General features: G+C 42.5%; 48 protein-coding genes, 1 tRNA gene and 1 pseudogene. 34 read left to right on the top strand and 16 right to left on the bottom strand.

What is annotated here, in order from left to right; all coding sequences use genetic code 11:
* Positions 1–86: 86 nt before the first annotated feature.
* Positions 87–159: transfer RNA gene (locus tag HC026_RS00005), tRNA-Lys, on the bottom strand.
* Positions 160–562: 403 nt separating this feature from the next.
* Here HC026_RS00005 and yycF point away from each other — a divergent pair.
* The 8 genes from yycF (at position 563) to HC026_RS00045 (ending at position 10,431) form a co-directional block, all read left to right on the top strand.
* Entirely contained in the window at positions 563–1,285 is a 723-nt protein-coding gene (yycF, locus tag HC026_RS00010) for a response regulator YycF (protein ID WP_089109825.1), read from the top strand.
* A gap of 98 nt (positions 1,286–1,383) precedes the next feature.
* Positions 1,384–3,198 (top strand): cell wall metabolism sensor histidine kinase WalK, encoded by a 1,815-nt coding sequence (walK, locus tag HC026_RS00015; protein WP_211089349.1) that lies wholly within the window; start codon positions 1,384–1,386, stop codon positions 3,196–3,198.
* Positions 3,188–4,486, top strand: coding sequence for a YycH family regulatory protein (locus HC026_RS00020; protein WP_168923929.1), 1,299 nt, complete (start codon positions 3,188–3,190; stop codon positions 4,484–4,486). The genes walK and HC026_RS00020 overlap by 11 nt, the downstream gene beginning before the upstream one ends.
* Before the next feature lie 16 nt (positions 4,487–4,502).
* Positions 4,503–5,333 carry a two-component system regulatory protein YycI gene (locus HC026_RS00025; protein WP_168923930.1) on the top strand — a complete coding sequence of 277 codons (831 nt, stop codon included), beginning with the start codon at positions 4,503–4,505 and terminating at the stop codon, positions 5,331–5,333.
* Positions 5,334–5,496: 163 nt separating this feature from the next.
* Complete coding sequence (locus HC026_RS00030) at positions 5,497–6,306, top strand: MBL fold metallo-hydrolase (protein ID WP_168923931.1); 810 nt, start codon at positions 5,497–5,499, stop codon at positions 6,304–6,306.
* A 201-nt stretch (positions 6,307–6,507) separates the two neighbouring features.
* Complete coding sequence (locus HC026_RS00035) at positions 6,508–7,770, top strand: S1C family serine protease (RefSeq protein WP_168923932.1); 1,263 nt, start codon at positions 6,508–6,510, stop codon at positions 7,768–7,770.
* Positions 7,771–8,271: 501 nt separating this feature from the next.
* Positions 8,272–8,751, top strand: a complete 480-nt coding sequence (rlmH, locus tag HC026_RS00040; RefSeq protein ID WP_168923933.1) for a 23S rRNA (pseudouridine(1915)-N(3))-methyltransferase RlmH — start codon at positions 8,272–8,274, stop codon at positions 8,749–8,751.
* Positions 8,752–8,868: 117 nt separating this feature from the next.
* A complete protein-coding gene (locus HC026_RS00045; protein WP_168923934.1) occupies positions 8,869–10,431 on the top strand; it encodes a hypothetical protein in 1,563 nt (520 codons plus the stop codon).
* 89 nt (positions 10,432–10,520) lie between these two features.
* On the opposite strand, the gene HC026_RS00050 is transcribed toward HC026_RS00045, so the two are convergent.
* Positions 10,521–11,690 (bottom strand): DUF2075 domain-containing protein, encoded by a 1,170-nt coding sequence (locus HC026_RS00050; protein ID WP_168924088.1) that lies wholly within the window; start codon positions 11,688–11,690, stop codon positions 10,521–10,523.
* Between the two features lie 216 nt (positions 11,691–11,906).
* On the opposite strand from HC026_RS00050, the gene HC026_RS00055 reads away from it, so the two are divergent.
* On the top strand, positions 11,907–12,173 hold the full coding sequence (locus tag HC026_RS00055) for an MmcQ/YjbR family DNA-binding protein (protein ID WP_168923935.1): 267 nt from the start codon (positions 11,907–11,909) through the stop codon (positions 12,171–12,173).
* A 205-nt stretch (positions 12,174–12,378) separates the two neighbouring features.
* Here HC026_RS00055 and HC026_RS00060 read toward each other — a convergent pair whose 3' ends face one another.
* The gene (locus tag HC026_RS00060; RefSeq protein ID WP_168923936.1) at positions 12,379–12,864 is read right to left on the bottom strand and encodes a MarR family winged helix-turn-helix transcriptional regulator; all 486 of its coding nucleotides are present in this window, start codon (positions 12,862–12,864) and stop codon (positions 12,379–12,381) included.
* Between the two features lie 172 nt (positions 12,865–13,036).
* Between HC026_RS00060 and HC026_RS00065 the strand changes: the two genes are divergently transcribed.
* From HC026_RS00065 to HC026_RS00075, 3 genes are all read left to right on the top strand, one after another.
* Positions 13,037–13,621, top strand: a complete 585-nt coding sequence (locus HC026_RS00065) for a hypothetical protein (RefSeq protein WP_168923937.1) — start codon at positions 13,037–13,039, stop codon at positions 13,619–13,621.
* A 23-nt stretch (positions 13,622–13,644) separates the two neighbouring features.
* A complete protein-coding gene (locus tag HC026_RS00070) occupies positions 13,645–14,403 on the top strand; it encodes an SDR family NAD(P)-dependent oxidoreductase (protein WP_168923938.1) in 759 nt (252 codons plus the stop codon).
* Positions 14,404–14,608: 205 nt separating this feature from the next.
* On the top strand, positions 14,609–15,601 hold the full coding sequence (locus tag HC026_RS00075) for a cation diffusion facilitator family transporter (protein WP_240890981.1): 993 nt from the start codon (positions 14,609–14,611) through the stop codon (positions 15,599–15,601).
* 109 nt (positions 15,602–15,710) lie between these two features.
* On the opposite strand, the gene HC026_RS00080 is transcribed toward HC026_RS00075, so the two are convergent.
* Positions 15,711–17,279: an FGGY-family carbohydrate kinase gene (locus tag HC026_RS00080; protein ID WP_168923939.1), complete on the bottom strand. Its 1,569-nt coding sequence runs from the start codon at positions 17,277–17,279 to the stop codon at positions 15,711–15,713.
* Positions 17,280–17,511: 232 nt separating this feature from the next.
* Positions 17,512–18,288 carry an SDR family oxidoreductase gene (locus HC026_RS00085; protein WP_168923940.1) on the bottom strand — a complete coding sequence of 259 codons (777 nt, stop codon included), beginning with the start codon at positions 18,286–18,288 and terminating at the stop codon, positions 17,512–17,514.
* 220 nt (positions 18,289–18,508) lie between these two features.
* Between HC026_RS00085 and HC026_RS00090 the strand changes: the two genes are divergently transcribed.
* From HC026_RS00090 to HC026_RS00130, 9 genes are all read left to right on the top strand, one after another.
* Positions 18,509–19,627: an ROK family transcriptional regulator gene (locus HC026_RS00090; protein ID WP_168923941.1), complete on the top strand. Its 1,119-nt coding sequence runs from the start codon at positions 18,509–18,511 to the stop codon at positions 19,625–19,627.
* 309 nt (positions 19,628–19,936) lie between these two features.
* Positions 19,937–21,385, top strand: a complete 1,449-nt coding sequence (locus HC026_RS00095; protein ID WP_168923942.1) for a glycoside-pentoside-hexuronide (GPH):cation symporter — start codon at positions 19,937–19,939, stop codon at positions 21,383–21,385.
* Positions 21,386–21,609: 224 nt separating this feature from the next.
* On the top strand, positions 21,610–23,541 hold the full coding sequence (locus HC026_RS00100; RefSeq protein WP_168923943.1) for an elongation factor G: 1,932 nt from the start codon (positions 21,610–21,612) through the stop codon (positions 23,539–23,541).
* Between the two features lie 447 nt (positions 23,542–23,988).
* Positions 23,989–24,933: a Dyp-type peroxidase gene (locus HC026_RS00105; RefSeq protein ID WP_168923944.1), complete on the top strand. Its 945-nt coding sequence runs from the start codon at positions 23,989–23,991 to the stop codon at positions 24,931–24,933.
* Positions 24,934–25,108: 175 nt separating this feature from the next.
* Entirely contained in the window at positions 25,109–25,822 is a 714-nt protein-coding gene (locus HC026_RS00110) for a glycosyltransferase family 2 protein (protein WP_168923945.1), read from the top strand.
* 27 nt (positions 25,823–25,849) lie between these two features.
* Positions 25,850–26,356 carry a plasmid pRiA4b ORF-3 family protein gene (locus HC026_RS00115; RefSeq protein ID WP_168923946.1) on the top strand — a complete coding sequence of 169 codons (507 nt, stop codon included), beginning with the start codon at positions 25,850–25,852 and terminating at the stop codon, positions 26,354–26,356.
* Between the two features lie 155 nt (positions 26,357–26,511).
* Positions 26,512–26,793, top strand: coding sequence for a hypothetical protein (locus tag HC026_RS00120; RefSeq protein ID WP_168923947.1), 282 nt, complete (start codon positions 26,512–26,514; stop codon positions 26,791–26,793).
* Between the two features lie 245 nt (positions 26,794–27,038).
* Positions 27,039–27,428 (top strand): GNAT family N-acetyltransferase, encoded by a 390-nt coding sequence (locus tag HC026_RS00125; protein WP_168924090.1) that lies wholly within the window; start codon positions 27,039–27,041, stop codon positions 27,426–27,428.
* Positions 27,429–27,438: 10 nt separating this feature from the next.
* The gene (locus tag HC026_RS00130) at positions 27,439–27,780 is read left to right on the top strand and encodes an iron chaperone (protein WP_168923948.1); all 342 of its coding nucleotides are present in this window, start codon (positions 27,439–27,441) and stop codon (positions 27,778–27,780) included.
* 111 nt (positions 27,781–27,891) lie between these two features.
* Here the strand turns inward: HC026_RS00130 and HC026_RS00135 are convergent, their stop codons facing one another.
* Positions 27,892–28,893, bottom strand: coding sequence for a LacI family DNA-binding transcriptional regulator (locus HC026_RS00135; RefSeq protein WP_168923949.1), 1,002 nt, complete (start codon positions 28,891–28,893; stop codon positions 27,892–27,894).
* A gap of 253 nt (positions 28,894–29,146) precedes the next feature.
* Here HC026_RS00135 and HC026_RS00140 point away from each other — a divergent pair, with 253 nt between their 5' ends.
* Positions 29,147–29,608, top strand: a complete 462-nt coding sequence (locus tag HC026_RS00140) for a phage tail protein (protein WP_168923950.1) — start codon at positions 29,147–29,149, stop codon at positions 29,606–29,608.
* A 44-nt stretch (positions 29,609–29,652) separates the two neighbouring features.
* Here HC026_RS00140 and HC026_RS00145 read toward each other — a convergent pair whose 3' ends face one another.
* From HC026_RS00145 to HC026_RS00180, 9 genes and pseudogenes are all read right to left on the bottom strand, one after another.
* Positions 29,653–33,012 (bottom strand): DUF5776 domain-containing protein, encoded by a 3,360-nt coding sequence (locus HC026_RS00145; protein ID WP_232843540.1) that lies wholly within the window; start codon positions 33,010–33,012, stop codon positions 29,653–29,655.
* 332 nt (positions 33,013–33,344) lie between these two features.
* Entirely contained in the window at positions 33,345–34,967 is a 1,623-nt protein-coding gene (locus HC026_RS00150; protein WP_168923951.1) for an ABC-F family ATP-binding cassette domain-containing protein, read from the bottom strand.
* 174 nt (positions 34,968–35,141) lie between these two features.
* On the bottom strand, positions 35,142–36,536 hold the full coding sequence (locus HC026_RS00155; RefSeq protein ID WP_168923952.1) for a sugar porter family MFS transporter: 1,395 nt from the start codon (positions 36,534–36,536) through the stop codon (positions 35,142–35,144).
* A 503-nt stretch (positions 36,537–37,039) separates the two neighbouring features.
* Positions 37,040–38,149 (bottom strand): 2-aminoethylphosphonate--pyruvate transaminase, encoded by a 1,110-nt coding sequence (gene phnW / locus HC026_RS12770; protein WP_232843551.1) that lies wholly within the window; start codon positions 38,147–38,149, stop codon positions 37,040–37,042.
* 39 nt (positions 38,150–38,188) lie between these two features.
* A pseudogene (phnX, locus tag HC026_RS12775) lies at positions 38,189–38,935 on the bottom strand (phosphonoacetaldehyde hydrolase); the annotation flags it as partial.
* A 38-nt stretch (positions 38,936–38,973) separates the two neighbouring features.
* A complete protein-coding gene (locus HC026_RS00165; protein WP_168923954.1) occupies positions 38,974–39,828 on the bottom strand; it encodes a PhnE/PtxC family ABC transporter permease in 855 nt (284 codons plus the stop codon).
* A complete protein-coding gene (locus HC026_RS00170; protein ID WP_168923955.1) occupies positions 39,825–40,625 on the bottom strand; it encodes an ABC transporter permease subunit in 801 nt (266 codons plus the stop codon). Before HC026_RS00170 ends, HC026_RS00165 begins: the two co-directional genes overlap by 4 nt.
* Complete coding sequence (phnC, locus tag HC026_RS00175) at positions 40,615–41,385, bottom strand: phosphonate ABC transporter ATP-binding protein (protein WP_168923956.1); 771 nt, start codon at positions 41,383–41,385, stop codon at positions 40,615–40,617. The genes HC026_RS00170 and phnC overlap by 11 nt, the downstream gene beginning before the upstream one ends.
* A 23-nt stretch (positions 41,386–41,408) precedes the next feature.
* Positions 41,409–42,434, bottom strand: a complete 1,026-nt coding sequence (locus HC026_RS00180; RefSeq protein WP_168923957.1) for a phosphate/phosphite/phosphonate ABC transporter substrate-binding protein — start codon at positions 42,432–42,434, stop codon at positions 41,409–41,411.
* A gap of 217 nt (positions 42,435–42,651) precedes the next feature.
* On the opposite strand from HC026_RS00180, the gene HC026_RS00185 reads away from it, so the two are divergent.
* From HC026_RS00185 to HC026_RS00240, 12 genes are all read left to right on the top strand, one after another.
* The gene (locus HC026_RS00185) at positions 42,652–43,986 is read left to right on the top strand and encodes a dihydrolipoyl dehydrogenase family protein (RefSeq protein WP_168923958.1); all 1,335 of its coding nucleotides are present in this window, start codon (positions 42,652–42,654) and stop codon (positions 43,984–43,986) included.
* A 90-nt stretch (positions 43,987–44,076) separates the two neighbouring features.
* Entirely contained in the window at positions 44,077–44,661 is a 585-nt protein-coding gene (locus HC026_RS00190; protein WP_168923959.1) for a uracil-DNA glycosylase family protein, read from the top strand.
* Between the two features lie 125 nt (positions 44,662–44,786).
* Positions 44,787–45,455: an HAD hydrolase-like protein gene (locus tag HC026_RS00195; RefSeq protein ID WP_232843541.1), complete on the top strand. Its 669-nt coding sequence runs from the start codon at positions 44,787–44,789 to the stop codon at positions 45,453–45,455.
* Between the two features lie 76 nt (positions 45,456–45,531).
* Positions 45,532–46,476, top strand: a complete 945-nt coding sequence (locus HC026_RS00200) for an ABC transporter ATP-binding protein (protein ID WP_168923960.1) — start codon at positions 45,532–45,534, stop codon at positions 46,474–46,476.
* A complete protein-coding gene (locus HC026_RS00205; RefSeq protein ID WP_240890992.1) occupies positions 46,472–47,995 on the top strand; it encodes an ABC transporter permease/substrate-binding protein in 1,524 nt (507 codons plus the stop codon). Before HC026_RS00200 ends, HC026_RS00205 begins: the two co-directional genes overlap by 5 nt.
* Before the next feature lie 290 nt (positions 47,996–48,285).
* A complete protein-coding gene (locus HC026_RS00210; RefSeq protein ID WP_408640952.1) occupies positions 48,286–49,656 on the top strand; it encodes an Nramp family divalent metal transporter in 1,371 nt (456 codons plus the stop codon).
* Positions 49,657–49,739: 83 nt separating this feature from the next.
* Positions 49,740–50,345, top strand: coding sequence for a TetR/AcrR family transcriptional regulator (locus tag HC026_RS00215; RefSeq protein WP_168923961.1), 606 nt, complete (start codon positions 49,740–49,742; stop codon positions 50,343–50,345).
* A gap of 114 nt (positions 50,346–50,459) precedes the next feature.
* Positions 50,460–51,233 carry a sulfite exporter TauE/SafE family protein gene (locus HC026_RS00220; protein ID WP_168923962.1) on the top strand — a complete coding sequence of 258 codons (774 nt, stop codon included), beginning with the start codon at positions 50,460–50,462 and terminating at the stop codon, positions 51,231–51,233.
* A gap of 155 nt (positions 51,234–51,388) precedes the next feature.
* Positions 51,389–52,030, top strand: a complete 642-nt coding sequence (locus HC026_RS00225) for a LysE/ArgO family amino acid transporter (protein WP_232843542.1) — start codon at positions 51,389–51,391, stop codon at positions 52,028–52,030.
* A 259-nt stretch (positions 52,031–52,289) separates the two neighbouring features.
* Positions 52,290–52,661 (top strand): cupredoxin domain-containing protein, encoded by a 372-nt coding sequence (locus HC026_RS00230; protein WP_168923963.1) that lies wholly within the window; start codon positions 52,290–52,292, stop codon positions 52,659–52,661.
* A gap of 69 nt (positions 52,662–52,730) precedes the next feature.
* Positions 52,731–54,659, top strand: coding sequence for a copper-translocating P-type ATPase (locus tag HC026_RS00235; protein ID WP_168923964.1), 1,929 nt, complete (start codon positions 52,731–52,733; stop codon positions 54,657–54,659).
* 147 nt (positions 54,660–54,806) lie between these two features.
* Positions 54,807–56,123 carry a Na+/H+ antiporter NhaC family protein gene (locus HC026_RS00240; protein WP_211089346.1) on the top strand — a complete coding sequence of 439 codons (1,317 nt, stop codon included), beginning with the start codon at positions 54,807–54,809 and terminating at the stop codon, positions 56,121–56,123.
* Between the two features lie 94 nt (positions 56,124–56,217).
* On the opposite strand, the gene HC026_RS00245 is transcribed toward HC026_RS00240, so the two are convergent.
* The gene (locus HC026_RS00245; RefSeq protein ID WP_168923965.1) at positions 56,218–57,624 is read right to left on the bottom strand and encodes a C69 family dipeptidase; all 1,407 of its coding nucleotides are present in this window, start codon (positions 57,622–57,624) and stop codon (positions 56,218–56,220) included.
* Positions 57,625–57,671: the final 47 nt, after the last annotated feature.

Consider the following 57,671-nt stretch of genomic DNA (forward strand, 5'->3'; position numbering starts at 1 on the left):
AAGGGTATTGATAAAAATCTAGAAAAGAAAAAAACCAGCAACCACGGCGATTTAACGCTGCATGGAAGCTGATTAGTGTTGTTCGATGGGCAGTCAGGGGATCGAACCCTGGACCCACGGATTAAGAGTCCGTTGCTCTGCCAGCTGAGCTAACTGCCCATAATGGCTTGTTTAAAGCCTTGTGATTAAGTATCTGTCTTAATCAACGTTTACTAATATATCATGATAAAAAGTACTTGGCAACTATTTTTTATAAAAAAATGGCAGAATATTTAACTTAATGAATAAGTTGCAAGAATCTGCCTGTGGCTAAGAAAACGATTGTACTATACAATCTTTTTCACTTTTACGCGATAAACGCAAGGCACGCAACAGTTTTGCCCCTTTCGCGTAATGTAAAATACTGTGATATAATGAAAGTTGTGCAGGTATGATCCAAATGTACCTACCACTTACTTGAATGCTCCTGCGCGGCCCGTGCTACTGCGTTGGAATGACCGATAAGCACCTAATACTAAAACTAATACTTGAACGAATCGTTATCTGAAGGAGGACATTTCAGATGAAAAAAGTTATTCTCGTTGTCGATGATGAAAAACCAATTACTGATATTGTAAAATTTAACCTAACTAAAGAAGGATACGAAGTGGTCGTCGCCCATGATGGTGAAGAAGCACTTAAACAAGTTGAAGAAGTTAATCCAGATTTGATTATCCTGGACTTAATGTTACCTAAGATTGATGGGCTGGAAGTTGCCCGTCAGGTACGGATGAAACACGATATGCCGATCATTATGGTTACGGCCAAAGACTCTGAACTAGACAAGGTTCTGGGTTTGGAATTGGGTGCTGATGACTATGTCACTAAACCTTTCTCCAACCGTGAATTGGTTGCTCGAGTGAAGGCTAATTTGCGTCGTCAAAATACGGTTAACGCAGCTCAGCCCGAAGAAGAGGAAAATAAAGATATTGAAATTGGCGATTTGGTTATTCATCCAGATGCCTATTCTGTCACGAAACGTGGCCAAAACATTGAACTCACTCACCGTGAATTTGAGTTACTTCATTACTTAGCCCAGCATATTGGTCAAGTTATGACCCGTGAGCACTTACTTCAGACGGTATGGGGTTACGATTATTTCGGTGATGTTCGAACGGTCGATGTTACCGTACGTCGGCTTCGTGAAAAAATTGAAGATAATCCCAGTCACCCAACCTGGTTAGTTACCCGTCGTGGTGTGGGGTATTATTTACGGAATACAGAAAGCGAGTCAGGTCAGGCGTAATTCTACGCGTGCAAGGCGTTTAAGGGGTAAACGGTAGCGTGAAACGAAAATTAAAATGGTATCATTCGATACAATTTAAAATCGCGTTCGTATTCGCGATGATGCTCATTATTACATTGGAAATTGTCGGAGCCGTGTTTGTACAGCAGCTTGAGACGCAAAACTTGCGGCAATTTAAAAGCCAAATTTCGCTGCAACGTTACGTCAGTACAAACTTAACCACGCAACTTTCACGGTCGAATACAGACGCTTCTAACCGACAGATTCGGATTCTTCTGTCTGATGCCAATATTCCTAGCACGGCGAACGCGCAAATCCGCGTCATCGACAATAAGGGCACCATTCGGGGGACAAATGAGGCCAACAATCAGCAGATTGTTGGTCAAAAAACCACTGACGACACCGTTAAAAAGGTCATTTATAATAACAGTGCCGGCAGTGAAACTACGACGTTTGACGCGTCGACAAATCAATACTATTACACTAAGGTCACACCACTGATCAAGCAAAGCAGCGGGAGTAGTACGCCCGTTGGAGTTGTGTATATTCGTGCTAGCTTGGAAAGTGTGTATGACAGTATCAGCAAAGTGACAGCTTTATACCTTGTTGCTGCCATCACTGCGATTGTCATGGGGTTAATACTGTCTATCGTTATTTCCCGGGCAATTACTGTGCCAATTACTGAAATGAAGGAACAAACACAACGAATCGCCAGAGGAGATTACTCTGGACAGGTTCAAGTATATGGAAACGATGAGTTGGGTCAGTTAGCCAGTGCGGTTAATAACCTTTCTGTTCGTGTGGAAGAAGCCCAAGAGTCTACTGAATCTGAGCGAAGACGGCTGAACTCTGTTCTGGCGCATATGACCGATGGTGTTATTGCGACTGATCGGCGAGGAAATGTCACGATTATTAATGAAACAGCCGTGGAATTCTTGGATGTTGATTCCAATCAGGCAATTGGGCAATCAATTTTGGATATTTTAAACATCCGGAATCAGTATACCCTCCGTGATTTGTTAGAAGACCCGGATGAAATCATGCTGGACTTCTCTACTGAGGATCACGACTTAATTTTACAGGCCTATTTCTCACTGATTCAACGTGAGTCAGGGTTTATTAGTGGTTTGGCCTGTGTGCTTCATGACGTTACTGAACAGCAAAAGATTGATAAAGATCGTCGCCAATTCGTATCAAACGTGTCACACGAATTGCGGACGCCGCTTACTAGTGTCCGGTCTTACGTTGAAGCTTTATCTGATGGTGCTTGGAAAGATCCTAAGATTGCACCGAAATTCCTGAAAGTCACGCAAGAGGAAACGGATCGAATGATTCGAATGATCAATGACTTGTTGACACTGTCTCGAATGGATTCAGGCACGCAAAAGCTGAATTTGGAACTGGTTAATTTGAATGAGTTGTATAACTATATTTTAAATCGGTTTGACATGATCATTGATAGTGATGAGCAAAAAGACCGATCTGATAAGCATTACACGATTAAGCGAGAGTTTACTAAGCGCGATCTTTGGGTCGAAATTGATACGGACCGCTTCACACAAGTGATTGATAATATTATGAATAATGCGATTAAGTACTCGCCGGATGGTGGTGTCATCACTTGTCGTTTGATTGAAACAAATAATAACGTGATCTTAAGCGTTGCTGATCAAGGACTTGGTATTCCCCGAGCAGATATTCCTCACGTGTTCGATCGATTTTATCGGGTTGATAAAGCCCGTTCTCGTGCACAGGGTGGTACTGGCCTGGGTCTGGCGATTTCCAAAGAGGTTATCCAGTCATTGGGTGGCAAGATTTGGGTAGAGAGTCGTGAAGGTCACGGGTCGACTTTCTATATTTCACTGCCATACGAACCTTACGATGAGGGGGATGATCTCTGGGATGAAGCTTAGAAATTTGTGGCTGCCAGGCAGTCTAACGGTTGCAATACTAATCAGTCTTGGCCTTTCAGGTATGATGTGGACTAATCCAGCTCACTCGAACATCAGCAATCGCACAAAAGTTACCAAGAATTCGGATAATAGTACCAATACGACTTTTCAAGATATCTATTTGCCTTCACAGCTTGTTTCCACCAGTAATTCCGGAAAGCAGGCGTTACTGACTAACAGTCGGGTTAACGTGGCGACCGATTTACGTGATCGGATGAGTCATTTTACCGCTGAAAAGGCGGAGACAACCACGCAAGGTAATTCTAAGAAGTATCTTGCCCAATTAAAGCGAAAAGGCACTATCTTAATGAGCTATAATTCCGCTATTTCCGTCGATTTCTTTCAAAAGGCGTTTAATAATCAGATCAAGATTCCTAATCAGAAGTTTAATCGGTTGCAGATCATGTTTAACGATCCCAACCACCTTTATCTGTTAAATGATCACGGCTATCGGGTTGTGCGAGTCACGCTAAAGAACTATAAAGCAAGTAAGCTGAAAAATAGTTCCACCAATACAATGGTGAAACATCCCGTTTCTTTCAAATTATTTCACGGTAAAATCATGTTGAGTTCGTCTAAGAGTGTTAAATTGAATACTTACAGTTACCAATTGACGCAACAAACGGCAGACTACTACGCTAATCGAGTCATGACAACTAATTCGAATAGCAATGTACAAATCAAACGGCACGCTAACAGTACCGACTACGATGACCACGGTTTCCGGCATATGTCCGTTGATAAGAAGACGGATACGGTGAACTTTACCGACTATAATTCACAAGTTAAGGGCAGCAGCTTTCTGCAAACAATGAATCACGTCTATGAACAGCTCGTTATGGTGGGGATACCATTGAATAACGTGCGCTTTTACTCATATGATTCAGGCAGTGATACAGCTGTCTTTCGGACTTACGTCGGTGGACTACCAGTCTTTGATCAAAGTGATTTTGGTGCCATCCAAATGAAGGTACTAGACCAGTCTTCATACCGCATGAAGTTCTCTCTGGATAGTTTGCAGGTGCCACTTCCACCAGTACAGAGCTCGGCAACGATTATGTCGACTAATGACCTGTTGAAACAATTGAAGAACGCTGGCATTAAAGAGAGTAAAATTCAAGATGTTCAGCTTGGCTACGAATGGAGCCGGGATAAGTCACTGTCCAACGCAGTTAATCTATCACCAACTTGGTATGTTGAAATTGGTAATCAATGGCAAAATTATCGGTCTCTAGTTGGCCAACAGTGAAAGGGGGTAGCCGGAAGTGAATTTTAAGCGAATTCAATTCATTTTTTTAGCGATCTTTATTGCGATGGATATTATGTTGTTTCTAGCTTATAACCGCAGTAGCGTTGGTGATTCTACTGCTACGGGAAGTAATAACATCTTGGAAGAAATGCGTAAGGATCAAATTTCGTATAGCAAGCCGACTACCACAAAACAAGAAGGCTATTATTTCTCAGGAAATAACGGCGAGGCGTTGCGGCAAGCCGCTCCTGACTTGCAACAGCAGAATCTTCGTTTTAATGGTGCCGAATTGGTCAGTCAGTTTAAACAACCCCTTAAAGTCACTAACGGGTCGGTTAAGCAAACGTTAAATAAGGTTGTGGCCAATCCAGGGATCATTGCTGAAGGTAAGGATTATCGCTATAGTAAGCAACTTTCTAGCAGTAGTGAAATTATTTACGTGCAGCAGGTGGAAGATCAGCCGGTATATTCCCATTTTGGTCAGATTCGTTTTGACTTAGACAGTCGGCGTCGAGTCATTGGGTATAGTCAAAATTACTTACAAGGCATTAAGACTTTGAAGGAAGCCTCTGAGACGATTAGCGAGGAACGGGCGTTAACCTGGTTATACCAGTATAATGAAATTCCAAACGGCGCCAAGATTTCATGGGCCCACATGGCTTATACCCGTCTCTTAACCGCTCGGGGACAGTACGTCTTTTTACCAACTTGGGTATTTGCCGTTAAGATCAATAGCTCTTCATCAGTTATTTTAAAACGGGTGAACGCTTATAACGGTGAAGTCATCAAAACCGGTGAAAATAATCAAAATAGCAATGCTAATTCAGAAATATTTACACTCACATAATCACTTATAAGCAGTATTTAATGATTGCGTTTCGACGTGAAATGCGTTGTAATAGTAACGACGAACAATCATTGAGAAGTGAGTAAGTAAGATTATTCACGACCCTACCAATGACCATGTTGGCAGGGTTTTTGTATTTAAATAAAGGGAAGTTGGTCGGTTTATGCAAGAGCAAAATGATGGCTTAAAGGTGAGTGTTCTAGCCAGTGGCAGTACGGGTAACTGTACGTACATCGAAACGGCTGATCACAAGATTCTAATTGATGCCGGTTTAAGTGGTAAAAAAATCGAAAATCTCATGCAATCCATCGGCCGTGATTTAAGCGACGTTGATTCACTTTTCGTAACGCATGAGCACTCAGATCATCGCAAGGGTGTGGGAGTCTTAGCTCGGCGTTATGGTATGGATGTTTATGCTAACCAGGGCACTTGGGATGCTATGGCTAGTAAAATCGGGAATATCCCAACGGAACAAAAAAATATTATTGCACCAGATTCCGTCCTCAGCATGGGTGATTTAGATGTTGAGAGTTTCACAGTTTCTCACGATGCTGCTGAACCTCAATTTTATGCTGTTCACAGCGGCGGAAAGAGCTTTGTGGTACTCACAGACACAGGCTACGTTTCAGAGCATGTAGAGGGTGTTATTAAAGACGCCGATGCTTATCTTATGGAATGCAACCATGACGTGGAAATGTTACGGATGGGCAGTTATTCGTGGCCTTTGAAGCAACGGATTCTCAGCGATACCGGGCATTTAAGTAATGAAGACGGCGCTGATGTGATGATGGACGTTTTAGGGAATCACACGAAGCGGATTTTTCTTGGTCATTTGAGCCAGGAAAATAACATGAAGTCGTTGGCCCATTTGACCGTTGCTTCAATCATGGAGGACCATGATTTCGGAGTTAACCATGACTTTAAGATTTTAGATACCGACCCAGAAAAGGCCAGTGGGTTAATCACTCTTTAAACACTTAAGTTTTTCTTAGAAAAAGCTTATACTTTTTTCGGATAAAGCTTCAAACATTTTTCACATCTCATCTGTAAAATAGGTTCATAAGTAAGTAGGTTGAGCAAGTTTAGGGGTTCTATCAAGACCTAAATAACGGGTTCATCACTTTGCCTAAATTGTGATGACATACAAGGAGGGAAGCGCGATTCGCGCGGAAGTATGGATAATCAACAACAACCAGGATCAAATAATAATCGTAGCCTGCTTATCAAAGTTGCCGTAACGGCACTTGTGGCCGGTTTACTTGGTGGAGGTATTGCCTATGGTGGTGCTAATTACATCAGTAATCGTGATACCACGTCGGTTCCAACGGGATCCAATAAATCAGGCACTGCAACCACTAGTAACATGAAGGTCAACGTTAGCTCGCAAGCGTCTAAAGCCTTCTCAAACGTGAAGAATTCAGTGGTTTCCGTGATTAATTTACAGAAACAAAACCAGTCGTCTAGCACTTTAAATGGTATTTTAGGCGGTGGAGGTTCTAGCAGCAGCTCATCTTCTAGTGGCAGTTTACAAACTAGTTCAGAGGGTTCAGGTGTGATTTACAAGAAGGCGGGTAACGCGGCTTATATCGTCACTAATAACCACGTTGTTTCTGGATCTAACGCTCTTGAAGTGATTTTGAGTAATGGCAAGAAAATCGATGCCAAACTGGTTGGTAAGGATGCCGTGACTGATTTAGCGGTATTGAAAGTTAACAGTGCTGATGTTTCTAAAGTGGCTAGCTTTGCCAATTCAGATAATATCAAGGTCGGCGAAACTGCACTTGCTATTGGTTCACCGCTGGGTTCGCAGTACGCTACTTCATTGACTGAAGGGATTATTTCAGCCAAGAAGCGGACGGTCGCTACGACGGATGAAACGACTAACCAGCAAACCGGTAACGCAACCGTTATTCAAACGGATGCAGCTATCAACCCAGGGAATTCGGGTGGTCCGCTGATTAACCTTGCCGGCCAAGTTGTCGGGATCAATTCCATGAAACTTGCTAGCGACAATTCAGGAACCAGTGTTGAAGGAATGGGCTTTGCTATCCCAAGTAACGAAGTCGTTTCGGTTATCAATCAACTGATCAAGAACGGTAAGATTGTTCGACCAGCACTGGGAATCAAGTATGTGGATCTTTCAGAAATTTCAAAGACGCAACAAAAGTCAATTCTGAAGTTGCCATCCAGTGTTGAAAACGGGGTTGTCGTTATGGCAAAACCAAGTTCTTCAACACCAGCAGGCCGTGCAGGAATCGGTAAATACGATGTCATTACTGCCTTAGATGGCAAGAAAATCAGTACTAATTCAACCTTGAGAGACCTGTTGTACAAGTACAAAGTCAATGATACAGTCACTGTGACGTACTATCACAATGGTAATCAGAAGACAACCAAAGTAAAATTGACTGAAACCACGTCACAGTTGAATCAATAATCAGAAAAGAATGTATGTGAAGAAAAGGCTGAAACCCGATTGATCAGGTTTCAGCCTTTTCAATTATCCTGAAAAAGACGAATGTTCGAGTTAGTTAGACTAGGATAAATACAGTTTAGTAGGCATGCAACGAGGGCGTAGTCGAATAACGAAAGCGTTATTGCTGTAGAAAATTCGGAAGTGTGAGTAATCCACAGGAAATTGTGGATAACTTTGTGGATAACCTTTAATTCGGTATAAAAGCCGTGATTACTCATTTTCTCCAGGCGTGTCACTAAAACTATTAACAGACTGTGGATAACTCTAAAACGGGGTTAATTATTTTTTAATAAAACGTTGATGTGACGGCATTTACATTGGTACAATAGGAGCTAGAGAGCAGTATGCATTGAAAATGAATATTCATTTTTAGCAAGTGATGTACTGTCCACAAGGGCAAGCAAAAACGGTGATTTAGCTTGTGGATAACTTTGTGGACAACTTAAAATGAGGAGAGCAGTTATGAACATTAAACTGGTGGTAGTGGGTAAATTAAAGGAAAAATATTTTAAGCAGGGCATTGCAGAATACGCAAAACGGCTGTCGCGATTTTGCAAATTTGAAATTGTGGAAGTTCCCGACGAAAAAGCGCCGGAAAGTTTGAGTGATTCTGAGATGGATCAGGTGATGCAAAAAGAAGGTGAACGGATTCTTTCTAAGATTAAAGACCGGGAATACGTTTATGCGCTGGCCATTTTAGGGAAAGAGCGCTCATCGGAAGAATTTGCTAAAGAAATCAAGGACCTGACTACTTACGGCCATTCGGATATTACCTTTGTGATCGGTGGATCATTAGGACTGGCGCCAGAAGTATTGAAGCGTGCGGACACCCAGATTTCGTTTGGGCGGTTTACGCTGCCACACCAGTTGATGCGGCTGGTACTCACAGAACAGATTTACCGGGCGTTTATGATTAATGAGGGGAGTCCGTATCATAAGTGAATTGCTGTGGTCATTTTGGCATCTAAAATCTGCAATTAATTGAATGCAGCCTATGCTAAACTAAGAGAAATAAATTGGCTGTATTGATTACTGGCAAATAACCGTGGAGGAACACAGATGAATATTGGTACATTAATAAATGATTTCACCAAAACCGATGATTTTACGGAATTAGAGATGTATCCGAAATCAGTAGTTATTGACAGTATCGAAGGTTTTTATCAGGTACTGATTGAAGAACATGGCAGTGACAGCAGTAAATGGACTGGTCAGCAAATTTATGATGTCTTTAGTCAGTTATTAATGATGAGTTATGCAGATCAGGATCCAGATGGTGAGCTTTTAGCGTCTTTAATTTATGATGCTAATCGTTATTTTTTTGAGTATTTAGCGGCACAGGGGAAATTGCAATTAACCGCTGATGAGATGAGTGAACTTTTGTTTCGATTTGAAGAGGAAAATTTGGATTTGTTAGTACCCGAGGCGAATGTGCCTCCACTAGGTAGTGAACCTGTTTTTAATAAACCTGGATTACCAGAATGGCGTGAATATGTAGCACGTGATATCAATAATTATGTGGCACAGTGGCTAGAGGCGTATTTTGAAAGCCCAGAGTGGCAGCGAAAACAACATCAAGTAGACCAAGATATATTGGAACTCGTTGTGACAACTTTAGCTGAAAAAATCTATGATTACCATCGCAAAACACCGAAAACTTGGACTAAAAAAGCGTTACGAGATGTGATGTGCACCTATCTTGTCGGCAATGTTGACCTTTCTGATGACGATTATCAGAATTTAGTGCCTGAAGTTAGTGAGTTTCTGGATTATATTGTGAAGCGTGGGTGGTTAAATGATAAAAAGGCCGCCAATTATCAACGCTACATGGCTGCTATTGAACCTGATATGATAGATTTTGCTCAAGATGAAACCAACTTTGGACCATCTAAGACCATTGCGTTAGAGATGCGGCGCCAAGGGATTGATATTAATGATCGCCCGGCAGTCGATAAATTTATTAAAGATTTAAATGCACGGGGTGGCGTTGATGCGTTGTATGACGATAAGTTTAACGAGTACTTGGATGAAGACGATGACCCATTAGATGGTGATGACTTTTTGGCTATGTTGGATAATCCCCAGCAACTTGCTGAAGTTGCTCAGCTTTATGACCCAGATTCACAGCAGCAATTTTTGAAGAATGATCACCTACCTGAACTTGATGGTCATAAATGGCGTAAAAAGACAGCGATTGAGGTCCATCAAAAAGCTGTTCAGTTTGGTCTACGGTTGTGGCTGACCAAGAAAGATGCTGCATTGGAAAATAAAATGGATGCAGCAACAACGGTTGGTCTCGTGTGCGAATTTGTTGATGTGATGTATGCTCAAAATCTTCAAAAGCCAAGTGAGTGGACAGCTGCAGCATGGTATGAATTTGGTGATTGGCTTCATAAATATTCAAAGGAAGATAATCGTGGTATCAGACAGGCTAATATGTTGGCAGAGCTGGCCAGGGTATTAGGTGAGGCTGACATTATTAGCGCTAAAAAGGCTCAACAGTTAGCTGCTGCAATCCTGGGGAAAACAGTTGTCAAAAATCAAGCACCAACCAAAGTGACAGGTGGTAAGGTGATTTCTATGAAACAGGCACGTAAACTATTGAAAAATAGGCGACGATAAATTTTATTGGTGGATTTAAAAACAGACCGAGAAAAGTATTATCTTGGTCTGTTTTCTATTCTGCAGGTAGTTTAGTTTGTGGAGCAAATTTATTTTTCCGTTTCATTCAATTCTAACAACCGTGCCCGCAAAGCATCATCATAAGCCGTCAGATACAAACCGTACTTTCCGCGCTTGATCAACACGTTCAAAACATTGGCGATAAAAGCCTTATACTCATCACGGCTGAACTTCATGTCTTTCCGCTTCTTAAACACTTCCTTGTGGGAGTATTTTTCTGGAATGACAGTCATTGTGTCGGTTTCTTTGTCATAACCAAATGATGGTCCAATCACCATGCCGACGTAGTTTAAATCAAAGCCTTGTAAGGTATAAATAGTTCCAACTTGGGTAATGGAGCCTTCACGCTTAGCCCATGGTGTGCGTTGCGGATCCCATTCGTCCCATGGCAGGTTAAAGGTATCCATTTCAACGTTATGCCGGCCATCGATCCGTGGAAAACCTGATGTAGCGACCATTCGGCTCATGCCATATTTCTTGTTTTGTGCCTTAATCTTTTCAAACATCTCACCAGCTTTGTCGAATACTTTGAATTCGAAATCGCTGTTATCTGGGAATGGTTTGATTGGTTTTTTTTCGGTTAAATCATTCATCCATTTAACTTGTTCGTCACTAGCTACCATTCGGTACTGGAAGTTCATGTCGAACTGTTTGTAAGGGTGGTTGCCGATAGTTTTAAAGAGTAGCTTCTTGTCCCAGTACATTTTTGATTGGAAGACCTGATCGAAGTCGTACACAACGACAACTACTTTAGCTAGATTCATTAAATCAGTTAGTTGGTTTTGACCGCGGTAATGGGCGTAGGGTTCTGATTTGGAATAGAGTAAGTGCGCTTCGTCCACAAAAATAATGTCGTATTTTTCGTGATTCTTTTGCGCATAGTTGATTAAAGAGGTGGGGCGGCGGATGGTGTTAACGTTCATGTTAGGAATAGCCGAACCCATTTCTCGGTAGGCTTTATAGAGCTCGGGATGGTTGACTACCAGCGAGGTTTTGTAGCGCTTATCCGTCATATACTGACGCACTAATTCCATTAGGACAACTGATTTACCCGTACCCGCAGCACCTTCGATGATGGCAACTGAAGATGTCTTGCCGGTGAGCCCTTGTTTGATATAATCGTTAATATTAGTAATCACGTTTTTTTGATCATCGGATAGGTCATCCACAAAAAATTGTGCTTTTAAAACTTTGTTCATTGGTTTGGTCATTAGAAAACTCCTAGTTGGTTAAATATTATGGTTTCATTTTATGAAAAACAATTGCCCTAACATTATACTGCTTAATCTTGAGGTAATTCCAGTTGGTATTTTGGGGATTTCTCTAGGGTGATGGATTAGCTATAATTGACCTTGAGACTGTAAAAATGAATACAATTCAGAAGTTGATAAACCCTTTAAATACTTCCAGGCTACGTGGCCATTCGGTATCCTAATGGCAAGTGGTTCGGCTTAGTCATGAACGTTCCAGCCAATAAATTAGGCCTGTCGGGTACGGATGAAATCGATGTTGTTGATTTAAAGGTTGATTCAGAGTTGAACTCCATTTTACAGGTTCAGCCAGGATTCTTGCCAGGGTATCATATGTCCAAAGTACACTGGATCAGTGCCCGGTTAGATGAGTTTAATAGTGTGGACGAACTGGCTGATTTGATCGAGGGTAGTTATAATGCAACGGTGTGATGACGTTATTTAGATTTTTAAGTAAAACAGACGTCTCTTCTAATAGGCTAGCGCTTGTTGGAAGAGGCGCCTTTTCACAAATTAATTTGAAAATGTTTCATGTGAAACATTTTCGATTGTTGATTCCCAATAATTTATGAGATGTTAACTGACATTAGTGTCAAAAATAGCGTTAGAGGAAAATTTTCCTCTAACGCTATTTAGATTACTTACCTTTACGAATTTGATTCAGTGGTGATTGATCATCTGGGGTAATGATTCCCGCTTTGATCATTAGCCGAATTGCTTCTCGCAAGTGATGGGTCAGAGCAGTTTGTTCGGTTGCTGATAAGTTTTGGGTATGCGATTGGATGCGGTTAGCAATCAGCTGACTGTGTTCGTGGATCACGGTTTTACCATGCTCAGTGCCGTACACGTTAACCACCCGGCGGTTATCTTCGTTGTGACGGCGTTCGACCAAGTCGCGTTTTTCTAACGTGGTTATCAGGCGAGTGAGTTGCGCACGCGAAATGCCCGTAGTATCAGCCAGTTGACTCATACTGATGCCAATTCGGGTATAGACATTCTTTAAGGTAATGGCTTGGAGCCGTGTGAGTCCAAATTCGTCTAACGTTCGATTTTGAGTGATAGCTTGAGTCAAATCGGTAAATAGCTGTTCGAGTTCTAATGCATTATTAGTGTTAGCTGCCATTTCATTACTTCCTTAGTGAGGTTTTAAAATTAATAAATAGTAAACTGATTATAAACAATTGACAATTATCAATTGTAAGTATAAAGTAGATTCTTGTCAATTATAGACTACTTGATATTTTAAATTTAATGATAGTGAAGTTAATGTTTGATTGAAAGGAACGTGGGTAATCATGAACGATTTTGAAGCAATTAGTCAACTTGTATTGAAGGAACGGATGTATCGTGGTCGACACGTTAAGGAAGCTGCCAATTGTTATTTTCCAGATGCTACTGTTACGACTAGCTGGCAAAGCGGGCCGGTTTCAACCTTTTTAGGGAAACAGCCGGCAGATTTTGCCAATTCATTACCCATCGTGGGGCGTTTTGGCACACCTATCGTACACCAAAACGGGAACCGGGCCTACGTTGAACTTTCATCAACTACCAATCACCGGCAGATGATCAATGACGTTGAAGCGGTTATTGAATCCTATATGCGCTTGATCTACCGCGTTGAGAAGCAGAACAATGAATGGAAAATTGTTAACTTAACTTCAATCGATGAAGCCGATAAAATGCAACCGGCAATCCCAGGTCAAGACCTCAAGGTTAATCCGGACGACATTGCTAAGTTACGCCGCAGCTATCGGTTCTTAGCCTATGGCCGCATAAAAGCCGGTGGCAAGATCAGTCAAGACCTCATGGGTACTGACCGAAAAGTCGATGAAGATGGACTCTATCAAAAAGCAGAAAATTGGCTTCACGAAAACGATTAATTAATTATAGAAGGAGAATCATTATGGCAGAAGAAAAAACAACTTTGACACTGATTAGCGGTGCTGATAAAGGTATCGGTTTTGCTACCGCCCAAGAACTCGGTAAAAGGGGTCAGCACGTTTTAATTGGTGCCCGTAACCAAGAACGTGGCGAAAAAGCTGTTAAACAGCTTAAGGATGGAGGAATTAAAGCTGATTTCATTCAGTTAGACGTTACTGATAAGGCACAGATCAAGGCTGCAGCGGCTAAAATTAAGGCTGAGTACGGTTATCTTAGTATCCTGATCAATAATGCGGGAATCGCAATGGACCACCACCAGCCTGCTTCAGAACTCAGTACGGACACTATTCGTCAGGACTTTGACGTGAACTATTTTGGCCTGATCGATGTGACCCAAGCGATGGTTCCGCTATTAAAGGCTGGTCGCCCAGCTAAGATTATTAACGTTTCCAGCAACATGGGCTCCATGGGCTTAGCCAGCGATCCTAATTCCCGGTTCTACAAGGTTAATTCACTGGGATACCAGTCATCGAAGGCCTCAGTTAACTTTGCTACGATTATCTTCAGCAAGGAGTTAGCAGATGAAGGTATTACGGTTAATTCAGTTAATCCAGGCTGGACCGCTACTGGTTTTGGCGGCCGGCCAGAGGATGCACCTGTACCAACAGGAATGCAGGATGTTGCTATCGGTGCTGCACAAATCATTAAGATGGCTAGTTTGCCGATGGATGATACTACGACAGGGACATTTACGGAAAATGCAGGGACTTTACCGTGGTAATTGGGTTTAAAAATTGTTCGGGTAAGTCATGACTTTCTCTAAAGAAATCACAAAGACGTTTCAGCTATGAATTTCATAGCTGGAACGCCTTTTAAATTTGTAGTAGAACAGATGTTTCATGTAGAACATTTTTGTGGAGCCTTTCCAACCGTCATTTCCTTCATTTGGCGCTATAATCTGAGTAATTATAGGGGAGGTGAACAGCGTGAATAATCTCGCACAATATCTAAAACGCGAAGGTGCTCATTTATCAGTAATCGAAGAGCAAGAAATCAAGAAGCTTCAGACGGCACTGAAGTCGTTGTGGGTGAATATTGCCATCTACTTACTGATTACCCTCATTGAATACTGGCTGGCTGCCATCGGGCATTCTCAGGCGCTACGAGCGGATGCGATGAATAATCTGTCCGGTGTGATCTCCACATTATTTCTGATCGTTGGGCTGCACACAGCGACGGACTCAGACGACCATTTTCTCGTTGGTAAACGGATTCCATTATTGAATGGTCGCAACGATGATCGGATGCAGCTTTCACGGTTTCGGATGGCGACAATCTTTACGCTGATTACCAGTTTCATCATTATCTTTATAGCTGGTCAAATTATTTTCCAAGGCGCCCGTGACATGTATACTGCTGGCATTAGTCATCATCCCAACCGCTATTCTGCGCTTGGTGCAGGGATTGCAACAGTACTCATGGCGGTTGTCTGTTACTTCAATTATCACAACGGTAAGCGGCTTAATAATGCAGTACTATCAGCGGCCGCAAAGGATAGTATGGGCGACGTGGTGACTAGTTTTGGCACCTTAGTTACGGTTTTGATGGCTTTTGGCTTTAAGGTTCCATGGATTGATAGTACCGTCAGTATCATTATTGGCTTCTTTGTCCTCTGGTCGGGATTAGTGATTTTTCAGGAATGCACCTTGAACCTGGCCGATTACGTAGACCCTGATTTAGAGCAGCGAATCAAGACAGCGATTATTCAGTTTGATGAAGTACACCAGATCATGGCATTCAGAAGTCGTTACAACGGTGATGTGTTAATTGTTGAAATGCTGATTATGGTTGATGCCAATATGGATGTGATGACGCTTTATGACCTAACAGAGCGGATTGAGAAGCAGTTGGAACGACAATTTCAGATTTTTGATGTTACCACGCAAGCGGTTCCGGATCCTGGGGAAGTTAGCCATTAACTGAAATCAAAGATAGATGTATTCAAAAAAATATCGAAAGTCCAAAGGGCTTCCGATATTTTTTAATAGTTGTGTTAGTTGAGGTTATTGTGTTAGTTGTGTTGAATCATTAAACAGTTTCTTTGACTTTTTTGAGCAGTTCTTCAGATTCTTTAGTGATCTGAGTGAGGGTGTGCATGTCACCTTCAAGATCCTTGTAAAGTTGACGATAAAGCTTGTAGAATTTGTTGTAAGCTTCATGCTTCTTTGGATCTGGTTCAATCTTGTCACCAAGAACTTGCCATTTTTGAACGTCATTGACATCCAAGATACCAGTGCCAAGGCCTGCCAGCATGACGTCACCTAAGTTGGCTTCAGCGTTTTCGATTGGTGTCCGAACGGCATAGCCAGTAACATCAGCAAACATTTGAACCCAGTCAGGTGAGTTAGTAACCCCACCCGCAATGACGATGTAGTCGCCAAGGTCGCGGCCGGTTGCTTCCATACTGTGACGTAAAGCGTAGCAAACAGCTTCTTGGAAGGCGTGGAACAAGTGACCCTTGGTGTGAACTAGTGACAGACCAAAGATTGTTCCTTTAGCGTCAGAGTTCCAGACAGGTGCTCGTTCACCCATGAAGTATGGTAAGACAACTAAGCCTTCGCTACCAACAGGGATATCATGGGCTTCTTTGCCTAATGCAACGTAGGCGTTATCGCCACCAGCATTTTGAGCAGCAACTTCTTCGCCACTAAAGACATCACGGAACCACTTGGTAATGGCACCAGCAGTAGCTGAACCGGAGAAGTTGTAAACTAAGTCCTTAGACTTATAAGGATATGGCCATACAATCAAACCTTTACCCTTAATAGGAGTCTTGCTGACAAGCGCTGCGTTCATTGATGAACCAATAGCGGCAACGTAACGGCCGGGTTCAAAGACACCCATCCCAACGTTAGCAGCACCAACATCAACACCACCAGAAACAACTGGCGTGCCAGCCTTCAGACCTAAGTCGGCAGCTGCATCGTCGGTAATTTTACCAACGATGGTCGTTGAATCAACGATTGGTTCTGGCATCATGCTCTCAGGAATGTCCATTGCGTTAAGCAATTCCTTTGACCATGTGTGAGTGTTGATATCATATAAGCCACCTAAATTACCAGCAGCAGTATGGTCGATGGAAACAGCACCAGTTAACTTATAGATGGCATAGTTGCTTGGTGGCAGGAACATGTGGATCTTACGCCAGTTTTCTGGTTCGTGGTTCTTGATCCAGAGAATCTTCGTGTAGCCATAGTATGGGTCAACCACATCGTCACCAGTGATCTCTGTCAACTTTTCAGTAGAGATGTTGGCCTTAACCCATTCAGTTTCTTCTTCAGCACGACGGTCCATCCAAATTAAATCAGGGCGAACAGGGTTCATGTCCTTGTCAACGGGGACACCTGAGCCACCGTATAAACCGCTGATACCTAAACCCTTAATATCCTCGGGAGCGACACCAGCTTTTTTAACAACAGTGCGGATTGAATCTTTAACGCCTTTAACCCAAACGTCTGGCCATTGTTCAGCCCAGAGAGGCTTTGGTGTTAAAACATCATATTCTTCAAGATCTTGAGCAATCAGTTTACCAGTTGTATCCATTAAGATACTCTTAGTACCTGAAGTCCCAATATCTGTACCGATTAAGTATTTCATGGGAATGCTTCCTTTCGTTCGATCATATTTGATGGAGTAGGGAACACGTCTTGTTAAACGGTTGGGCAAGTGAGGCCGACAGCCATCACTATTCATTTAACTTAACATGTTCCGCCAGGCTAAGACGCACACATAAGGTACTTCCGGCAGAAACACCCCATTGCTGGGATGCTGCCGACGCGAGCACCTTATATTTCGGTCTCTAAGCGCCCTGTTAAAAAAATCGTTCTTATTACCAAGCAGTGAAGGCACCGTCAACCAGGTAATCGTCACCAGTTGAGAAGCTGCTGGTATCGCCGGCCAGGTAAACAGCCATGCCTTGTAATTCATCTGGACGACCTAAGCGACCAAGTGGTGCCCAATCGTTCCAAGTCTTGATCAATGGCTTCAATGATTCGGAGCTCAAAGTCAAGTCAGTACCCATGTAACCTGGGCTGATGGTGTTAACACGAACGCCCTTTTTAGCCCATTCAATAGCCAGTGACTTCGACAATTGAATAACACCGTTCTTAGTAGCATTGTAAGAACATTGTGGTTGTGGACGGTTAACAATGTGAGCAGACATTGAAGCGGTGTTCACGATTGAACCCTTGCCTTGCTTGATCATGTAACGGCCAGCAGCTTGTGAGCAAAGGAAGACGGAGTTTAAGTTCAAGTTAACAACCTTCAACCAGTCTTCATATGACATTTCTTCAGCTGGAATGTTTAAGCACATGCCGGCGTTGTTAAATGCGGCATCAAGGCCACCCAATTCTGAAACAACCGTTTCAACCATCTTTTTAACTTGGTCAGGATCGGTAACATCGGTCTTAACAGCGATTGTCTTACGACCAGTGTTCTTTGCAATTTCTTCAGCAGTTGCTTTTGCCTTGTCTTCGTTAATATCAACAATAGCAACATCAGCACCGGCTTCTGCTAAGGCAGTTGCCATTGCCTTTCCTAATCCTTGTGCGCCGCCGGTAACGTAAGCTTTCTTACCGGTCAGGGCCATACGATCTAAAATACCCATATCTGTTCCTCCTCAGGAAAATATAGTGTGATTAAAATTTCGCGGATTTAAAAACGAAAACTATTAAACAAATTCATTTTGTAAAAGCGCTTTATTTAATTCACGACTAATGTAACCCCTTCCAAAATAAATGTCAACACTTTTTGAAAACGTTTTTAAAATTGCAATTTATGCATTATGATGGTAGGTTTTAAATATGACTTAACGGGGGGATGAACGAATGAAACGCGATAATAGCAGACCGTCCGGGCATTACCGGGCGATGTATAAATTAATTTATGAATCAGAAAAAATTTCTAAACAAGAGATTGCAAAGGAAATGGATCTGAGCTTACCAACTGTGACTGCCACCTTACACCAGTTGATGGAAGATGACCAAATTGTGACTGACGGGAAATTTACTTCAAGCGTCGGACGGCGGGCCGTTGTGTATTCACCAAACAATAACAAAGCTTACGCTGTTGGCTTAGAATTATTTGCCAATCATGTGACTGCCACGTTGGTAAACGTATTGTACGACGATTTAGCGTCAGCCACGATTAATTTGCCCTTCACAATTGAGCTAGGGTATTTCCAACAATTAGGTGATTGGCTACGCGGTTTCATAAATGCTCAAAAAGTCCCGCTAGATAAAGTTCGGGGTGTGGGTATTGGCATTCAAGGATTGATATCTTCAGACGGCAAGACGGTGCTATACGGTAAGATTCTGAATTGTACGGGTTTAACTAGTGGGCAATTCGAGCGTGCCATTGGTTTGCCTGTAACCTTATTTCACGATGCGGACTGTGTTGCATTGGCGGAACAGACTTTGTCACATAACCATAAAGACGCCATCTACTTATCAATTGGTGAACATTTAGGCACGGCTATTGTGATTGATGACCATATCTATACGGGTGAAAATGGCCGCAGTGGGACAATGGAACATATCACGCTGAACAGTCAAAACGGCCATAAGTGTTATTGCGGGCGCCGTGGATGTCTGGAAACATACAGTTCTTTGAGCGCACTGCTAAAAGAAAACGAAACGATTCAAAGTTTTATGGAACAAGTTGCGCAAAACGATCGGGAAACGGTTCAGCGTTGGCGAAATTATCTGACTAACTTGGCAGAAGTTATCAATAACCTCCATATGTTTGTTGATAACCGGTTAGTTATAGCTGGGGTGCTGGTCAGATATCTTGACGATGGTGCAGTCGAGTTTATCAATGACCGCATTAAGACTATTACGGCTTTTCCAGAGGATCAGCCCTACGTTGAACGTGGGACAGTAGAGGCACGAGCAGTTTCATATGGTGCTTCGTTGCCAATTATAAAAACGGTTTTAGATAATATCTAATCATTTAAGATGTCCTTTCTAATGATAGAAAGGACTTTTTTGTGTGATCTTTTAAGTTCATTTACTCACAATCAAATTAATTTAAGAAATTTACTAAATTTTTTCAACAGAACAAATACCCTACTGTTAAGCGGTTTCATTCCTGGATTACCGTTATTTATCACAAGTGAAGAAAAAATCTAACTTGCGATTTGAAACCGGTTACAACTATAATGTACAGCAATAAGTAATCTAGTTTTATAAAATGGTTTATTTAATTAGGTTGCTGCAATTATTTTGCTAATTCAAGTACATTTAGGAGGGTTTCCATTGAAAAAGTATATTTCCTACGCCCTTGGTGCTTTCGGCCATGATGCGTTTTACAATACGCTCAGTATCTACTTCATGATGTTTGTTACCAGTCAGTTGTTTACAAACGCTGGTGATGCCAAGATGGTTGGTTTCGTTACAACTTTAATCGTGGTGATTCGGGTCGGTGAAATTATGTTTGATCCAATCATCGGTGGGATTGTTGATAACACCAATACTCGCTGGGGAAAATTCAAGCCTTGGCTCATTGGTGGCTCACTGGTTGCATCCATTGGGTTAATCATGATTTTCTCTGATTTCTTTGGTTTGACGACTAGCAACCCGATGTTATATCTCATTCTGTTTGGGATTGTTTTCATTTTGTTGGATGGTAGTTATTCATTCGCTGACATTTCATTTTGGTCAATGCTACCAGCACTGAGCATGAAGGCTGATGAACGGACCAAGTTTGCGACCTTTGCCCGTTTTGGTTCAACTCTTGGTGCTCAAGGTGTTATTATCATTATCACGCCAGCTATTATCGTATTCTCTCAGCTATTTTCCGGTGCTAAAAATGGTCAACAGACCGCAGCTGGTTGGTTAGGTTACGCAATTGTTGTTGCGGTCCTGTGTGTCGGTGGTGCGACATTGACTTGCCTCAACACCAATGAACAACACAACAAGATTCGTAGCAACACGAAACACACTGGTATTGTTGAAGTCTTTAAAGTTATTGCTCAAAATGACCAGTTATTATGGATTGCTTTAGCTTACTTCCTATTCGCATTTAGCTACGTTGTTAACAACTCACTTCTGATGTATTACTTCCGTTACCGATTAGGCAATGCAGGAGCTTATAGCTGGGTTGGTGTGATTACATGTATCTTAGGTGTTATCTCAGTTGCTTCGTTCCCAAGACTTGAAACATGGATTCACCGTAAAGCAATCTTCTGTGGTGGTATTGGCGTGATGCTATTGGGTTACATTCTCTTCCTATTCGCCGGCACCAGTTTACCACTGGCACTGGTTGCAATTGGGTTGTTATTCTTCCCATACCCATTGATCTTCTTAGCAACGTTAATGGCAATCACTGATAGTGTTGAATACGGTCAATTAAAGAGTGGTCATCGTAACGAATCAGTTACATTATCCATTCGTCCGTTAATTGATAAGTTGTCAGGTGCTATTTCAAATGGTGTTGTCGGTCTGGTTGCCGTTGCAGCTGGAATGACAGGGAACGCCAAACCAGGTGATATTTCATCAGATGGTGTGCTTCATTTCAACACGTTCATGTTCTACATTCCAATGGTATTGTTGGTTATTTCAGCTTTGATCTTCTTTAGCAAAGTTAAGTTATCTGAGACAAAACATGCTCAGATTGTTCATAAGCTTGAAACTAAATTGGATGCAAATGACGATGCTGATGGTGATGCAAACACAGATGGTGGTGCAGTTCCAGAGCAGTCATAGAATTGAAATTGATTTAACACATTTAACATAAATGAAAGCGGTCTCTACTATTTCAGTGGAGACCGCTTTTACTATGTTAGGAATGACAGACTATTTGGGAATTATGAACTGGTTATTCGACTGATGTTACCCAGGAAATAATCATTTGGTGGCACGACGGTGGGTTGATTATTAGTGATAACGTGGAATAATGGGAGTATTGAATAACTACGGGAGGAACGCTCATGAAACACATCGTTACGGGAATTATTGCCCATGTAGATGCAGGCAAGACGACCTTATCTGAAGCATTGCTCTATAAAGCAGGTGCTCTTTCGCAACTGGGTAGGGTTGATAATGGGGATGCGTTTCTTGATCCTGATGATTTGGAGAAAAAACGTGGCATAACGATTTTTTCTCACGAAGCTAATTTACAATATCAACAACTGAATCTCACCTTGCTGGATACTCCAGGACACGCCGATTTCGGTGCACAGACGGAACAGGTACTCAGTGTATTGGATTATGCCATCTTAGTTGTATCGGCCACTGATGGCGTTCAAGGATACACGCGGACACTGTGGCGTTTACTAGACCGGTATCACATTCCAACCTTTATCTTTGTGAACAAGATGGATGCGCCAGGGGTGGAACAAGAAGAGTTGCTGACTCAGCTACAGACAGAATTATCACCTGGCTGTCTGGCTTTTGGCGGTGACAATATTGCTGACAATTACGAAGATATCGCTTTGCAAGATGATGCGGTATTAGATAGTTACGTGGAATCAGACACATTAAGTGATGATGTGATCCGACAGTTGATCAGCCAGCGAAAAGTTTTTCCGACTTATTTTGGTGCGGCCCTCAAGCTAACCGGAGTTGAAACGCTCATGTCTGGCTTGCAACGCTGGACTAACGAAAGACCCAGAGATGACAAGTTTGGTGCTCGGATTTTTAAAGTATCCCACGATGAGAAAGGTGAACGTCTGACTTGGGTTCGCGTCACTGGTGGTGCGCTTCATCCCCGTGATGAAGTTTTGCCGGATCAAAAGATCAACCAGTTACGTCTGTATAACGGCGTTAAATACAGCGTTAGTCAGTCCGTTACTGCTGGCGAAGTTTGTGCTATAACGGGTTTAACTGGGACCCGCCCAGGTCAAGGCTTAGGTAATCTAGCCGAGAGCGAACCACCAGTGTTACAGCCAGTATTAACGTATAAAGTCGATCCAAAAGGTAACGATCTTCATGCTTGTTTGGAGGCTTTACGTCAACTGGGAGACGAAGACCCGCAGTTGCATGTGACTTGGTCTAGTCAGTTGCAGGAGATTCGGGTACAGTTGATGGGTATGATGCAGCTAGAAGTGATTCAACAGTTGCTGCAGCACCAGTTCAACTTGGACGTGTCATTTGATGAAGGCAGCATTCTCTATAAGGAAACAATTACTGATTCAGTAGAAGGAGTTGGGCATTTTGAACCTTTACGGCACTACGCTGAGGTTCATTTGCTCATGGAACCCGCTGAATTGGGTAGTGGCGTTACTTTTGCGACTAACTGCTCACTAGAAGTTCTGGATAAAAACTGGCAGCACCAAATTATGACTAATTTAGCAGCAAAACAGCATTTAGGTGTTTTAATCGGTGCACCGATTACTGACATCAACATCACCTTAATTGGCGGACGAGGTAGTATTGTGCACACGGTTGGTGGCGATTTTAGACAAGCAACGTGGCGAGCTGTTCGCCAAGGGCTCATGATGACGAAGCAGCAAGGGAAGGCACAGTTGTTAGAGCCCTGGTATCAATTTCGGTTAACGGTCACTTCAGATCAAGTTGGTCGTGCTATGAATGATATCCAGCGTATGAGCGGTGAGTTTGAAAGTCCTGATGACACAGGTGGAAACGTAGTCACATTAACTGGTACCGCGCCGGTTGCCGAGATGCAGGGTTACGCTCAAACGGTGAACGCTTATACTCATGGGCAGGGCGAGCTAGAGTGTGTATTTGATGGGTATCAACCCTGCTATAACGCCGATGATGTTATTTCGGCAGCCGGATATGATCCAGTGGCTGATTTAGAAAATACACCAGACTCTGTTTTTTGTGCGCACGGTGCTGGTTATCCCGTGAAGTGGGACCAGTTGCCAGTAATGGCACATTATCCATACGCAAAAAAATGATTAGAAGGAAGACGCCCTTAAGCGGTAATGACGCTTAGGGGTGTTTTTTGAATTTTAAAGGGGATTTCGGGAGATGGGATTCGCACATTGGCCAATATCCTTACATTGAAGGAATTAGTATTAATAAAAGCCAGGTAGCAAAGCAAAAGATTAGGATCAAAATAATGGAGGCTGTCCAAAATAGAGCCTTGTTTTCAGCTCGGTGGCCAAGATGTATCATTACTAGCATAATTAATGTAAATACGAGAATGTATGTGGTCATCGTTGCACTCCTTTGTATCGTAGCGTATCATACAGTGGTTTTTTACACTATTTATTAATGAAGTATTGAGAAATTATTAATTTTAAGAAAACGCTTTAATTACAATACAAATGTGTTAAAATTAAAACAAATAAGAATTATTCTAAAGTATATTATATCTCACATATATAAGGGGGATTTCTGGTATGGCAATTGATTTGAAAGATGTTCAGGCCGTATATAAGGATGCAGGTAGTAATATAATTTTTTCGACGATGGATATGAAGCGTCAAGATCACGATGCTGATTTGGAAATGATTCAAGATCTTGCCGAGCACCTGCCTGCATTTGAAAACTCACTGAACATTCGATATCCCGATGCTGGGTTGGCAGTGGCATTTGGATTGTCACGTAAGGCTTGGGATTATCTTTTTCCAAACGCCAAGCGACCTAAGGAATTAGAAGAGTTCGAACCGGTAGTGGGACCAAAGTATACTGCACCAGCAACGCCAGCGGATCTCTTCTTCCACGTGCGAGCAAAGGATTCCGCGGTTCCATTTGAGTTAATGACCATGGTCATGGAACGGATTCAAGATAATGTAACGGTACTCGATGAAACACACGGTTTCCGTTATTTTGAAGGGCGCGCGATTATTGGTTTCGTGGATGGGACGGAAAATCCAAGTGCCTTAGACACACCTGACTATGCGGTGATTGGTGATGAGGATCCTGATTTCATTAATGGTTCCTACGCTTTTGCTCAAAAATATGCGCATGACATGGAAGCATGGAACAAGCTGAAAACGGAACAGCAGGAACAAGCCATTGGACGCAAGAAGTTTAATGACGTGGAGCTTGAAGACGAACAAAAGGCACCAAATGCCCACAACATCGCTTCTCAAGATAATGAGGGCGGTGTTGAGCATAAGATTGTGCGGATGAACGTGCCGTTTTCTAACCCTACTGAGGGGGTTAACGGGACCTACTTTATCGGCTATGCCCGTCACTGGACGGTTACCAAACGGATGCTGACAAATATGTTTACCAAGTCGGATCGGCTTTTAGACTTTTCAACTCCCGAAACTGGTGAAGTATTCTTTATCCCATCATTCACTGTTCTTGGTAAGATTGCAGATGGTGAGGATTTTTAAATTTGAGATATGGATTGAAGCCAATCATTGTTTGATTGGCTTTTTTAGGTGATACAGGTGGAAGAGAAAATAAGTTTAGGAGTGGTTGACGGAATCCAAAAACGAGTGAAAATAGTTGACTATGTCTTGTATCCTGCCATAATGACAGCAAATACAAAGCCGTGAGGTGAATACGATGACTAAATTGACGTTGGTGGTTCCCACCTATAATTTGGGTCAATATTTCAATGCGATGCTGAAAACAATTTCTGATCAGACTGCTGACTTCGAGCTATGGCTGGTTGATGATCATTCAACGGATGGTACAGCAGAAAGGGCCGCTGAATTCGTTAGGGGAGTACCGATGTTTCACGTGGAACAATTTGATCGCCATCGAGGAGTTTCAGTGGCACGGAACTTTGGTATCGACCACGCTTCTGGTGATGTGGTGGCTTTTGCTGACGGTGATGATCGGTTACACCCAGATTTCGTCAAGACGCTTGTCAATGGTTTTGATCAGGATACACCGGCAGTAACTGTTGGCTATGAGTGGTGGCATACACCGATGGATCCCCGAGATCATTATGAGACGCTGTCACAACAAACCATGTTTCAGCAAGCCAGTCAACGTGGGTCCGAGATCGGTGGATACATTTGGAATAAGGCTTATTCTTTAGCTGCAATTGAGCGTCGACAATTGCGGTTTGATGAATCCTTATCGATTGCAGAAGATTACTTGTTTACAGCTAGTTTTGTGGCGAATAACCCGGGTATTTATGTGTATGATCCAGCGATCAGGTATACTAAGATCAATCGTCCAAATAGCACGCTGCGTTCGCGAAGTTTCTCAGACAGGCGAGTTGAAGAGCAAGTATTCCAGCGTATTTATCAAATGGGAAGGCAACTATAACTGTCGAGGTATGACTGGAGGTGTCCCATGACAGAGAGTAGTATCATGCAACTAAGAGTTACACTGAAGGACGTGAAGCCCGATACTTGGCGGCGGATTTTTGTTCCGACCAGTATTCGCTATGATCAGCTTCACGCCATTATCCAGGTTTTATTTGGGTGGACAAACAGTCACTTACACAGCTTCACGCCGGTCAATGAACCCGCAACCGAATATGGCATCATCATGCCTGATCTTGATATGGGTGATGGCATGTTGAATGAAAATGAACACTTTGCCTATCCAGATCTTGAGAAAGGGAATGTGACATACATTTACGATTTTGGTGCTAGCTGGACACATCAAATTGAACTAGAAAAAATGGTGACAATGGCAGAATTTATCCATGCTAAGCATCATCAATTACCAGTGGTGATAGCTGGGCGTGGCCCAGAGCGAATCGAAGCAACCGGAGATCGCGGTAGGGCGTTCAACGCCAGAAATATTAATGGACTGTTCGCTGAATTTGCTGGTAGCTGGGATGAAGCCTATTAAGCTAATGCACGTCTGTAGATGGATGCAGACGTGTTTTTTATATGGGACGATTTAATTCAATCTCTTCTTAAACCTTTCTCAACTTTCTTTTTGGCTTTAATTAAGTTCTAGATTTTATACTGATTTTAGTTTCAAAGATAAGGAGTGTGAAGTATATGCTACTTGACCACGATTCTAAAATGATTAACATTGTTGCGGCACAGATTACGAAGGTCTTCTATCCCTTTGTAATCGCGAAAACCGAAAACGGCGACTATCTCCATATCAATCTCTCTGATAACGAACGCGACGATCCTTTATTTTGGGACGAATTGCGAAGTATATTGAATGCAAGAATATGGGTACCAGTTGGGCGACGGTACCATCAGTTACTGGATAACGGATGGCTGGTTGCAGAGCCACAAACGGATGATGATTGGTTGGTGTCAGAGCCATAATTGAACTTGAAATAAGGACGACGTATCATTGGATGAATACTCTAATGGTACGTTTTTTTGTTGAGTCGAAATCCGACAATCTAGGGCATTAAGTGCTAAGCTAGATACACTTACTATGCTATAATGCCATTAAAATTCAAGTTCGAAAGTTATGGCCATTAGATTGAGAGTGGAATGGAGGGACCATTGTGAAACTAAGTGTCAAGAAGACCTCAGAATTATCAGTACCGGAACTGCTTGAGATCATGAAAGCCCGTGTTAAGGTCTTCGTGGTTGAACAGGAATGTTATTATCAAGAAATTGATGATCAAGATGATAACGCCATTCACATGATTCTGCGTGTGGATGGGAAGTTGGCAGCTTACACCCGTATCTATCGAAATCCTAATCGTAATTATATCAATTTTGGTAGGGTACTAGTGGTCAAAGAATTTCGCAAGCAGCATCTTGGTCGTGAAATTGTCAGCGCCACAATTGAAGAAATCAAGGAAGATTTCCCGGGAAATAATATCAAAATTGCTGGTCAGAGCTATCTGCAAAAGTTTTATGAATCCTTTGGGTTTAAACCAACTTCAGACGTCTATTTAGAAGATGGAATTCCACACATTGATATGGAATTACAAGTAATGGAATAGGGGATACGTAATGAGTGTGATTGTCGATTATATTCAGAAACAGCCACAAGAAATACAACCACAATTAATGAACTTGTACGATCTATTGAAACAGGTTCTGCCAGATGCTGAGGAGAGAATTTCTTACGGGATGCCCACTTTTTTCCAGCCTAAACCGGTAATTTATTTTGGAGCCAGTAAGCACCACATTGGCATTTATCCCACCAATGAAGGAATTTCCTACTTTGCTGCCGAGCTGACGAACTATGTTACCACAAAGGGAAGTTGGCATTTGAGCTATGATGAGCCGCTACCTGAGCAGTTAATCGTTAGAATGGCAAAACATCGTCTTGAAGTCGTTCAGCAAAGCTGAGTGATATTTGCCGATATAAGTGCTGAAACTTCCATTTCTACATTGAATTTACGAGACACAAAAACACCGTCATTTATTAAAAATAGCGGTGTTTTTACAATCTTGTCGTAATTAGTTGCGCAGGCGACGTGTAGATTCGCGTTCAACTGTCTTAAATGGAAGGTATTCCCTCTGAATTGGTTTACCATCTGTCAGATACTTGATACCAGCTAATCCCATTTCATAAAAGGATTGGCTAATACTGGTAATTCGCGGTCGAACCATATCTACCAGTTCTGTTCCGTCGAAACTGACAAGACTAATATCATCTGGAACTTTGAGGCCGGATTCCGTAATGGCGTTGAGCATGCTAATTGCTGTGAGGTCGCTGGCGCAAATTACACAGGTAATTTCTCGATTCTTAGCAAAAAGTTTCCAAGCGCTGTCACCATCGGCATAGGTACAGGTTCCGTATTGAATCCAGGTTTGGCTTACTTTTAAATGATGATCGGCCATGCACTGCAAATAGCCTGCAATCCGCTGGCTAATCGCACCATTTGAAGGGACTCCCGCTATTCCGATTTTTGTGTGGCCTTTATCAATCATGAGTTGAGTCGCTGAGTAGCCCATTTGATAGTTGTCAGAAGTGACGAAGGGGATGACACCGTCCTTAACAGAGGTGGACAGACAAATGCTGGGGATACTGGTGCTATCAAGAATTGACAGGACTTCATCATCAAGTTCCAATGAGACCAGAATAATACCCATTACCGCACGTTCAATCACGGTTCTAATGGCTTTAAGCTGTGACTGTTCATTGCGAGTTCCTGCATGAAGGATAAATACGTTAAGGTCATCTTCATCAGCTGTTGATTCAATGGCATCAATGATATGCTCGCTAAAGTTGGATTTAGTGTTAGATACGATAACTGCAACAATGCGGCTTTTCTGATTGACTAAGTCAGCGGCGGAGGTATTGCGGACATAGCCCATTTTATTAGCAGTTTCAGTGACCCGTTTAACGGTCTGACTGCTGTGCTGACCTTTCTTATGAAGGATTCGTGAGACTGTCGCAACAGAGAGTTGGGTCGTTTTAGCAATGTCTTTAATTGTGACTCTGTCATCTAATGTCATGTCGTCAGTCCTCGAAAAAAGTCTCTAGTTTTATTATCGACCTTAAAACGCGGAAATAGTAGGGATTTAACGTAATTAACATATTCTAATTTGGAGAAAGCCCCTTGATATGAAGAAAACAGAGTTGTTGTTATAAAATGTTTCATGTGGAACATTTTTGATTATGAGATAGCAATTTTAAGTTAAAACCTTTATACTTTGGGGTGATTTCGTTGCCTGATTGAATGAAAATTAGATAAATGGGGTATCAATAATGAGTTATAAAGTTGATTTTAAAAATGTCGAGCAAGTTGGTTTAGAAACGTCACCAGTCGCACCAGCGTTAGCAGGTTTACGAGCCAATGAAGCGCGCTATTTTTGGAACAAGTATAAACATGAATACGTGACTGAACCAGCACGAGATCATCCAGAACTAGTGGCATATGTGAATGACGTCCTAGCAGAACGAGATTTAAAGATCCAATCTAAGCCACTGGAAGTCGCGCAGTTTGAAGTTGAGGGAACTAAGTGGACCTATGTTTTCTACGAAAGTGGGTTAGCTATTAACGTGATGTATGCTTTAGATCCAGACGGTAAGCGTGCGGTTGGGTTTAAACTTTCGGATGGTATGGAAGTACCGGAAGAACTAGCTGATAAATTTAAATTTGCACGTCAGCGGTCCAAGCTAGCAGGGACTATTCGTGGGAGTTATTTTAAAATTAAACAAGAGCATTAATAAAACGTCAACTCAGGTTCAACCTGAATTGACGTTTTTTGGTATTACTTTATTGCTTGAACATCATGTTTGTCTGCGGTGATAAAGGTCCCGTTTGCTAGTTGCAAACGCACTTTATTTCCTCGAATTGAGATAGTTTTAATTTTCAAAACTTTCTTTGCTCGATAGTGTTTAGACTTGTGTGTGGCGTTGAAGTCACGGTACGCATTAATCCCATGGGAATTAATGACTTTAACTTGATGGGGCTTAGTTGTGTACTCAGCAGCTGTAACATAGTGTTTGTTGCCGGTGATATAACCAACCTGGTTAAACGTAGCGGACTTTTTATTTATATCTTTTACTTTATAACGGTAACCTTGCTTGGTATTAACCCGCTTTAGGAAACTAAATTGCGCCCATTTTTGCTGTTTCACAGTTTTAAACCAATTTAGTCGATTCCTTTTGGCAAAGGTAGTATTTTTGTAGAAACCAATTTTCTTCATGGCATACCACTTGTGTCCCTTAACCTCGGTTTTGAGGCTGCTGTGACCATGATCTGGTTTATCAGTTCCTGGAGCAGTGTTATTGGAGTTTCCAGATTGGTCAGGTTTGTTCACGTCAGAGTGATTGCCATCTTCAGAGTTAGTCGACTGGTGATTGTCATGGTTGCTGTTGCTGTTACTGTTAGTGTCACCCTGGCCCGTTCCCGGCTGAGTACCATCGGAGTTACCTGGTTGGTTAGGCTTGTTTCCATCTGAGTGATTGCCGTTATCAGATCCAGTATTATTGCTTGCATCGGCATCATCTTGGCCAGCGGTTTTATTAATTAAATCAACCAGAATTTCTTTACCCTTATCGCTCCCGACCATTGCTTCGGCGATTTTCACTGGGGTAGTGGACTTGCTAGCTTTGTTAAATTTAATGTGCGCTAGTGGGCCATTTTTAGGCTGATTTTCAAACCCTAAAGTGAGTGTGAGAACCCCATTCTCAACGGTTTGGCGGAGAATCGAAGTTCCTTTTTGTGTCACAATCTTGTCGACAGTTCGACCTGCTAAATTGATTCGTAAGTCTGCTGATCGTAGTTGATTTTCTGCTTTAGTTTTCAACAAAATTTGTGCTTGATTAGGTGTTGATTTCAAGGTAACTGTTTCAACATTTCGGTGTTTTTTAGCAAGCTCAGTTTGTGCCAGAAATGCTGAAGAATCGAAAACTTTACCAGTCATTGATTTTGGCTGTTGAACTTGAAGCGCATGTAAGATCAATGAGCTAATATCGGCATTGCTACCACCATGGAGACGTCGGCCACTATCAATGGTTTCACCACCAAGACCAATAAAAATGTTGGTATTCGGAGCCTCTGTATTTTGACCATGATCAGTTTTCCAACCACCATGATCGGCATTAGCAATCACTAAGGTATCGTGTGAGTGTCCGGTAGCTTCCAGCTTGTCCATGACTTTTTTGAACAGGTCATCGTACTTGGCGTAATTTGCCCAGTAAGCATCATTGAACCAGCCGTTACCATGTCCCTGGTGATCCATTTGATCACTCTGCATGTAAGTGAGGGCAGTGTTATTGAAGTCATTTGTTCCAATGTAGTTAGCGACATCGTCAAATGACTTCCAAGCGACTGAACCATTTTTATCCACTGTGGCGTCTGGTTCTGTGATCCCGTTTAAAATGTTACCCCATTCAGAAAATGCTGCAGCACTCTGGTTGGGATTTGCCGCTTGTAATACCTTGAAAACGGATGGAAATTGAGGTGTTGCTTTCCCAAAGTCATTGAAATAATACTGCCCTGAAGAGGCGTTGGTGTATTGATAATCCGTTGGTAAGTCCTTCCAAGGGAGGCCATGAAGCATGGAGATGTAGTTTTGGGCCGAAATCGTTGGTACTACCGCCTCGGCTGTTGTGCTCATTGCAAAACGCTTATTGAATAGATCCATCGTGTAAGTATTTTGCCGCTTCTTGAGGATAGCAGGGTTAGTCGTCCATTGGGGATCGGTGTTGTTATCCTTAGCATAGTACATCCCATTTGGATCCCAAGGGTTGCCACCGCCATCAGTAGTCAAAACAATCACGTGCTTATAGGGCCGGATAACCGCATCTTTCGCAACTTCTGCTCTTTTGTCGGCGGGGGCTAAGGCGATATCTCCAGCCCCAATGATCCCGTCACCGTTGTAGTCATTGGTTTCCTGGCTGTGGATGTTGACGGATTGGGTGTTACTAGACATTTGGACGTTAGAAACTGGTTTGCCATTCATAGAGGCTTTGATGTTTTGAATTTTAAATTGAGCAGTGGTTGATTGGCCTGGGGCTAAAGATTTAGCTTTGAACTTGATATTAGCTAATCGGGTTTGACCGTAATTTTTAAAGTCTGCTGTTGATAGATCCCGGTTAGTTTCAAAGTGTAACAGACCATCTTTAACTTTCTTCACAGTGGACCTTTGACCGTTCAAAATATCAACATAGTCAAATTTATCTGCGTCGTAAGCAACATCGTAACTGACCGTATCAATATCGCCGGTGCTATTCTGTTTCGTATGCACGTTTAAGTCGTAGGCATGACCAGCAACCACTTCGGCGGGACCGACAAGACGTGATTCAAAGGACTGTTCTACATTTTCAGATGTTTTGGTGACAAGAGATTGAGCGGTGTTGTTTAAATTAGCGACTTCACTATCACTCAAAGCGTGGTCATAAAGGCGTGCAGTCCGGACTCGACCGTTCATAAATGATTCCACGCCACCGTCGGATTTACTGTCACCGCCGATAACCAAATTATGGGCTTTATCTCCTTGGGCCCATTTAATATCGCCATTCGTGATTGGCTTTTGATCGATCAGTTTTCCGTTCACGTAAAGTTTAACGGCGTGGCCTTTTTTATCGAATACCCCAACGGCGTGGATCCACTTACCCGTTTTCAGAGGAGTGCTAGGTTGACGATAAGTACCGTCTACATGGGCGAAGAAGGTTAATTTACCATTATCGACCCCAATGCCGACACCGCCACCTTGTTGGTTGGAGAAAATATCTCGCTCACCTGAAAGGGGTGCATTCTGGTTATATTTGAAGAAGGCTTCCATTGTGAGTCCATTTTCTAAATCTTTATATTGATCAGCTGACACTGGTGTTTTAAAAGCTGTGGAACCAGTCATTATCGCCACATTTCCTTTAATATCTGGACTGTTGGCAATGATAGGGCGGCCAACCATATCAAAGGATTTAAATTGGCCTTGTGTATCCAGTACGCCGAGACCTTCAAAGCTAAAATCAGCATAGCTTTTTGGTAAGTCAGTTGGCTGCACAGCTCGGCTAGCTGTTGTTACCGGATCAGTTGCAGCGGCTGCTGTAACTGAAGGAACGGCAACTGACATTAATGTTGCTGAACATAATAGGACACTCGCAATAACTCGGGGTTTCAAATCAATCAACTCCATCTCTAATTTTGTAACACAACGTTACGAAATTAGATTATCAATCGCGTGTAAAAATTTGAGTGATAATTGTAAAAGCGCTGTATGAGTTTAGTAGTTTTTTAGCTGATTTATAGAATAAGTGCAATATTCAAGTGTGATTTTAGATACTTAAACCTGCAAGACCACCGTTGTTATCAACTCTGTGATATGGTACCTGATCAAACCCAGTCATACGGATGGGTGAGGGTGGCTTGAGGAAGCTTTAATTAGGGCCCAGTCAAAATGATTTTTAGACGCAAACAAGCCCAACCACTAAAACTGTGATTGGGCTCATTTTATTAATAAATATCCGCTACCTGTGCTTGGGCGACTTCGTGGGCCATGAAGTCATCGTAGGTGGTATCGGCACGGTCAACGACACCTTTAGGACCAACTTCTACAATGTGGTTGGCAATGGTTTGAATGAACTCGTGGTCATGGCTGGTAAAGACCATAGAGCCACTAAAATCAATCAACGCATCGTTTAAACTCGTGATACTTTCCAAGTCTAAATGATTGGTGGGATCATCCAGTAAAAGGACGTTGGCTTTGCTAAGCATCAGCTTGGAGAGATAGCTACGAACCTTCTCACCACCAGAAAGAACGGGAACTTCTTTTAGAACTTCGTCACCTTTGAAGAGCATTTGACCAAGGAAGCCACGAAGGAAGGTGTTATCACTTTCTTCTTTGCTGGCATATTGACGAAGCCATTCCAGGATATTTAATTTATCGTTACTAAACTCTGGGTTTAAGTCCTTAGGCATGTAAGCACGGTTAGTGGTGACACCCCAAGTGATTGAACCTGTATCAGGTTCCAGGGTACCGGCCAGCAATTGCATCAGAACGCTAGTGGTAACATCAGAACGAGAAATCAGGGCAGCTTTATCACCAGGACGGAGAATGAAGCTGACGTTTTTCAAGATTTGATGACCATCAATAGCTTTGCTGACGTTTTCGACCCGTAAAAAGTCGTTTCCAAGTTCACGTTCGGGTGTGAATTTGATAAATGGATACTTCCGTGAACTAGGTTTAATGTCGTCTAGGGTAATCTTATCAAGTTGCTTTTTCCGAGAAGTCGCTTGTTTCGACTTTGAGGCGTTTGCTGAGAAACGGGCGATAAAGTCTTGCAGCTGTTTGATTTGTTCTTCCTTCTTAGAATTAGCTTGGTTTCGTAGTTTTAATGCTAGTTCTGAACTTTGCAGCCAGAAGTCATAATTACCAACAAAGAGTTGGATTTTACCGAAGTCCACATCACACATGTGCGTACATACAGCGTTCAAGAAGTGTCGGTCATGGCTGACAACTAAGACGGTGTTTTCATAGTCAGCAAGAAAGTTTTCTAACCAGCTGATAGTAATTGGATCCAGACCGTTGGTAGGTTCGTCTAACAGCAATACATCTGGCTTACCAAACAACGCCTGTGCCAGTAATACTTTGATTTTTTGACTTTCTGGCAGATCTTTCATTAATGATTGATGTTGATCTTCTGGAATGCCCATGGATTGTAGTAATTGACTAGCATCACTTTCAGCGTTCCAGCCGTCCATTTCAGCAAATTCACCTTCAAGTTCAGCGGCTTTGATACCATCTTCGTCGCTAAAATCGGGTTTTGCATACAGTGCGTCCTTTTCAGTCATGACCTGGTACAGGTGTTCATGCCCCTGAAGCACGGTATTTAGGATGGTTTGATCGTCAAAAGCAAAGTGATCTTGCTTTAAACTACTCATCCGCTCATTAGGTCCCATTGAGATTGTCCCAGTAGTGGGTGTCAATTGACCCTCTAAAATTTTAAGAAAAGTTGACTTGCCGGCCCCGTTAGCACCAATAATGCCGTAACAGTTGCCAGGAGTAAACTTTAAATTAACGTCATCATACAGTTTGCGGTCCGAGAAACTCATGGACACATTGGTTACAGTTAACAAGTTAGTACCTCACTTTTTTATTGTCGAAATCGGGAAATGAGAATCAGTTTCTATATAGTATCAGATTTATTGGGTAGTTTCCATCTAAGAGTGGTGGGAAATATACTTATTGCTCAAAAAAGCACCCCTAGATTGATACGTCTGGGAGTGCACGATATTTAATTTAAGAGGTAATTAATCTGCAGTTTTTTTAGCAGCTTCTTTGTCAGCTTCCTTATGCCGCATTTCCATTTCAATCTCTTCCAAGGACTTCCCACGGGTTTCGGGAACAGCAAAGATAACGAAGAAGATTGAAAGGATGGCAAAGAAACCAAAGACAGCAAACGGACCACCGACATTGTTGTGGAAAGCGCCCAGCAGAACTAAGAAGAATTGCGAAACAATAAAGTTACCAATCCAGTTAGCAGCTGAACCAATTGAGTTACCAACTCCACGGACGTTCAGTGGGAAAATTTCACCAATCATTAACCAGCAGATTGGGCCCCATGATACCGCGAAGCCAAAAATGTAGATTGCAATCAGAATCATGGTAGGGACAGCGGCTGCCTTCACACTTAAAGTGAAGTTTAAGAATGAAAGTACAATGATTGAAACAGCCATGACGACCGAGCCAAACAGCAAGATAGTTCGACGGTTGAACTTATCCATGATGTTGTAAGCAAGCACCGTGCACAAGAAGTTAACGATACCAATACCGACGGAGATCCAAATTGCGTCGCCATCTGCAAAGCCAAATCCCTTAATGAAGACTTGTGGTAAGAAGTAGATAACCGAGTTAATCCCAACTAATTGCTGCAACAGCATTAAACCAATGGCAACTAAAACAGCTGGACGAGCGAAGGTCATTAATTCGTGAAGACCGCCCTTTGGTTGATTAGCAACCGCTTGAATATCAGCTAATTCTTTATCAGGATCTTCATCAGTCTTAGCACGTAAGTCGTGCAGGACTTCTTTAGCTTCATCAACTTTACCCATTTCAACCAAGTATCTTGGTGATTCTGGTAAGACTAATGAACCGACAAACAAACAGATAGCAGGGATCAATGCTGACCCTAACATCCACCGCCAGTCACGGATTCCTAACAAATTATGCCCGAGAAAACCTAAGTTTGAGACGTAGGCTAATAGGATACCTAAAGTAACCATCAGTTGGAACATGGTCCCAAGTGAACCACGGTGAGGCGCATCAGCGAGTTCAGCTAGGTAGGCTGGTGTTAATGCCGAAGCAGAACCAACGGCAAACCCTAGAATGATTCGAGCGACAATCATTGAGACGAATCCTGAAGCAGTCATTGATAGTCCTGAACCAAGTAGGAATAGGATAGAAGCAACTAGCAAAAGCCGCTTCCGCCCGAATTTATCCGACAAAGATCCAATTGACAATGCACCAACTGAGGAACCAATCAAAACAGATGAAGTAATGAAACCCGTCTGTTCAATGTTTAGACTGAAATCGGACTCAATCAGTGATGAAGCACCCGAAATGATCCCGGTATCAAAGCCAAATAAGAGTCCACCCAGTGCGCCGAATGTAAAAATAAAATAAGTACTCAAATGACGTACACGCACGATAATCTCTCCTAACTTATGATAATAGCTTTTTGACAGTCCCAATTGTAAACTTTTATCAACAAAACACAAACGTTTACATTGCCTATAAATTAGAATTTAAAGCGATTTCATAGTTTGGATAGGGTGACAGTTATATCAAGTTAAAAGCCCGAGAAATCATGTTAACTTGGTCACATAAGTTGCCATGAACTGAGTTAAGTTCACAAGTCGACGTTTGACTTTTTGGGTATGGTTACTATAAGTTAGAAAAGTACTAATTGGTATACCCCAGAAATATTTTTTTGAATTTTTTCAGGATTTACAATTTTATAACAGACCTAACGTTGAATTAGGTTGATTGCTAATCATGATCTCAAGGGAGAGTATAAATCATAAAAAGCTGAAAACACCGCCAATCTGGATTAAAGATTGGCGGTGTTTTGATAAGTTAGTCTAAAAATTTAAAAAATGTTGGCCATTCATTCTAAGACCAAGTATCGCTATTCTGCTTAGGCACCTTGTTAACGACTAACTGGTATTTTTAATTCTTCCTCAGTATAAGTTTTAATCAAGTTAAGGAGCCGACTGATATCATCTGCTGAAACTTCACCAATATTACCAATCCTAAAACTATCGCATTTGGAAACCTTACCGGGATAAATGATAAAGCCACGATCTTTTAGGTATTCATAAAATGCTCGGAAGTTAAAGTCAGTGGTTGGAAACTTAAATGATGTGATAATTGGCGATTGAACGGTCTTATCGATGACTAATTCGTAACCAAGATTCTGCATGCCTTCACGCAGGAGAGTCTCGTTTGTCTGGTATCGATGAGTCCGTGCTGTAACGCCACCTTCTTGTTCAAGTTCGCGAAGTGCTTCAGCAAAGGCGTAAACTACGTGAGTTGGGGAAGTAAACCGCCATTTTCCATCATGATCTTCAAAGGTACGGTATTGTGCGTATAGATCCAGTGCTAAGGATCGGGCGTTCCCCTCCGTAGTGCTCAGGGTATTTTTTTTTGCTAACACAATGCTGAAACCGGGGACTCCTTGAACACACTTATTAGAACTGGTAATCAGGTAGTCGACTTTAAATTGGGTTAAATCGATTGGGACACCGCCGAAACTAGACATCGCATCAACTAAAGTGATGATGCCTTTGTCAGCAAGTACAGGGATGATGGATTCAATTGGATTTAAAATGCCAGTAGTGGTTTCACAATGAACCATTGCGAAGTGCGTGACTTCAGGGTGGGCAGCTAAGGCTTTTTCAACTGCATCTAAGGTTACTGTCTGGTCCTCGTCTACCTTGAGGTCAACGTGTGGAATAGCTAGATAATCAGCAATTTCAATCATCCGCTCACCGTATGCACCATTGGCAGCAATGAGCAGGGTGGCATTTTCTTTCGGAACCGCAGTACCGATTGCAGCTTCTACGCCGAAACTACCACTCCCTTGCATTAAAACGGCCGTGTAATCGTCTTCTGAAGCATGACCAACAGTAACCAACTCACGACGGACCCATTGTGTCAGTTCTTTGTAATCGTCATCCCAAGTACCGTGATCAACTAACATCGTCTCTTTAACGGTGAAACTCGTTGTTAGTGGGCCAGGCGTAAGTAACAGCGGCATTTCGTGTTGTTGATCATCAATTGATTCAATCAAGGGAATTAAGTCAGCGATGTTATTGATGATCTCGTCAGCACCAGCTTCTTTTAGAATTGCAGTAGCTCGGGCATGATAACGATCCCGTTGTTCAATGCTAAGGTGAGCAACTTCTTGTTGGGATAGGCCGATGAGATTACCACCGTCGACAACGCCAATCGAGATGGTACCAGCGCTTTTTCCTTCTAATATATCATTAACTGTATCACCGACTTTAATGACGTGAGAAGGGTCGGAGATTCCCATCTTTTTCATTGCAAGTTCAACCATATCGGGCTTGGGGCGACCTATGAGGTTAGTTTGTTCTGATGTGATGTTATAGAGAGGGGCATATCCTTGTTTTGACGCTAACGGTAAAATTCGATCAAGCATTGCTTGAGTGTAGCCGGTAGTCGTTGCTAGTTGAATATGATGAGCCTTGGCAAACTTGATTAATTCTGTCATCCCTGGTTTAAGTTGTGCCGTTTCTGCTAATACCCGGTTAATTTCAACTTGGAACTGAGCGTAAATTTCTTCTGCAGCTTTTGCCAGCGGAACAGTTGGGTGTTTAGTCTCCCAAGAATTTGCAATTTCAGGTGTTTGTAAAATTTTTCGAACGTGGGTCATTTTATCCAAGCCAACGTCTTGACGAATCGTGTCTTCGGTTAACTCAATATCGAATTGAGCAAAAGCTTTTTGAAAGGCAATGATGGGAGCGCGACTGCCATAATCAACAGTCGTACCAGCCCAGTCTAATACAATGGCTTCAATCATAAAGTAATCCTCCAGCTTGATTTTTGAAAGTTTAATTGTTATTGATGAGTAAGGGTACGCAGTCGGTAAGAAATGATTTCTAGCACCAGCGCAAATGCCAAGATCAGGTAAACCATGACGCCGACTTCATGAAAATTGAAATAGAAGCTGCTTGACATGAAAAGCTGATAACCGATACCACCTGCACCAGCTGCCGCCCCAACTGCGATGGCATCGGCAAAGTTGATTTCAAAGCGGATGAACGTCCAACTCAGGTAACTTGGGATCATGTAGGGGATAACGGCTTGGCGGATAATCGCGCTTTTTTTAAGTCCCATCGCCTGCATTGTTTCGATAATCTCTGGCGAAAGTTCATCCATGCTATCTGCATAGACTTTAGTCAAATATGCAACGCTGTGGAAGGTAATGCCAATTACTGCAGCATTGGCTCCCAAACCAAAGACGACACTGTAGATCAAAACCCAAAGAACGGTTGGAATGGCTCGAATAACAGCCATCACGCTTTGAATTCCCAGCACTAACCAGGTGGGAGCTAGTCGCCTAGTACTAGCTAAAGCGAAGAAGAATGCTAGCATCGACCCTATTAATGTGGTTAAGAAAGCCAACAGAATGCTCTGTCCTAACGCTGCTAAGAGCGCAACAAAGGTGGTATTGGCAAGGTGTGGTTGCAGGAACATGATTTTAATATTTTCGGCAAAACTCATGAGAGCGGCGCCTAATTTAAATTGATTCGGGACCATGGTTGGTAGCGTGATTATTGTGAGATAAGTCAGCACAATGATCGTTAGCAGAATTGTTAATCGACGTCGATCTCGAAACCGTAGTGGAATTGAGAATTTAGGCCCAACTGGAACTTGTGTTGGAATTGAAATTTGATTCTCAGGTTTGATCATGACAATAACCTCCCAATCAGGTTGGAAATCAATTCAACTGCGACCACTAAGATGATGACAGACAAAACGACCAAGCCAGCAGCACCATACCTTAAGCTTTTGAAGTAGAGGTTGAAAATAAAGCCGATTCCAGTACCGGTTAGCAGACCAACCAAGGTGGCGTCGCGAACGTTGTTTTCAATCATGTAGAGCACCCAAGACATGAGGGCAACGGCGACCTCTGGTAGCAATCCTTGAAAAATAACTTGTAAGTAAGTAGCACCAGTTGCTTGTAGTGCCTGAATTTTCTCAGTACCAAAGTCCTCGATAGTTTCCATAAAAGCACGGGTTAAAAAGCCCAGTGTCATGAAAAATAGTGCTAGAAAACCAGTTAAATCATTTTGTTTGAACGAAAACAGCAAAATCATTGCCCAAGCCACGATTGGAATGTTACGTAAGAGTGATGAAAAAGCACGGATGACCCAACTAATCGTAATGGCTGGCGTCAAAGTCTTAGCCCCGATGATAGATAAGAAAAGGGAAGCCACAGCGGCACAAGTCGTTGAAGCAACAGCTACCAAAAATGTGCGGAACAGTTGCTTAATAATCTCGTTCCAGTAGCCTTTTGATGCTTCATTGGGGATGAAATTCTGGATCAACCAGATAACTCCGTTCTGAACGTTTAACAGTGAGCGGGTTTGAAAGCCCAATCCAATCGAGGCACCAAGGTAGGCAAGTCCAAGAATGACTAAGATTACGGATAGTCGGAAACGTTTGTTGTTGAAGAAATTGTTGACTTGTTGAACGTCAGAATTCATGGATTGCACTCCCTTCAAGATTGGCATCTTTTTGGTAAATTCGAGCAATTGCTGTGTCAGAGAGTGCCGCGATGCGATCATCGAAAACGACTTGACCATTATTGATGCCAATAACGTGATCAGCGTAGTTGCGAGCAATGTCCACCTGATGTAAGTTGATCAGAACCGAGATACCGTCATTAATGGCCAGATCTCGAAGAATGTCCATGACAGTAATGGTTGATCTCGGATCCAACGATGCGATCGGTTCATCGCATAGAATGATTTTGGGGTGCTGCATTAATGCCCTTGCTATGCCAACTCGCTGCTTTTGACCGCCACTAAGATTACGACATTGCTGATAGGCAAAGTCTTCAAGACCTACTTTTTGTAGAAGTTTTAAGGCTTCCTCTTTTTCTTGGTTAGAGTAAATTGAAAAGATTCCCGTTAAGTTCGATTTAGTTCCTAAACAGCCATGCAACACGTTTTCAATCGCCGTTAGGGGTTCGATTAAATTATAGTTCTGAAAGATCATACCAATTCGGCAGCGAGCTCGGCGCAACTGCGCCCGGTTTAAATCACGCATATTGGTATCATCAAAGAGAATTTCACCATCATCATCACGGATGAGCTGATTGATACTCCGTAAAATAGTTGTTTTACCGGCACCAGAAGGCCCGATAATCACGGTTACTTCACCTGGTCGGATACTAAAGGAAACGTCGGTCAGTGATTTTTTTTCGCCGTCATAACTCTTAGCTAAGTGATTTACAGTTAACATAGAGGCCTTCCTTTCGTCAGTGTCTATTCACCAAGCACTTTATGCGTAGGAGCGTACCATTTATCAGAAATGGCGATAAATTGGGTATCACCATCTTTAGGTAGTAGACTGTGAACCTTAGCATTAGCAGGCGCGAAGAATTTCTTGTCCTTAGCAATCCGAGATGAAGTTAATGCAGCAATGATTTTTTTGGTGTCTGATTTGCTGATCATTTTTGAGTTCACTGCAATGGGTTCGTTTTGGACTGGATAGGCAGCTAGAGCGATGCTCTCTTTACCACGGACGCTGTTAAATGGTGCCGGCGCATTGGCGTTGATCTTGAAGTCAGCACCTGCTTTGGTTGAATCGTTGGTAAACTTACCATATGAAACCAGATCCATGTCATCAAAGGCTGCTACATCGGCATCACCCTTAAGCAAGTTAACGGCTGATCCTTGATGTGAGCCACCAAATAGAACCTTTGAGAAGAACTTCCCGCTTTGCTGTAAATCATCTTTGTTTTTCAGCTTGAAGCTGGTTTGAATGGCACCTGCTGGGATGGCAAAACCAGAGGTCGAGGTGTTAGATACGAATGACATTTTCTTGCCCTTAATTTTTTCAAGACTGTATTTACCGTTAACTTTGTATTGGTTTGCCTTATCTTTAGGCACCATGATGTAACTATGATATTGAGCGTCCTTCAATGTTCCTGATTTGCCGGAATAAGTTAAAATTGGTTCGACTGAAGCGTTTTGCTTATGCGCCTGAATGTAGCTATCCGGACCCATCAGTGCGATTTGGGCTTTGCCAGATGAGATTGCTTGAATGGCAACGTTATAGTCAGTAGTGGTTTTAACGTCAACTTTCTTCCCAGTTGCTTTATGAATCTCATTTGCCAGTGCAGTTCTGGCAGGACCAGCTTCCTTAGCTGAATCACCAGGCAGGAAAACGACGGTGAGGGCTTTAGACTTCTGGTTGCCTCCCGTAGCGTTTGATGAACTACACCCAGCAGCAGCCAGTGATAAACCGATAATACCAGCAGCAAATAAACTTGTTTTAAAAATATTCATGTTAATAACCCCTATCTAATTTGATAGGCTTAATATTAACGGGTGATTGTAAATACAACATAAATCCTTCGTAAATATTTATAAATAACGTGTAAACATTTGGTAAATAAGAACGGAAATGGTATTGTGCGTGCACCGAAAACAGAATTTTGGTGTCGTGGTACACTTAGTAGTATGTTGGAGAATAAGAGATAAATAGCAAATAGGAGGACTCATTATGGCATTCGATTACGATACGGTTGTTATTGGTGGTGGCCCAGGCGGCTTGGCGGTTGCATATGGTTTAAATGCCAGTCAAAAGGTTCTGGTGATTGAGGGGAATCTATGGGGTGGCACTTGCCCAAACTTTGGCTGCGATCCCAAGAAGATGCTGTACGGTGTCGTTGAAGCCAAAAGACAGGTCATCCGTTATCAAGAGAGCGGCCTACCAGCTGCACCCAATATTGACTGGTCAAAAATGATGGCCTTCAAGCGTGGTTACACCGAAAAAGTTCCAACTGGTACCGAATCGGGATTAAAACGTGCTGGAATCGATCATTTGCATGGTACTGCGGCCTTCGTTGATGCACATACTTTACGCGTTGGTGATAAGCAAGTGAGTGGAAAACAAATTGTCATCGCCACGGGTGCTACACCAACTATCCCCGACATAACAGGAAAAGACGCGTTTAAAACAAGTACTGATTTTCTTAACTTAGCACATTTACCTCAAAAAATTGGTTTCGTTGGTGCTGGCTACGTGGCGATCGAACTTGCCAATATTGCGGTAGAAGCTGGCGCAGAAGTCCACGTTTTTCAGCATAACGACCGAGTATTACGTCATTTTCCACAAGAATATACTGAACGATTAAAAGATATTCTGGCTAAAAAGGGCGTTCATTTCCATATGAACACCAATGTGATTGCGTTGAACAAAGAAGGCAGTCAAGTTGAAGCTGCAACTGATAATGGCGATTCTATTAAGTTAAACGCGATATTTGCTGCAGCAGGACGGCGCCCTAATTTAGATCAGCTTAATTTGACGGGGATTGGGGTTGCAGTTGAGTCGCAGGGTGTGAAAGTAGACGATCATCTTAGAACCAGTATTCCATCCATCTACGCCATTGGTGATGCTGTGGCTAAATCAGTTCCTAAATTAACCCCAGTTTCTGGAATTGAGGGACGCTACGTTGCCTCACTAATTGCGGGTGAAACCGATGTGCCGATCCAATATCCAGCGATTCCCCATACGGTGTTTGCGGGACCAGAACTTGCCCAAGTTGGCGTCACTCTTGAGGCAGCAACGAAGGACCCAGACCACTATACAATTAGTGATCAATCAGTTGGCTCATGGTATACCTATAACCGGCTTCGAGATAAGGATGCACACGTAACTACTATCGTTGATAAACCATCTGGAAAATTGGTCGGGGCAGTTGTTTTGGCTGTTAACGCCGAAGAATTGATCAACGATTTTTCGGAGCTGATTACGCACGGAACACCAGCTGAAGAGGCAACCGATTGGACGCCCATTTATCCTAGCGTCTCCAGTGATTTAGGCTACTTTTATTAAATTTATACAGCAAACGGCCCCTTGTATGCGTTATGCGTACGAGGGGTTTATCATGTTAAAATAGAGCATTATGAAATGGGAAGTGGAACGATGGGGAAAGCAGAAGATATTTACAAAAAAATCATGGCAGACCCACAAAACGCTGAATTTACGCGACAGGGAATCGAGCCGTTGTACCATGTGGAGCCAGAAGCAAGAATTTTGATCATTAGTCAGGCACCCAGTCGTAAAGGGCAAGAATCAATGACTTATTGGGATGACCCAAGTGGTGATCGATTGAGAGCATGGATGGGAATGAGCCGCGATGAGTTTTACCATTCTGGGAAATTAGGTGTGGTTCCTTTAGATTTTTATTTCCCGGGAAAAGGTAAACAGGGAGATTTACCACCACGAAAGGGTTTTGCTGAGAAGTGGCATCAACCCGTTCTCGAGCTCATGCCTAACGTTTCCTTAACACTATTAATTGGTGCGTATGCGCAGAAATATTATCTTCAAAAGTGGCGGCAAAAAACGTTAACTGAAACGGTGGCCCACTATAAAGACTATCTGCCAGAATACTTTCCAATTGTGCACCCTTCCCCACTAAATTATGGCTGGATGCACCAGCACTCTTGGTTTGAAGATGAAGTTGTACCAGAATTGCAGGCTGAGGTTAGACGCTTACTGAAAGCGTAGATCGATTGCGGCTGGAAAGCTGGTTATTATCCTTGATTAAAAGTAAGTATTTTTCGTGATTTACTTGAATATTGGGCATATATACGGTAGTCTATATGCCACAATTACTAGAAATGGAGCACAGAATGAACAATCAAGTTTTCTTCGACTTCGATGGTACGATTGCCAATTCCGAACGCGGTATTATTCACGCTGTTAAAAGCATGGTGGATGAACTGAATTTACCTCATTTGTCGGATGTACAGTACCGTTTATTCATTGGGCCAACGATTACCGATAGCTTAAAAAAGTTTTTTCCTTCACTGACTGAGAAACAGGTTAGTACAGCGGTTAAAGCTTATAAGAAAAATTACGAATCTTCGGGTTTATTTGATTTGGAAATTTATCCTGGAATAGAAGATGCACTGACTACTATGAGAGCAGCTGGGTATCAGTTGAATATTGCATCAGCAAAGCCTGAAAGCGTCTTGCGAAAGATTATTGATGAATTTCAGCTAAATCATTATTTTGATGGTATTTATGGTGCAAGTGAGGGCAAAATCAAGCGGATAAAAAAGACTGATATATTGGCTTATGCGATAGAAACAAGTCACGCACAGCGGGATCAGAGTGTTATGGTGGGCGATCGTTATACTGACATGAAGGGTGGTAACGACAACCATGTGAAGACGCTGGGGGTAACGTACGGGTTTGGTGATGCAGCTGAACTTAGAGCCTCAAATGCTTCGGCACTAGTATCTACCCCTGAAGAGCTGCCAGCTGAAGTGGCGAAGTTATTGGGTGAACGAAGGTAAGGCGTACTGTATCAAAGTACCTCTTTCTTCATCAAATTTAAGATGATTGATAATGAGTTAAACCGGGGTGGTACTAGTGATTGAATTGATTAATGTAAATAAGGAATATCAAGATCAACATGCACTTGATCACCTAAGTCTCACCATTAATGATGGTGAATTGTTTGTGCTAGTTGGACCTTCTGGTAGTGGGAAAACAACCCTGTTAAAAACCATTAACCGGTTAGTTGTACCAACTTCCGGACAGGTGAAAATTGATGGTAAGGACGTTGCTGATACCAACGTCCAGGAATTGCGACGAGAGATTGGGTACGTGTTGCAGACTGGCGCGCTTTTCCCTAATATGACGGTGGCAGAAAACGCCAGTGTTCAATTGGATAATTTGAAGTGGCCAGTAGAGAAAAAGCGGGTAAGAATCGCGGAATTAATGACTGCCGTTGGACTTGATCCAGATCATTTTCTCGGTCGGATGCCCAGCGAGCTTTCAGGGGGTGAAGCCCAGCGAGTTGGAATCGTTCGGGCATTAGCCAGCAAGCCGGGGCTTGTTTTGATGGATGAACCGTTTAGTGCACTGGACCCAGTATCACGTCGGCAGTTACAGCAAATTGTGATCAATCTACATCAAAATTTAGATAGTACCATTGTGTTCGTGACCCATGATATGCATGAGGCGTTACGATTAGCGGACCGCATTGCTGTCGTTCATGATGGCAGGTTACAGCAGGTGGGTACTCCCACTGAAATACTATCTGAACCAGCCAATGCGTTTGTCAGCAACTTCTTTGCGGATGAACAGCAGACTGATCAGCTGTTAGGGCAAGTTTTGGCAGCTGGTTTTGGTCGGCCAGTTCAGCCGGGTGATCTTGGCAAGAAGATGGTGAAAGGTCAGAGTATTTTTGAATGGGCAACCACACTGCAAAGTTCACAGTTAGACCAAGTTATTGTAGATAACAAAGTGCTGACTGATCATGATTTAATCGATTATTTAGCATCGCTTGAAACGGAAGGTGACAGTCATTAGTCAACTCATAAGTTATGTCAATAAGAACCACAGTGACTTATTGCAGGCTTTGTGGCAACATATCTCAATTTCTATTATCAGTATGTTGATTACAATTCTGATTGCCATTCCACTTGCGGTAGCACTGATCAACCATCGGCGGATTGGTGAGTTTTTCCTGCAAATTACCGGTATTATTCAAACCATTCCTAGTTTGGCGGTATTGGGAATTCTGATTCCGTTTGTGGGGATTGGGACTGTTCCTGCGATTATCGCTTTAGTTTTATATGCTATTATGCCCGTTTTTCAAAATACTTATGCTGGGCTGACCAATATTGATCCAGTATTATTAGAAGCCGCTGAAGCTCTTGGTGTCACACCGAGATTCAAATTGTTTAAGGTCGAACTGCCCTTAGCGATGCCGATGATTTTGTCTGGTATTAGAATCGCCACCGTATTAGTCATTGGAACGGCAACTTTAGCCGCTTTAATCGGTGGCGGTGGACTGGGTACCTATATTTTACTTGGTATTCAGACGAATAATAATACCGCGCTTTTGGTAGGTGCAATTTTGTCAGCAGTTCTGGCGCTACTTGCCAATTGGTTGATTGAAGTTTTAGCCAAAGTGCCGTTAAAGCGTCTTGGCATTGGCACGTTAGTCTTAGTGATTATCGGGCTTGGTGGAACCTTAGGAAATAAACTATTAAAACCACAGACCGAAACGGTTGTTATAGCCGGTAAACTAGGCGGCGAACCGGAAGTCTTGATCAACATGTATAAGGATCTTATCGAACAAAATGATTCGAATGTCAAAGTAACGTTGAAACCAAATTTTGGTGGCACGAGCTTTCTCTTTAAGGGGCTTCAAAGCGGCAAGATTGAAATCTATCCGGAGTTTACCGGCACAATATTGCAAACTCTAGTCAAGGGTAACAAAGAAGTTAATCGGAACCCTCAGACTGCGTATCAAAATGCCAGAGATGAAGTTGACACACAATTTGGGATGACTTATCTGAAACCAATGGCATATCAAAATAACTATGCGGTTACCGTTCGACAGGATACGGCAACGCGGTATCATTTGAAAACTATTTCAGACTTAACGCAGGTTGCCGGACAGCTTTCTGGTGCGTTTGATCCGGACTTTTATCAGGAGAGTAATGGCTATCCTGGACTAAAAAATACGTACGGATTGCACCTTAAGTCTGCCAAGACAATGGAACCGTCACTGCGTTATGAAGCGCTGGCGAATAAGCGGGTGGACGTGACGGATGGTTACACTACTGACCCGCAAATTAAGGAGTACCACCTCGTTGTTCTCAAGGACAACAAGAGCTTCTTTCCAACCTATCAAGGGGCGCCGTTAATGAAAAATAGCTTTGCTAAGCGGCACCCTCGTATTGTGAAACAACTAAACCGGTTAAGCGGTAAAATTTCAGTGTCGGATATGCAATCCATGAATTACCAAGTGACAGTTAAGCATCGGAAGGCGTCTGTGGTTGCCCGACAATACTTGGTAGCACACCAATATTTCAATTAGCACAAAACACCAAGTTATACTGTGAAAACAGTCGAACTTGGTGTTTTATTTTAGGTTCTCCAAATTATTTCTTTTACTCATCTAACTTTTACTTGTATTTTTTATTTATGGTGGTAATATAAGTTCTGGTAATTGAGCGGGTGCTCAACAATAATAAATGAACTGCTTTGAATGTTTGGATCAAGGAAATGATAACTTGATATGGGCTTAAACACAGCTGCTTAATTTTATATCAAATTTGGATTTCAATGACCAACCGAATTTCTAAGCCAATAGAAAAGAGGTTTTTAATGATGAAAGATACAGAGAAACATAACTTCGTCCAAGGTGTTAACAGTGAAGGCAAGAGCCTTGATGAAGTGAATGGATCAGTTGAAGTCCCGACGAACGGGGGCTTCTGGAAAACATTGATGGCTTATACGGGACCTGGTATCCTGATTGCCGTTGGTTACATGGATCCAGGTAACTGGATCACGTCAATTGCTGGTGGTGCACAGTTTAAGTACAAGCTATTAGCAGTTATTTTAATTTCTAGCTTGATTGCAATGCTATTGCAGGCCATGTCAGCTAAATTGGGGATTGTCACGGGTAAGGACTTAGCTCAATTGACTCGTGAGCATACCAGTAAGGCTGGCGGTTTTATTCTATGGCTGATTGCTGAATCCGCAATTATGGCAACGGATATTGCCGAGATTATTGGTTCCGGGATTGCCCTTAAGCTGCTGTTTAAGATTCCGTTAGTTGTTGGTATCCTGATTACAGCTGCTGACGTTTTGATTTTACTGTTACTGATGAAGTTAGGCTTTAGAAAGATTGAAGCCATCGTGGCCACGTTAGTAGCTGTTATTCTACTAGTGTTCGCTTATGAAGTTGCTTTGTCGGATCCTAGCATTGCTGGAATTCTTGGTGGCTATATCCCCCAAACTGACATCGTGACTAATCATTCGATGCTATACCTGTCCTTAGGGATAGTTGGTGCGACGGTTATGCCCCATGATTTATATTTGGGGTCATCAATTTCGCAAACCCGGCAGCTTGACCGTTCAAAACCAAACGATATTGCGCGTGCAATTAGATTTTCAACGATTGATTCTAACCTGCAGTTGTTCATCGCCTTCATCGTTAACAGTTTACTGTTGATTCTTGGTGCAGCGCTGTTCTTTGGTACGAACAGCTCATTGGGGCACTTCGTTGATTTATTCAATGCTTTAAGCAACAGCCAAATTGTTGGTGCAATCGCTAGTCCAATGCTCAGTATGTTATTCGCTGTGGCACTGTTGGCTTCAGGTCAAAGCTCCACGATTACCGGGACGTTAGCTGGACAGATTATCATGGAAGGTTTCATTCGTCTGCGTATTCCGTTATGGGCTCAAAGATTAATTACGCGTTTACTATCAGTCACACCAGTACTGATCTTTGCGATTATCTACCACAGTAACGAAGCTAAGATTGAGGATTTACTAACAGTTTCACAAGTTTTCCTCAGTATTGCATTGCCGTTTGCGGTCATTCCACTCGTAATGTTCACTAGCAGTAAAAAAATCATGGGTGAGTTTGCTAACCGGGCATGGGTAAAATACTTGGCTTGGCTAGTAACAGCTGTTTTGATTGTATTGGATATCTATCTTCTCGGACAGCAAATTGGTGAAATGATTGGTTAAAACTCTAGAGGCAGATTTCAGTGATCAATTGAGAGTCTGTCTCTTTTTAATACCGAAAAAGGTGACAAAGTGGGGATTAAACGATGAGTAAAAATGAGACCAAGAGCGATCAGCACAAAGAGAGAATCTTAAATATTTCCCGGGAAATGTTTGCCCAAAATGGTTATGAAGCAACCACCACCCGGATGATTAACCAAGCAGCGGGAACGGCAGAGGGGTTAATGTATTATTATTTTCCACATGGGAAGCATGAAATATTAGATACCATTGTTCATCAAGGCATTATTAATCGGGTCAGTGAGTTACAGGCGGAGTTCAGTGAGTGTAGTACGAAGACTGATCTTGAAGAGGAATTGATGCTGATGTTTGATAATATCTGGCAAGTTTTCCAAGATGAAGAGAATTATCAGTCATTTGTGATTACAATTCATGAACGAACGTTACTGTCTAATGATCAAGCAGATTGGTTGCTTCAAGTTTTGGAGGGACTCGTTGACGAGATTGCTAAACAGTTAAAAGCTGCGCCAGTATTACAGTCAAGACCAGATAGCCAGTTCGGACCATTAGCACGTGTGATTGTGTCGATTTTTCAAAAAGTTATTTATGATGAACTGCTGATTAAAAACAACCGACAGTTAACTCAGCAAATGAGAGATCAGATTAAACCTCAGTTAAGTGTGGTACTTTAACTGTGAATAGGTTAATGAGAGCATGATTCTTAGGGATTGTCTAAGAGCATGCTCTTTTGCATTTTTTTGTGTCAGACTGGTATACTAGAATGTGATTGTGCTAAGGAGGCTAACATGTTACATACTATTTTAATCACAGTTTATTTAATTTTAGCTGGTGCCATTGCCGGTTTTTTGAGTTCTGTAGCTGGTCTTGCTTCCTTAGTCTCATATCCGGTTTTGTTAAGTGTAGGTGTGCCACCGGTAAGTGCAGATGTAACGAATACTGCAGCCCTCATTTTTACTGGGTTGGGCTCGACGATGTCTTCTACTAAGGAACTCAAAGGGAATCGTACAACAATGTGGCACGTTGGGCTTTTAACGGCACTGGGAGGCATTGTTGGCTGTTTGATTTTAGCTTTTCTACCATCATCGAGTTTTGAACATGTGGTGCCTTTTCTGATTTTACTAGCGGCAGTGATGATGATGGTTTCTGGTAAAGAGAAAGCCACTGTTAAAGCAGCGCAACCGACGAAATTATGGATTCAAATAGCCAGAAATATCGCCATTTTTTTGGTGGGTATTTATATTGGTTATTTTGGTGCTGCAGCAGGAATTTTCCTACTCGCCATTTTGACTGTGACACTCACCAAACCCTTTGTGGTCAGCAATGCTATTAAGAACTTTTCATCGTTGCTCACGAATGTCATTTCATTGGTCATTTATGCTTTTACAATTAAGGTTTATTGGCTAATGGCGGTTCCCCTTGCTGCAGGCATGTTTATTGGCGGGTACGTGGGTCCAGTCGTTATTCGCCACGTCCCGGTTAAACTACTCCGTGGCCTAATTACAATTGCGGCATTCGGCTTATCTGGCTACTTATTCTACACAGCATACTTTGTTAAATAAGGTCTATTGACAAGTTCATTCAGTTCCCGTATGCTGATTGAAGTTAATTAATCGCTAATAGCTTGATCATCATCGGGTGGTCATGATAGGCAGCTACTCTTAGTCGCAGATGCAACGTTTAGAGACGTTGAAGACTAGAGCGGGTGCCTTTTTCTATGCGAATTGAAGGGGAGTTTATTATGCTGTCAGTTGTTTTGCGAGGTATGCTGATCAGTTTTGCACTGGTTTCATCAATAGGTATGCAGAACCTCTTTGTTTTTAACAGTGCCATGGGAAACCGTATGCGGCGGGCACTGTTGATTTGTACTTTTGTGTGGGTGGCGGATACTTCTTTAACCACCGTGGCTTTTCTGGGAATGGGTGCATTGGTGAGCCGTTACCTGTGGCTTAAAATTCTGATCATGCTGCTGGGTGGCGTGATTGTCGTGTGGATGGGCTTCGGTGTCTTACGGTCTGCTAGTCAAATTGAACTCGGGAAAAACGATTCGCAGATGCCGTTAAAAGACGCATTTGCCAGTGCCTGGATAGTGACGTTTGCCAATCCTCAGGCGATTATTGATACTGGTGTCACGATGGGTGCGTTAAGAGGGACGTTGACCAATGATCAAGTACTACCCTTCCTGGGTGGCATTATTCTAGCCACAGCGATTTGGTTCTTTGCGATTACCCTGATTATCGGTATTTTGAAGAATCGATTGCCTAAGCGAATTTTGATGTGGATCAACATTATTTCAGGTGTCATTGTGCTGGGCTATGGTGTTCTACTAATCATCAATGCGTTTCGACTCATTTTTTAAAGACAAAAACAGCCTTGAATCAAGACCGATAGCGACTTGTTATCGAGTTTGATTCAAGGCTGTTTATTATTGATCAGGTAAAGGCCCATGTTTTCGAGCATTAATCTACAACTAAAAGAATGAAAACGGAGTTGAATCAATTACCTGCTGGTTGCTAAGTAATCGATATTTTGTTGTTGACAAATGTAAACGAAGCTCTTATCATATAGTCAAGGTTTACAAGTGTAAACGTAAAATTAAAAATACGGAGGCCTTTAAAATGATTAGAATTCTAGTCTTAATAGTTGGTTTACTACTGATTGGGTTCATTGCTTGGTGGTTCTTTGGTAAACATGCCGTAGCAACCGAAACAGCTAGTGTTACCAATGATGTACAGGAGATTGATGTGGATGTTAATGGTGGCTATTCACCCGAAAAAGTTGTTTTGAAGAAGGGCGTTCCGGCTGTGTTGAACTTCACGCGTCGGGATCCTTCAACTTGTTTGGACCGGGTAGTTTTCCCTGATTTTGGAATCAACCGTGAGTTGCCAAAGGGTGAGAAACAGGCGATTCAGATTGACACTAGTCATCCTGGCGAGTTCCAGTGGGCCTGCGGAATGGATATGTTTCACGGTAAATTAATCATTAAATAGTCCATATACGGCCACGTTTATTAAGCTGTCTAGGTTCGGAACAAAATTTGGGGAAAGTGGTGAACAAGGATGTCAATCGCAAGTCGGTTTTGGATCTCGTTGATCCTGTCGTTGCCAATGTTAGCAGAAATGATTTTTCACCCGTTTGGCTGGATGTTACCTGGTGGCGAATGGACCATGCTGGTGCTAACCACAATTATTATGGCCGTTTCAGCTGGGCCATTTTGGCAAAGTGCTTGGGCGTCGTTTCAAAAGCATCATTCTAATATGGATACGTTAGTCGCTATTGGGACGGCAACGGCGTATTTTTACAGTATCTATGCCATGATGACCCACCAAGCAGTTTTCTTTGAAAGTGCGGCCTTTGTCACCACTTTCGTACTGCTGGGACAAGTATTCGAAGAGCGGATGCGCAATAACGCTTCTAATGCCGTGGATAAACTCGTTAATCTGCAGGCCAAAGAAGCTGAGGTTTTGAAAAACGGTGAATTGGTCAAGATTCCTCTCAGCGAAGTGACAGTTGGCGACTTGATCCGGGTTAAGCCAGGTGAAAAGATTGCTGTTGATGGTGTCATTACCGAGGGTAGTTCGGCCATCGACGAATCCATGGTGACCGGCGAAAGTATGCCCGTTGAAAAAGGTAAGGGTGATCGCGTGATTGGTTCGACGCTTAATAGCAACGGGACCTTCATGTTTAAGGCTGAAAAAGTCGGCAGTGATACGATGCTGTCTCAAATTGTTGAATTAGTAAAAAAGGCACAGAATAGTCACGCACCGATTCAAAAATTAACGGATCAAGTTTCCAATATTTTTGTTCCCATTGTCCTGATTATTTCGATTTTAACCTTTTTGGTTTGGTACGTTTTACTTGGCGCCAGTGTGGCAAACGCACTAATTTTTGCTGTTTCTGTAGTGGTGATTGCTTGCCCATGTGCTTTAGGGCTAGCAACTCCCACTGCCTTAATGGTAGGAACCGGTCGTTCTGCTAAAATGGGTATTCTTATTAAAAATGGTGAAGTACTTGAAGCAGTTAACGATATTACTACGGTAGTTTTTGACAAAACTGGTACGATTACGATGGGGAAACCGGAAGTGACCGATATTGTGGGTGATCAAAAACAGATCTTACCATTGGCTGCTAGTTTGGAATCCAACTCGGAACATCCGTTAGCTGCCGCGGTCTTGACTAAGGCGAAAGCTGCCGGTGTTAAAGTCACACCTGTAACTGAATTTCAAGCCATTGAAGGTAAGGGCGTGCAAGCATTGGTTAATGATCAAATGGCATTTGTCGGCAATGATAAGCTCTTAGCGGATCATGCAATTACCGCTGAATTAAAGCGGACAGCAGTCAAATTGCAAACGGCCGCTAAAACGGTTGTTTACGTGGGCCTAGGTACTCAGGTGATTGGATTGATTGCGATTCAAGATACCCCAAAAGCCACTTCCAAGGAAGCGATTGCCGCGTTGAAGACACGGGGACTTAAAACCGTCATGCTAACCGGGGACAACGAGCGGGTAGCAAAAGCCATTGCTGATCAGGTCGGTATTGATTCAGTTATTGCGGATGTCTTGCCTGCAGATAAAGCTGATCATGTAAAGGCGTTGCAGAAATCGGGTAAGGTTGCTTTTGTTGGTGATGGTATCAATGATGCACCGGCATTGACAGTAGCGGATGTTGGTATTGCCATGGGTTCTGGGACTGATATTGCCATTGAATCTGGCGGTATCGTCCTAGTTAAGAATGATTTACGTGACGTCGATCTGGCGTTAGCTATGAGTCGCAAAACATTCAGTAGAATTAAATTGAATCTATTCTGGGCGTTTGTTTATAATGTGTTGGGGATCCCGGTAGCTGCAGGTGTGTTCTACGCTATTGGTCTAACACTGAGTCCTGAATTAGCCGGCCTGGCAATGGCATTTAGCTCACTGTCAGTTGTCACTAGCTCAGTACTCCTGAACCGTGCTAAGATTACGACTAACGTTTCAGAAATCGCTTAAAGTAACGTTCTCATCGAAGCAATCTAACTGTACTTAGATTGCTTTTTTTGATATAAACAATGTGATAACTCTCAGTAATTTCCCATTTTTCTCAAAATACAGACCGGTATAATGTTTCGAGTAAACTGTTGAAAGTAGGAATTGATTTTGAAATCAAATGAACCATCACCAAAGGGAAACTTTATTGGTCTATTGCCACTAATTTTCTTTCTGATCCTTTACATTAGTTCCGGAATTCTCACCGGCAGCTTTGACAATATGCCATTGCTGGTTGCCATGATGCTAGCGAGCATCGTTGCCTTCCTACTGAAAGGTGATAATCGTAAGGATAACTTCAACGATAAATTAACCGTTTTTTTTAAGGGTGCTGGCCAGGAAACGATGATCCTCATGATTATTATTTTCCTGTTAGCTGGGGCGTTTTACTACGTGACTAAATCGATGCATGCGGTAGAAACAATCACTGATATTGGCTTAACTTATTTACCTAAGTCATTTTTAGTCCCTGGCGTTTTCATTCTTGGGTGTATCCTGAGTTTCGCAATGGGAACTTCAATGGGAACCGTAGCAGCTTTGATGCCGATTGCAGCTAGTATTGCGCAAATGGCACATATTAGTATGCCGCTCATGGCGGGTGTCGTGGTTAGTGGCGCCATGTTTGGCGATGATCTATCGCTGATTTCCGGATCCGCCATTGTGTCCGCTAAGACTCAGGGCGTGACGATTTTTGATAAATTTAAAACCAATGCGGTCATGGTTGTTCCTGCAGTGCTGATTACTATTGCGCTGTTAATGACCGTGCACGTTGGTCACGCCGATGTTGGTAGTTTGGACACTATTCATTGGCTCAACATATTGCCGTACATCGTTGTGATCGCACTATCCTTTATGAATATTAATGTGTTGCTCGTACTGTTAATGGGAATTATCACGGCAACAGTGATTGGAGTGAGTGCGGGAACCTTTGACATGATAGGTGCACTGGATTCTATTCACAAAGGGATGTTATCCATGGCGGATATTTCCCTGATTTCCATTGTTGTTGGTGGTCTGGCGGCCTTAATGACGCACATGGGTGGCATTCAGTGGCTACTTAATAAAATCACGAAGCATGCAAATGGCGCATTCGGTGGCAAGTTTGCCATTGCCTTTTTGATTCTGCTGTTAGATTTGATTACCACCAATAATACCGTTTCAATTATGATCGCGGGACCAATATCCAAAGACCTCTCCGATACTTATCACATTTCTAAGTCGTATACGGCCAGTATTTTAGACGTATTCTCCTGTGTGGGGCAAGGGTTGATTCCCTACGGTGGGCAATTATTAATGGCTGGTGCTATTGCCCAGGTTTCAGCTGCGTCAATTGTGCCGTATAGCTGGTACTGCATGGTGCTAGGTGTCGTTTCAGTTCTTTTTCTAGTGAGTCGGTTCTCGCCTAAAGAAGCCCGATTGAGAATGTGAATAATTTGAATCAAGCCAAAAAATAGTCTGACTTCTACTTCAAGGGTAGAAAATCAGACTATTTTTTGATAAGGGTGGTTATCAACTTTAGTGTTTAGTCGTTCAATTGAAACTTTAATTTCATTTGTGGTTCACCCAGCGCTAACATTTGACCAAGCAACACATTAGAGTTCTTTTGGGCAATTTCAGCCATCTGTGCGTTGACTTGTTCTAAGTAAGCAGGCAAATCGGATTGGTTGGCCACTGCTTGATCTGTCTTGATTTGCAGATTTCGGCATTCTGCAACAGTGTGCTCTTCGAAGAGATTTTCTTGATCTTCATAAAGGGCGAAATTGTTATCCCCAATCAGAGCTAGAACGTTTGGTAGCCAGTACATATTGGTGGGATCACAGGCACCTGTAGTGCTATTATACGCTTCTGGCGTGTCAGTAACGTTAGCGTAGAAGGGAACAACTGAGTTGAAAGTGTTGGGGCCAAATGCCAACCAATGGATGCCGGCGATTTCATCAGGAACGTCATTTCGAATTTGTAGAATATGCAGTTCTTGATTACGGTTAATCCCAATTGGCCGGAACTGCTTCTTTTGAGCATCAGTACCAGTACCGTAAGGATCATATGGTGTATTTTGATAATGAGAACTTAAAACGAATTTCATATCCTCAATTGAGATCTTTTTGTCAGTTCGGCAAATGAATGGCAGATCCTGATCGACTGGCGTGGTATCAAATTCAGGATTGAAGTATTTCTGACCATACCATGCCCGTGGATTGTTATATCGGGTATCTTTAATGGTGGCACTACCAAAAATATGACGGAGGTTGACTTGACCTTTATCTGGATTCATATGATACTTTTCAATCATGTCAGGCAAATCTTTAGCAAATAAAGTATCGTCCGAATCAAAGTCAAATTGATCAATGTTCAATCGGTTGGGTGCAATGACGTAGGCGTCGTCAGGTATCCGAATAGCTGCCCAGTGATGGCCGCCAATTGATTCAAAGTACCAAACTTCATTTTTGTCGGAGAAAGCCATTGCGTTCATTTCATAAGTGCCGTATTTCTCTAACAAGCTACCCAAGCGTTCGACACCTTCCCGAGCTGAATGGCTGTAAGGCAGTGTTAAGGTGGTGATATCTTCCTCACCAATGCCATCAGCTACGAGAGGATCAACCCCCAAAATACGAGAATTTGATGTAATAGTTTCAGTAGCTGTCATGGCAACGTTGGCACTGTTAATACCAGCTGCTGCCCATGTGCCGTGTCCGTCAGTGGCATCTGGAGTTGACGTATAGCGTAATGGATTATCTGGTAAATCCATTTCAACTTTACTGAGAACTGCCTTGTAATGGCGAGGTTGGTCTTCAGGGTTAACCACGACAAATTTTTGTGGGTTTAATGGGCCAGCGCCATCTTCATTTCTTGCAATAATAGTAGAACCATCAATGGAGGCTTTTTTACCCACTAACATCGTGGTACAAGAGCCTTTGATTCGTTTAGTCATGCAAACACTCCCTTTAATTTGGTTACCATTACATTGTATCACGTTCG

Source organism: Secundilactobacillus angelensis (assembly GCF_012641075.1).
Classification (GTDB): domain Bacteria; phylum Bacillota; class Bacilli; order Lactobacillales; family Lactobacillaceae; genus Secundilactobacillus; species Secundilactobacillus angelensis.

Bases quoted from the DNA above. Each gene is read 5' to 3' on its own strand.
- yycF (WP_089109825.1), top strand. From the start codon at position 563: ATGAAAAAAGTTATTCTCGTTGTCGATGATGAAAAACCAATTACTGAT.
- walK (WP_211089349.1), top strand. From the start codon at position 1,384: ATGATGCTCATTATTACATTGGAAATTGTCGGAGCCGTGTTTGTACAG.
- HC026_RS00020 (WP_168923929.1), top strand. From the start codon at position 3,188: ATGAAGCTTAGAAATTTGTGGCTGCCAGGCAGTCTAACGGTTGCAATA.
- HC026_RS00030 (WP_168923931.1), top strand. From the start codon at position 5,497: ATGCAAGAGCAAAATGATGGCTTAAAGGTGAGTGTTCTAGCCAGTGGC.
- HC026_RS00035 (WP_168923932.1), top strand. From the start codon at position 6,508: ATGGATAATCAACAACAACCAGGATCAAATAATAATCGTAGCCTGCTT.
- rlmH (WP_168923933.1), top strand. From the start codon at position 8,272: ATGAACATTAAACTGGTGGTAGTGGGTAAATTAAAGGAAAAATATTTT.
- HC026_RS00045 (WP_168923934.1), top strand. From the start codon at position 8,869: ATGAATATTGGTACATTAATAAATGATTTCACCAAAACCGATGATTTT.
- HC026_RS00050 (WP_168924088.1), bottom strand. From the start codon at position 11,690: ATGAACAAAGTTTTAAAAGCACAATTTTTTGTGGATGACCTATCCGAT.
- HC026_RS00060 (WP_168923936.1), bottom strand. From the start codon at position 12,864: ATGGCAGCTAACACTAATAATGCATTAGAACTCGAACAGCTATTTACC.
- HC026_RS00065 (WP_168923937.1), top strand. From the start codon at position 13,037: ATGAACGATTTTGAAGCAATTAGTCAACTTGTATTGAAGGAACGGATG.
- HC026_RS00070 (WP_168923938.1), top strand. From the start codon at position 13,645: ATGGCAGAAGAAAAAACAACTTTGACACTGATTAGCGGTGCTGATAAA.
- HC026_RS00080 (WP_168923939.1), bottom strand. From the start codon at position 17,279: ATGAAATACTTAATCGGTACAGATATTGGGACTTCAGGTACTAAGAGT.
- HC026_RS00085 (WP_168923940.1), bottom strand. From the start codon at position 18,288: ATGGGTATTTTAGATCGTATGGCCCTGACCGGTAAGAAAGCTTACGTT.
- HC026_RS00090 (WP_168923941.1), top strand. From the start codon at position 18,509: ATGAAACGCGATAATAGCAGACCGTCCGGGCATTACCGGGCGATGTAT.
- HC026_RS00100 (WP_168923943.1), top strand. From the start codon at position 21,610: ATGAAACACATCGTTACGGGAATTATTGCCCATGTAGATGCAGGCAAG.
- HC026_RS00105 (WP_168923944.1), top strand. From the start codon at position 23,989: ATGGCAATTGATTTGAAAGATGTTCAGGCCGTATATAAGGATGCAGGT.
- HC026_RS00110 (WP_168923945.1), top strand. From the start codon at position 25,109: ATGACTAAATTGACGTTGGTGGTTCCCACCTATAATTTGGGTCAATAT.
- HC026_RS00115 (WP_168923946.1), top strand. From the start codon at position 25,850: ATGACAGAGAGTAGTATCATGCAACTAAGAGTTACACTGAAGGACGTG.
- HC026_RS00120 (WP_168923947.1), top strand. From the start codon at position 26,512: ATGCTACTTGACCACGATTCTAAAATGATTAACATTGTTGCGGCACAG.
- HC026_RS00125 (WP_168924090.1), top strand. From the start codon at position 27,039: ATGAAAGCCCGTGTTAAGGTCTTCGTGGTTGAACAGGAATGTTATTAT.
- HC026_RS00130 (WP_168923948.1), top strand. From the start codon at position 27,439: ATGAGTGTGATTGTCGATTATATTCAGAAACAGCCACAAGAAATACAA.
- HC026_RS00135 (WP_168923949.1), bottom strand. From the start codon at position 28,893: ATGACATTAGATGACAGAGTCACAATTAAAGACATTGCTAAAACGACC.
- HC026_RS00140 (WP_168923950.1), top strand. From the start codon at position 29,147: ATGAGTTATAAAGTTGATTTTAAAAATGTCGAGCAAGTTGGTTTAGAA.
- phnW (WP_232843551.1), bottom strand. From the start codon at position 38,149: ATGCCGCTGTTACTTACGCCTGGCCCACTAACAACGAGTTTCACCGTT.
- HC026_RS00165 (WP_168923954.1), bottom strand. From the start codon at position 39,828: ATGATCAAACCTGAGAATCAAATTTCAATTCCAACACAAGTTCCAGTT.
- HC026_RS00170 (WP_168923955.1), bottom strand. From the start codon at position 40,625: ATGAATTCTGACGTTCAACAAGTCAACAATTTCTTCAACAACAAACGT.
- phnC (WP_168923956.1), bottom strand. From the start codon at position 41,385: ATGTTAACTGTAAATCACTTAGCTAAGAGTTATGACGGCGAAAAAAAA.
- HC026_RS00180 (WP_168923957.1), bottom strand. From the start codon at position 42,434: ATGAATATTTTTAAAACAAGTTTATTTGCTGCTGGTATTATCGGTTTA.
- HC026_RS00185 (WP_168923958.1), top strand. From the start codon at position 42,652: ATGGCATTCGATTACGATACGGTTGTTATTGGTGGTGGCCCAGGCGGC.
- HC026_RS00190 (WP_168923959.1), top strand. From the start codon at position 44,077: ATGGGGAAAGCAGAAGATATTTACAAAAAAATCATGGCAGACCCACAA.
- HC026_RS00195 (WP_232843541.1), top strand. From the start codon at position 44,787: ATGAACAATCAAGTTTTCTTCGACTTCGATGGTACGATTGCCAATTCC.
- HC026_RS00210 (WP_408640952.1), top strand. From the start codon at position 48,286: ATGATGAAAGATACAGAGAAACATAACTTCGTCCAAGGTGTTAACAGT.
- HC026_RS00215 (WP_168923961.1), top strand. From the start codon at position 49,740: ATGAGTAAAAATGAGACCAAGAGCGATCAGCACAAAGAGAGAATCTTA.
- HC026_RS00220 (WP_168923962.1), top strand. From the start codon at position 50,460: ATGTTACATACTATTTTAATCACAGTTTATTTAATTTTAGCTGGTGCC.
- HC026_RS00225 (WP_232843542.1), top strand. From the start codon at position 51,389: ATGCGAATTGAAGGGGAGTTTATTATGCTGTCAGTTGTTTTGCGAGGT.
- HC026_RS00230 (WP_168923963.1), top strand. From the start codon at position 52,290: ATGATTAGAATTCTAGTCTTAATAGTTGGTTTACTACTGATTGGGTTC.
- HC026_RS00235 (WP_168923964.1), top strand. From the start codon at position 52,731: ATGTCAATCGCAAGTCGGTTTTGGATCTCGTTGATCCTGTCGTTGCCA.
- HC026_RS00245 (WP_168923965.1), bottom strand. From the start codon at position 57,624: ATGACTAAACGAATCAAAGGCTCTTGTACCACGATGTTAGTGGGTAAA.